The sequence below is a fragment of the Musicola paradisiaca NCPPB 2511 genome (genome assembly GCF_000400505.1).
GTDB classification, from domain to species: domain Bacteria; phylum Pseudomonadota; class Gammaproteobacteria; order Enterobacterales; family Enterobacteriaceae; genus Musicola; species Musicola paradisiaca.
The window spans coordinates 4304512-4348038 of record NZ_CM001857.1 but is presented as its reverse complement, the minus strand read 5'-3'; the positions used below and the strand labels follow the sequence as shown (position 1 = coordinate 4348038).

Below are 43527 nucleotides of genomic sequence, written 5' to 3'. Positions count from 1 at the left end.
CGGATGAACGCGCAGCACAAAGCAGTCTGGCGACGTCGGTGACGGTCATTCCCCGATGCAACATCAGTATGGCAATGAGTCGTCTGGCATAATTTTTTATCGCGTGTTTGTTTGGGCTTCTTTGCACATCAGTTGTCGTTCTTCATCAGGGATTGCTGCTATGATCGGCATCGCTCAGTCCGGTTGGTGATTTGTGATGTTTGGCGATTGATCAGATCGCACAATCCGGGCTGAGTTCCCTCCAAGTGATCTACTATTTGGCGAAGCTATTTAGGTGAAGTAAAAACTAGCTGGAGACTGCTTTATAGCGGTCGTACTGAAAACCGGTGGGACTACGCTGGTAATTATTCGTGCCTTAATCCGTTACGTGTATTGGTGTTTTTAAGAGTTGGCAGATGAGCTCTTGCTGATCCCCATTTTCAAGCCATACGGCATAAAATGGCCTTTCCAGTAATTCAAAATCCTCTAAAGGCTTGAGGTCAGAATATTTTTGCTCCCAATGGCTAGGCAAAAATGCACATCCTCCTATTGTGGCTAATAATTGTCGGGCTAATTGCGCTGATGTTGTGGTCAGGATTGAGGTTTGTCCGCCGGATAACCACCGGCTTTCCTGTTGATGGAAATCCGCGCCCCATTCGAGTTTTATGTAAGGTGCATTTTCTATTTTCTCATTATGTCTGGTAGTAAATAATGATAATGAAAAAGACCCCAATAGTTGGCTGCCTAATTCATCCATTTTGGGTGGTTCTGTCGTGATCAGAAGGTCGAGCTGTCTCTCGTGTAATTGTTTTACGAGAGTCTGCCGTAATGCGATTCTGGCCTCCAATTGGAGGAGAGGACGCTGCTGATAGAGAGCGTTCAGCCAGCTGGTAAGAAATGCTTCCCATAATGATGCAGTAGCACCGATTGAAAGCTGACTATGTTGTTGGGAACGAGCAACTTCCCTCTTGGCTATTTGCCAAGTATCAATGAGGCTCTCAGCGTAAGGTAACAGGCGCTCTCCTGCTGGCGTCAATTGAATATTATTACGGTGCCGTGTAAACAGATTAGCCCCTAATTGATTCTCCAGTTGCCGGATACGGAAACTGACAGCCGACTGTGTCAGATAGAGTGATTCAGCCGCTCGCCCGAAGTGCCGGGTCTTGCTGACTTCCAGAAAGGTTTTCAGTAAGTCGGTATCCATATTCTCCTCCGAAAAAATTTGTCGTCATGATTTAAATGTTTTGTTTTACAGAAAGTCAAGCCTATCTAATACTCCGCGCCATAAACGGCACGACCATATGAGAATTAGGAGCGTGTAAGATGGCGGAAAGCTTCTCTACAACCAGTCGTTTTTTTGATAACAAGTTCTATCCACGAGGATTTTCCCGACACGGTGATTTTACGATTAAGGAAGCCCAATTGCTGGAACGCCATGGTCATGCGTTTAACGAACTCGATTCGGGCAAACGTCAACCAGTGACAGCAGAAGAGCTTCAGTTTGTGGCCGTGTGCCGTGGTGAGCGTAAGGCGGAGACGGAGCTGGAAAGGATCTGGGCGAAGTATGTCGAACGTATTCGTCGCCCTAAGCGTTTCCATACGTTGTCTGGCGGTAAACCGCAAATGGATACGGTTGAAGAGTTCACCGAAAGTGACGATTAACAAAAATGGGGCAATAGCCCCATTTTTGTTTTCGGCCCATAATAATTGATGTGGGCAAGTCATCATGCCAGATTCTTATGTAGCCGTATCAGTAAGCGATCCATACAGCGATAACTCAGCGCCTCGGCCAGATGCTGGCGGTTGATGCTGTCTTCGTCAGCCAAATCTGCAATGGTGCGCGATACTTTCAATATTCGATGCCAGGCTCTCACTGATAATCCGAGTTTGGTCATTGCTTCTTCCAGATAGACAGCGTCGGCATTCTCCAGCCGACAGTGGTGTTCAATATCGTCTGGTTTCATCAACGCATTAATTTTCCCGCACCGTACCACTTGCCGCTGGCGTGCAGCCAGCACTCTCTGCCTTATTGTTGCACTGCTTTCCCCTTTGTTGGATTGCTGACGTAGCAGACCCGGTGGTAACAAAGGCACTTCGATTGAGATATCGAATCGATCCAGAAAAGGACCGGATAACCGGTTGAGATAACGAAGAACCTGCTGAGCAGGAACCCGGTTGTGGAGCCCCTGATAGTGTCCTGAGGGGCTTGGATTCATTGCGGCGACCAGTTGAAAACGTGCTGGATAGCAAATTTTTGCCCGAGCTCGTGAAATAATGATTTCACCTGACTCCAGTGGTTCTCTTAATGAATCCAGTACTCGCCGTTCAAACTCCGGCAGCTCATCCAGAAACAGCACTCCGTTATGTGCCAGAGAGATTTCCCCCGGTTTGGGAATTGTGCCGCCTCCAACCAGCGCAGTCATGGAGGCGGTGTGGTGAGGCGAGCGAAAAGGCCGGCAGCGCCATTTTAATAGGGACGTGTTGATATTAAGCAAACTATTGATTGCTGCGCTTTCCAGGGCTTCATCATCATCGAGCTGCGGCATCAATCCCGGCAATCGGCTGGCAAGCATGGTTTTTCCGGTACCAGGCGGGCCGAGCAGCAAAAGATTGTGGCTGCCGGCAGCTGCAATCTCCAGTGCTCGTTTCGCTTGCTCCTGGCCGATGATGTCTTTCAAATCGGGGACAGCTTCGCTGTCAGGTGTCATCGGCGTGATATCGGCGCTACTTAATAAAGCCGCTTTTCCCTGCAAAAAAGCGCAAACCTGCAGCAAGTGATTAGCCATCTGGGTCTCGCCGTATGGCACCAGAGCCATTTCCAGCGTGTTATCGTCAGGAAGAATCAGCCTACGGCCGGCTTTATGGGCTTCCAGTGCGGCAGGAATTGCGCCGTTGACGCCCCGTAGGCTGCCGGAGAGCCCCAATTCGCCAAGAAATTCGAATTGATTGAGCTTTTCCCCCGGGATCTGCTCGGACGCAGCCAGAATGGCGATGGCGATGGGCAGATCGTAACGTCCGCCCTCCTTGGGCAAATCTGCCGGCGCGAGATTCACGGTGATGCGCTTGGCAGGAAAAGTAAAACCACAGTTGATCAACGCGCTGCGTACCCGGTCGCGAGCTTCCTTGACGGTGGTTTCAGGTAATCCGACCAGCGTCAATGCGGGCAACCCGTTGCTGATATGCACTTCGATAGAAACCTCGGGAGCCTGCATCCCCAAGGTGGCCCGGGTATAAGTCACCGCCAATGTCATAATTCGCTCCTTTGATTTACCTCGGCATCATGCCCAAAGGTTTTTCTGTCGGCATTGAGGCATGCGAGAAAGTGCGAGGCGATATGGAGGAATGGTTTCGTGTTTATGCAATAGGGAAAATAACTGTGTTGCTGCTTCCAGACACGGGCGTGATGAATGCCTGACACAACAGACGGCGAGAATTCGGTCTTGCCGGTGACATTGATGCATCATCACCTGATGAGCCTTATTGCATGAATAATAAGTCGTTTATGATGAGTCATCGCTCGAATACGCGAATATTGAGAGAAAAAAAAGTTGTTTTTGTCGGCGTGACTGTGGTACCTCTGTAAGCATTCGTTCAGCAAGCAAACAACACACAACTTAAATGAAAGCCCTCAACCTAGTGATTAGCCTAATTGTGATTAGCGTGGTGGTGATTATTATCCCACCGTGCGGGGCTGCACTTGGACGACGAATGGCTTAGAAATCAAGGCCGAATTCAAGAAAACCCCCGCACCGCAAGGTCGGGGGTTTTTTTATGGGCCAGGAATCCAACAAGGGAGCAGAGAATGTCCGGCAGTAGAAAATTCTGTTTTTCCCGACAGGCGTCGGAGAAATAACAATGAATGGTGCTCAATGGGTAGTTCAGGCGCTGCGGGCGCAAGGAGTGGATACCGTTTTCGGCTATCCTGGCGGCGCGATTATGCCGGTCTATGATGCGTTGTATGACGGCGGTGTCGAGCACTTGTTGTGCCGCCATGAACAGGGCGCGGCGATGGCGGCCATTGGTTATGCGCGCGCGACGGGCAAGGTCGGCGTATGCATCGCCACCTCCGGCCCGGGTGCAACCAACCTGATCACCGGTTTGGCGGACGCGCTGTTGGATTCTGTGCCGATTGTCGCTATTACCGGGCAGGTTGGGTCTGCACTGATCGGTACCGATGCATTTCAGGAAATCGACGTGCTTGGGCTTTCTCTGGCCTGCACCAAACACAGCTTTCTGGTGGAATCCGTTGACGAGTTGCCGGAAATCATGGCGGAGGCCTTTGCCGTCGCACGTAGCGGTCGCCCAGGGCCGGTGTTGATTGATATTCCTAAAGATATCCAACTGACGGAAAGTGATTTTACCCCCTGCTTTATGTCGGTGGATGATACGACGGCCTTTCCAGCGGCGCAGGTTGCGGAAGCGCGGGCCATGCTGGCACAGGCAAAGAAGCCAGTGCTGTATGTCGGTGGCGGCGTCGGTATAGCGCAGGCGGTGCCCGCACTGCGCTCTTTCATTGAGATCACCGGCATTCCCGCTGTTTCGACGCTGAAGGGGCTCGGGGCTGTTGAAAGCGCGTACCCCTATAATCTGGGCATGATCGGTATGCATGGCACGCAAGCGGCCAACCTGATGGTGCAGGAGTGCGATCTGCTCCTCGCCGTGGGAGCGCGTTTCGACGATCGGGTAACGGGTAAGCTCAGCGCCTTTGCCCCTCATGCCAGAGTCATCCATATGGATATCGATCCGGCCGAGCTGAATAAACTGCGGCAGGCGCACATTGCTCTGCGCGGCGATCTCAATCAGTTATTGCCCGCGCTGGCGCAGTCATTATCGATTGCCGACTGGCGTCAGCAGGCGGCGATGATGAAGGCGGAATATGTCTGGCGTTACGATCACCCAGGCGAGGCTATCTACGCGCCGGCGCTGCTGAAAACGCTGGCGGAAAAAATGCCGGCGGAAACGGTCATCACGACCGATGTCGGCCAGCATCAGATGTGGGCGGCCCAACATATGCGATTCACCCGGCCGGAAAATTTCATTACATCCAGCGGTCTCGGAACGATGGGCTTCGGGGTACCGGCCGCAGTGGGGGCGCAGGTGGCCCGCCCGGATGATATGGTGATCTGCATCTCCGGCGATGGCTCTTTCATGATGAATGTGCAGGAGCTCGGCACCATCAAGCGAAAACGTCTGCCGCTCAAAATCGTTCTGTTGGACAACCAGCGTCTGGGCATGGTTCGACAATGGCAGCAGCTATTTTTCGATGAGCGCTATAGTGAAACCAACCTTTCCGATAACCCTGATTTTCTGACTCTGGCCAGCGCCTTCGGCATCCCCGGCCAGAACATCACCCGCAAAGACCAGATTGATTCCGCCCTGGATACGTTGCTTCACAGCGAAGGGCCATACCTGCTGCATGTTTCCATCGACGAGTATGAGAATGTCTGGCCGCTGGTGCCGCCCGGCGCCGGTAATGAAACCATGTTGGATAAAACAGAATAATGGCTGGAGAACACATCATGACCCATCATCAATTGTCGATTCAGGCGCGTTTCCGCCCGGAAGTGCTGGAGCGCGTGCTGCGTATTACACGTCATCGCGGGTTTCAGATCTGCGCGATGAACATGACGCAGGAAACCAGCAGCGACCAGATTCAGATTGAAATGACCGTTGCCAGCCACAGACCGGTGGATTTATTGTCAACGCAATTAAGCAAATTATTGGATATCGCCTGTGTCGAGATTCAACCGCTTACATCACAACAGATACGTGCCTGAAGGCATCGGTAAGGAAAATAAGAAATGACGAAGAAAGCTGACTATATCTGGTTCAATGGTGAAATGGTTCCCTGGGCTGAGGCCAAGGTTCATGTGATGTCCCACGCGCTACATTACGGGACTTCCGTGTTCGAGGGGGTTCGTTGTTACAGTTCCCACCGTGGGCCGGTGGTATTCCGTCACAGCGAGCACATGCAGCGTCTGCATGATTCGGCCAAGATTTATCGCATGCCGATCTCCTACAGTGTTGATGAACTGATGGAGGCCTGTCGCGAAACGCTGCGCAAAAATAATCTGTCCAGTGCCTATATCCGTCCGCTGGTCTTTGTCGGCGATGTGGGTATGGGCGTGAATCCGCCGGCTGGCTACAAGACCGACGTCATCATCGCGGCGTTTCCGTGGGGCGCCTATCTGGGAGAAGAAGCGCTGGATCAGGGGATAGATGCGATGGTGTCATCCTGGAATCGTGCCGCGGCCAATACCATTCCTACGGCAGCTAAAGCAGGCGGCAATTACCTGTCCTCCCTGCTGGTCGGCAGTGAAGCGCGTCGTCATGGCTATCAGGAAGGTATCGCGCTGGATGTGAACGGTTACGTTTCAGAAGGCGCGGGCGAAAACCTGTTCGAGGTAAAAGACGGCATCCTCTTCACGCCGCCGTTCACGTCCTCCGCCCTGCCGGGGATCACCCGCGACGCCATTATCAAGCTGGCGAAGGACAAAGGCTTCGAAATCCGTGAACAGGTGTTGTCGCGCGAATCGCTCTATCTGGCGGACGAAGTGTTTATGTCCGGCACGGCGGCGGAGATCACGCCGGTACGCAGTGTGGACGGCATTCAAGTCGGTATCGGCAGATGCGGCCCGGTCACTAAACAATTGCAGCAGGCGTTCTTCGGCCTGTTCAACGGCGAGACCGAAGACAAATGGGGTTGGCTGGATCCGGTAAACCCGTAATCACTGTTATACGTTGACACTTTTTTGCCGGTGGCCCGTTCCGTCACCGGTTATCTGTTCACACTGGAGTAATCAGAGTATGCCTAAGTACCGTTCAGCCACCACCACGCATGGTCGTAATATGGCTGGAGCGCGAGCCCTGTGGCGCGCCACAGGGATGACCGACGCCGATTTTGGCAAGCCCATCATCGCTGTTGTGAATTCGTTCACTCAATTCGTACCCGGACACGTTCATTTGCGCGATCTGGGCAAACTGGTCGCCGAGCAGATTGAAGCTGCCGGCGGTGTCGCCAAAGAGTTCAATACCATCGCGGTGGATGACGGTATCGCCATGGGCCACGGCGGTATGCTCTATTCTCTGCCTTCCCGCGAACTGATTGCCGATTCCGTCGAATACATGGTCAATGCCCACTGTGCCGACGCCATGGTGTGTATCTCCAACTGCGACAAGATCACGCCGGGGATGCTGATGGCGGCGCTGCGTCTGAATATCCCTGCCATCTTCGTTTCCGGCGGGCCGATGGAAGCGGGAAAAACCAAACTCTCCGATAAGATCATCAAGCTGGATCTGATCGATGCCATGATTCAGGGCGCCAACCCGAAAGTGAGTGATGACGACAGCGCGCAGATTGAACGCTCCGCCTGCCCGACTTGCGGCTCCTGCTCCGGGATGTTTACCGCCAACTCCATGAACTGCCTGACGGAAGCGCTGGGTTTGTCTCAGCCGGGCAACGGCTCGCTGCTGGCGACCCATGCTGACCGCAAACAGCTGTTCCTTAATGCGGGCGAACGTATCGTGGGCCTGGCCAAACGGTACTACGAACAGGATGACGCCGGCGTGCTGCCGCGCAACATCGCCTGCAAGGCCGCGTTTGAAAACGCCATGACGCTGGATATCGCGATGGGCGGCTCCACCAATACCGTACTGCATCTGCTGGCGGCGGCGCAGGAAGGCGAGGTGGATTTCAGCATGTCCGATATCGACCGTCTGTCGCGCAAGGTGCCGCATCTGTGCAAGGTGGCGCCCAGCACCCAGAAATATCACATGGAAGACGTACACCGCGCCGGCGGCGTGGTCGGGATTCTGGGCGAACTGGATCGCGCCGGGTTGCTCAACCGGGAGGTGAAGAACGTACTGGGGCTGACGCTGCCGGAAACCCTCTCGGCCTACGACATCATGCAGACGCAAGATGAGGCGGTGAAGAACATGTACGCCGCCGGCCCTGCCGGTATCCGTACCACGCAGGCGTTCTCGCAGGATTGCCGCTGGGATTCGCTGGATACTGATCGTCAGGAAGGTTGTATTCGCTCCCGTGAGCACGCCTACAGCCAGGACGGCGGTCTGGCGGTGCTGTACGGCAATCTGGCTCAGGATGGCTGTATTGTGAAAACCGCAGGCGTCGACGAAGGCAGCCTGGTATTCCGCGGCCCGGCCAAAGTGTACGAATCGCAGGATGACGCGGTAGAAGCGATCCTAGGCGGTAAAGTGGTGGCGGGCGATGTGGTGGTGATTCGCTACGAAGGCCCGAAAGGCGGGCCGGGCATGCAGGAAATGCTCTATCCCACCAGTTTCCTCAAGTCCATGGGATTGGGTAAAGCCTGTGCGCTGATCACCGATGGCCGTTTCTCCGGCGGCACGTCCGGTCTGTCGATTGGTCATGCATCGCCGGAAGCGGCCAATGGCGGCACTATCGGTCTGGTGCAGAACGGTGACATGATTGCTATCGATATTCCCAAACGCGGTATTGCGCTGGAAGTGAGCGACGACGAATTGGCTCAACGCCGCGAGCAAGAACTGGCGCGCGGTGATGCTGCCTGGACGCCGAAAAACCGTAACCGTCAGGTGTCTTTTGCGCTGCGCGCTTACGCCAGCCTGGCTACCAGCGCCGACAAGGGCGCGGTACGCGATAAAAGCAAGCTGGGAGGCTAATCGCTATGGCCGTTTCACAACCGTTGCCCGCCGAACCCGGCGGCGCGGAATATCTGCGAGCGGTGCTCCGCTCGCCGGTATATGAGGTCGCTCAGGTGACGCCGCTGGAAAAGATGGACAAGCTGTCTTCCCGGCTGGGCAACGTCATTCTGGTCAAGCGCGAGGATCGTCAGGCGGTGCACAGCTTCAAGCTGCGTGGCGCATACGCCATGATGTCGGGTCTGAGCGACGAACAGAAATCGCATGGCGTGGTGACGGCATCGGCCGGCAACCACGCTCAGGGCGTGGCGCTTTCCGCCAGTCGCCTGGGGATCCGGGCGCTGATCGTGATGCCGGTGGCGACGGCGGATATCAAGGTCGACGCAGTACGCGACTTTGGCGGCGAGGTGCTGTTGCATGGCAACAATTTCGATGAGGCGAAAGCCAAGGCGATTGAGCTATCGCAACAGCAACACATGACCTTCGTGCCGCCGTTTGACCACCCGGCGGTGATTGCCGGCCAGGGAACGCTGGCGATGGAGCTGCTGCAGCAGGACGCCCATCTGGATCGCGTATTCGTGCCGGTAGGCGGCGGCGGTCTGGCGGCGGGCGTGGCGGTGCTGATCAAGCAGTTGATGCCGCAGATCCAGGTGATCGGCGTCGAGGCGGAGGATTCCGCCTGCCTGCGGGCGGCGCTGGATGCCGGCCAGCCGGTGGATTTGCCGCGCGTGGGGCTGTTTGCCGAAGGCGTGGCGGTCAAGCGCATCGGCAACGAAACCTTCCGTCTGTGTCGCGAGTATCTGGACGATGTGATCACGGTGGACAGCGACGCCATCTGCGCGGCGGTGAAGGATCTGTTCGAGGATGTCCGCGCGATCGCCGAGCCGTCCGGTGCGCTGGCGCTGGCGGGTATGAAGAAGTATATCCAGCAGCATGGCATTCAGGGCGAACGGTTGGCGCATATTCTGTCCGGCGCCAACGTGAACTTCCATGGTTTGCGCTATGTGTCCGAACGGTGCGAACTGGGCGAGCAGCGTGAAGCGCTGATGGCGGTGACGATCCCTGAGCAGAAAGGCAGCTTCCTGAATTTTTGTCAGCTGCTGGGCGGCCGTTCGGTGACGGAATTCAATTACCGTTACGCCGATGCCGACCATGCCTGCATTTTTGTCGGCGTGAGGCTGACGCGCGGCAATAGCGAGCGTCAGGAGATTCTCACGGAATTGCAGCGCGACGGCTATCAGGTGGTCGACCTGTCCGACGACGAAATGGCCAAGCTGCATGTGCGCTACATGGTGGGAGGGCGTCCCTCAAAGCCGTTGCGCGAGCGGCTTTACAGCTTTGAATTTCCGGAATCGCCGGGTGCATTGCTTAAGTTTCTCAATACATTAGGCACGCGCTGGAACATTACCCTGTTCCATTACCGCAGCCACGGTACCGATTTCGGCCGCGTGCTGGCCGCCTTCGAGCTGGCGGAACGCGAACCGGAGTTTGAGCAGCATCTGCAGGCGCTGGGTTACGAGTGCCACGATGAAACCCAGAACCCGGCGTTCCGTTTCTTTCTGAAAGGATAAACGGCCGCCGAGGCGCTCATGTCGGGGGCGCTTCACTCCTGCGATTGTTCCGCTTGCGGCGGTTTAATCGGCAGACATGGGTCGACGAAAACATAACGCGCCAGATGGTGATATGCCGTCTGGCGCGTTATTGTTTGAACGGTATGGTTAGCAACGATATCGATCGGAACGATTTTTGATGGGAGTGGTGTCATGGCTGATGTGTTTCACGGTTTCTCGCCGCAGACGCTGACGTTTTTGCAACAGGTGCGTCAGCAGGACAACAAAGCATGGTTCGAGGAGCACCGTTCGGAGTATGAATCGGTGTTGCTGTCGCCGTTTCGCGGGCTGGTGGCGGCGCTGGGTATCACCATGCTGCAAATTGACGATCATTTTGAAACCCGCCCGGCGGTAGGGAAAACCCTGTCCCGCATTCATCGCGACACCCGCTTTTCCCACGATAAATCCCGCTATCGCGACAAAATGTGGTTTACCTTCAAGCGTACCCACAAAGACTGGACGGATGCGCCGGTCTACTTTTTTTGAGTTAACGCCGACTGACTGGAGCTACGGCCTCGGCTATTACAGCGCCAGCCGCACCACCATGGAGCTGTTCCGGCAGACGTTGCGGGATAACCCGCAGGGCTTTCTCGACATAGCGAGTTGTCTGGGGCGGGAGTTTGCGCTGGTCGGGGAAAGTTACAAGCGTCCGCTGGTCAAAGAGCAGGATCCGGCGCTGGCGACCTGGTACAACCGTAAGTCGTTCGCGGCGATGACGACCCGTCAGGACAGGGATGCGCTATTCAGCGACGCATTGATTTCGACGCTGGGACGCGGTTTCACCCAGTTGGAGCCGCTCTATCACTATCTGATGAAGATTGAAACGCTGAAGAGGGCGGCAGAATCGGAAAATATCGGTCCTGCCTTTTTGGATGAGAAGTGGTTCAGCCGCTGAGATTACTTGGCCGGCGCCATCAGATAATCAAACAGATAACTTTCACCGGCAGCGTCGAAAACCGTGATTTGCAGCTGCCGGTTATCAACGCAAGTCAGCAACACTTTTTTCTGCCCGCCGAAACTGCCCTCTGTCTGTCCGATCGCCTGCGTGTCGCTCATTTGGCGTGCGGTTAACGTAAAGTCATCCAGCTTGTCGGCATAACGAAAGGCAATCGAACCATTGCCGTCGATGTCGCCGTCGTCGTTCTTGAGCGTCAGGTTGGCCAAATGGTAAGGCGCTTTCTGGTCGTACATTTCCTTGAAGTAGTCGCTCAGTTCCGCGTATTCCTGATCGGAAAGCTGTAGATAGTATTCGTAGCTGTAGTCACCGTCGAAACAAGCGCTACGGCGCGGCCTGACGATGGGAGCCGGCAGCGTATGCTGGGTGATGTCGTTCAGGTAACGCAGACGAGCGATTTGCTGTTGGTAGCTCTGATGCAGGCACTCCTCGTTACGACAAGCGCTGCGGCTGGTGAGCCAACCGCGCTGAAATAGCGTCAGGTTTTTGTCTTGCGCGGCGCGTTGGGGGTTATCCGTCAGAAGCGCGCGTGATTTCTGCCACTCTTTCGCCAGTTCATCGTCCATCTGGCTAAGCGTCGGGTTCTGACAGATCAATTTTTCCTGCGTTGATGCGGCCTGTTGGCAGGGAAAGCTGGCCGCCAATGCTGAAAATGTGCTGCAACTCAAAGCCAGAGGCAGAAGGATTACGGCAAGCAATAGTTTCATTATTGTTCCTGTAAGGTTTCCCAGAATGCGGCAATCAAAGGCTCGCCAAGGCGCTTCTTTTGTACGCAGACGCCTAATTCCAGGGGTTCCATGACCTGTTCTTCCATTACCGAGACACGATTACGCACGGGTTCAGGACTGTTTTCAAGCACTACGTCAGGGATGAGTGCGATGCCGCATCCCAGCGCCACCATCGAAACCATGGCTTCGTGGCCGGAAACAGTGGCGTAAATGGGCGGGTTGGTGATGTGTTGACGGCGGAACCACACATCGACCCGTTTGCGCACCGGGCCGTGCTCCGGCAGGATGAACGGGATCTGCGACCAATCGGGATGGGGCTGTAACGCCTGAGTCTGCACCGGGCAGGGCAGCGCGGGTATGATCAACGCCAGCGGTATTTCGCCGATAGGCATGAAGTCCACGCTACCGGGCAATATCTCTGGATGACCGGCGATGCCGAGATCCGCGTCGTTGGACTGTACTTTATCCACCGCATCGGCGGCGTCGCCGGTGGTGAGCTTGATTTCCACCAGCGGGTGCTGCGCCCGAAACCTGTCCAGTATCGGCGGCAGGTGGCTATAGGCGGCGGTGACGGAGCAGAACAGCCGCAGTTCGCCGCTGAGCGACGCCCCCTGTTGCTGAAGCTGTAAGCGCAATTGCTGGTAGTGCAGCAGCGTCTGCTGGGCGAAAAGTTTAACCTGCTCGCCGGCGTCGGTCAGGCTGACGGTACGGTTATCCCGCCGGAACAGCGTTTGCCCGAGATCCTCCTCCAGCCGCTGGATCTGGCGTGAAAGGGTGGATGGGCTGATGTGCATCGCCTTGGCGGTACGACCGAAGTGGCAGCTCTCCGCCAGATGCAGGAAAAGTTTCAGATCCCGTAAGTCCATGCTTGGTCGATCTCGTTTTCATGTTGCAGTTCTTGCAATATTGCGTTGTTAATATATCAATTTAAGCAATGCATTTCCTGTCATATGATGACGACATTCTGATGGGGCAACGGCCGCCGTCTATACCGAACGTGATAAACCACGACACAACATTAATGGAGCACGCCACATGGCTAATTATTTCAATACTCTGAACCTGCGTCAGCAGCTGGCGCAACTGGGCAAATGCCGCTTTATGGGCCGCGATGAGTTCGCCGACGAAGCCAACTATCTGAAAGGTAAAAAAGTGGTCATCGTAGGATGCGGCGCCCAGGGGTTGAACCAGGGGTTGAACATGCGTGATTCCGGCCTGGATATCGCTTATGCCCTGCGTGCCGAAGCCATTGCCGAAAAACGCGCCTCCTGGCGCAAAGCGACCGAAAACGGTTTTAAAGTCGGCACTTACGAAGAACTGATCCCGCAGGCTGATTTGGTGGTCAACCTGACGCCGGACAAACAGCACTCCGCCGTGGTTCAGGCGGTTCAGCCGCTGATGAAACAGGGTGCCGCGCTGGGTTATTCCCACGGTTTCAACATCGTTGAAGTCGGCGAGCAGATCCGTAAAGACATCACCGTCGTCATGGTGGCGCCGAAGTGCCCGGGCACTGAAGTGCGTGAAGAATACAAACGCGGTTTCGGCGTGCCGACCCTGATCGCCGTCCACCCGGAAAACGATCCGAAAGGTGAGGGCATGGCCATCGCCAAAGCCTGGGCGGCCGCTACCGGCGGTCATCGCGCGGGTGTGCTGGAGTCTTCCTTCGTGGCCGAAGTGAAATCCGACCTGATGGGCGAGCAGACCATTCTGTGCGGTATGTTGCAGGCCGGCTCTCTGCTGAGCTTCGACAAGCTGGTGGCTGACGGCGTGGATCCGGCCTATGCGGAAAAACTGATCCAGTTCGGCTGGGAAACCATCACCGAGGCGCTGAAACAAGGCGGCATCACGCTGATGATGGATCGTCTGTCCAACTCGGCCAAACTGCGTGCGTTTGCACTGTCTGAACAGCTGAAAGGCATTATGGCGCCGCTGTTCCAGAAACACATGGACGACATCATCTCCGGCGCGTTCTCCGGCGGCATGATGGCCGACTGGGCCAACGACGATGTGAAACTGCTGACCTGGCGTGAAGAAACCGGCAAGACGGCGTTTGAAAACGCCCCGCAGTTCGAAGGCAAAATTTCTGAACAGGAATACTTCGACCACGGCGTTCTGATGATCGCCATGGTGAAAGCCGGCGTGGAACTGGCGTTTGAAACCATGGTGAGCGCCGGCATCATCGAAGAATCCGCTTACTACGAATCGCTGCACGAACTGCCGCTGATTGCGAACACCATTGCCCGTAAACGTCTGTACGAAATGAACGTGGTTATTTCCGACACCGCTGAATACGGCAACTACCTGTTCGCCAACGCCGCCGTACCGTTGCTGAAAGAGACATTCATGAGCAGCCTGCAGGCGGGCGATCTGGGCAAGCCGGTAGCGGCTGCCGGCATCGATAACTCGCAGCTGCGCGATGTGAATGAAGCCATTCGCAACCATCCGATCGAAGTGGTCGGTAAGAAACTGCGCGGCTACATGACCGACATGAAACGCATCGCGGTCGCAGGCTAATACTGTCGTTCGACGATCATTGAACGGGGCGCATATGCGCCCCGTTTTGTTATGGAGCATTAAGGGAATAGGCGTTACATGATGAAAATGCCCCGCCTGTTGTTGCCATTATTGATGGCCATGATTTTTTGTCTGGGCCTGATGTTTGTGTACGCAATCTATTGGGGCGATGACGATTACAATTTGGTGCGGCAATACCAGCTTGAAGATAACGTGACGGTGAATTTGCTTCAGTTGGATAGCGGTGCGCCGGCGGGGTCTGTCTATCGGTATACGGTAAGTGCGAACGGCGGCGAAACGGTCGATGTGCTCAAAACCAATAGCCGCGACGCGGATATTCATATGCAGGATGGCGTGCTGGTGATTAACGTCACCGGTGATGTCTATCGGCTGAACAACCGCATTCGCCTTGGCGACGGCGACGACACGTTAAAAACCCGCATCACCGTGACGCACCAGTAATACGGCCCGAGGCATCGGGCCGTCTGTTTGTCAGGGGATCAGGCATCCGCCGGGGCGGATTTAAACTCCCGCTCAGCCTGATGGAAGCGCTCGGTCACAGCCGCAGACGGCGTGCGTCCCAGCAGGCTAACCAGCACGATCGTGACCGAGCCGAACAGGAAACCAGGGATGATTTCATACAGGTTCAGCCAACCGTACTGTTTCCAGATGATGACGGTCGCTGCGCCGACCAGCATACCGAACAGCGCGCCGTTACGGGTCATGCGCGGCCACAACAGCGAAATCAGAATCACCGGCCCGAATGCGGCGCCAAAGCCGGCCCAGGCATAGCTAACCAGCCCGAGTACACGGTTGGCCGGATTGGCGGCGAGCGCGATAGCCACTAACGATACCAGCAGCACCATCCCGCGGCCTACCCACACCAGCTCTTTCTGGCTGGCGTTTTTACGCAAAAACGGTTTGTACAGATCTTCCGTGATGGCGCTGGAGCAGACCAGCAACTGGCAGCTTAGGGTGCTCATCACCGCCGCTAAAATAGCGGACAGCAGTATGCCGGCGACCCACGGGTTGAACAGCAGCCGGGCCAGTTCGATAAAGACGCGCTCGCCGTTTTGCGACACATTGCCGGCCTGTTCCGGGTTTTGGGTGAAGTAGGCGATGCCGAAAAAGCCGACGGTCACGGCGCCCGCCAGACAGAGCACCATCCAGATCATGCTGATGCGGCGGGCGTTATGGATGGTGTGATGCGAGTCGGCCGCCATAAAACGCGCCAGAATGTGCGGTTGCCCGAAATAACCCAGACCCCAGCCCATCAGCGAAAGGATGGCCACCAGATCCAGCCCGCGGAACATATCCAAATTGGACAGGTTTTTAGCCTCAATCACGCTCAGCGACGGCGCAATGCCGCCGACGGAGAGGATGACGATAACCGGCGTCAGAATCAGCGCGAAGATCATCAGGCTGGCCTGGACGGTATCGGTCCAGCTGACGGCCAGATAACCGCCGATAAAAGTGTAAGCGATAGTCGCGAGGGCGCCGGCCCACAATGCGGTGTTGTAGCTGAGGCCGAATGTACTTTCAAACAACCGGGCGCCCGCTACGATGCCGGATGCGCAATAAATGGTGAAGAACACCAGGATCACCAGTGCGGAAATCACGCGCAGCAGTTTGCTTTGATCATCAAAGCGATGGCTGAAATAGTCCGGTAATGTCAACGCGTTATGGTTGACTTCAGTGTGCACGCGCAGGCGTCCTGCTACCCATTTCCAGTTCAGATAGGCGCCCAGCGTCAGGCCGATGGCAATCCAACTTTCAGAAATCCCCGACAGAAACACGGCGCCCGGCAGGCCCATCAACAGCCAGCCGCTCATGTCGGAAGCGCCGGCGGACAGGGCGGTGACAATGCTGCCCATGCGGCGGCCGCCCAGGATATAGTCGCTGAAATTGTCAGTGGCGCGGTAGGCAAACAGGCCGATCAGGACCATCCCGAAGATGTACACCAGAAATGTTACCAGCATCGGTGTGCTCATCATCGTCATTCATTTCTCCCATTATGATTGTTATCCGCATGACCATCGTGGTGATGCGGCACCTGTTTCTGACCGGAACGCCGCGCAGAAAAAGGCCCAGTTGGTGGCTACAAGTTATACTTCCTGAAAGAAAACAGCACGGTATGCCTGCCGGATAGCAATCAAAAACACGCGAATACGCACTGCGTCACCAGGTTGCGCGAAGAGGCGACAAGAACGACAACATAGTCTCCCCCGATACTGCTTTCTTTGTTACAGGAGTGGATATGGGCACCATCACTATGGGCGTGACGCTGGATGAAGCGACACGCGACCGTCTGCACGCTGCGGCGACACGGCTCGAATGTACGCCAAACTGGCTGATTAATCAGGCAATTTTTAGCTATCTTGCGCATCTGGAAAGTGGGGCCGACACACCTGAAATACCATCACTGGCTCAGGGCCAGCTTGAGGCGGAGGAGATTATGCCCCAATCCCGGGAAGAAAAAACCCATCAACCGTTTCTGGACTTCGCGCAAAGCGTGCTGCCGCAGTCGGCGATCCGCGCCGCCATCACCGCCGCCGGCCGTCGACCGGAAACCGAAGTGGTACCGATATTGCTCGAACAGGCGCGCATGTCGGCCGAACTGAGCCATCGTACCGCCGTGCTGGCGGGCCGGTTGGTCGAGGGGTTGCGTAACGTGCGCCGCCATGGCCATGGCAGCGTGGTGCAGAACCTGTTGCAGGCGTTCTCGTTGTCTTCGCAGGAAGGCGTGGCCTTGATGTGTCTGGCTGAATCGCTGCTGCGCATTCCGGACAACGCCACCCGCGATGTACTGATTCGCGACAAGATCGTCAAAGGCGACTGGCGGGCGCGAATCGGGCCGAATAAATCCTTGTTTATCAACGCTACCGCCTGGGGGCTGCTGATTTCCGGCAACGTGCTGGCTTATCAGGATGTGGCCGGTTTGCCCGGTACGCTCCGCCGTTTGATTGCCCGGGGAGGGGAACCGTTGATTCGGGGCTGCGTCGATCTGGCGATGCGCCTGATGGGCGAACAGTTCGTGACCGGTGAAACCATCAGTGATGCGTTAGCCAATGCCCGTCGGCGCGAGGAAATGGGGTTTCGTTACTCCTATGACATGCTTGGCGAAGCCGCCCTGACCGCCACGGATGCACAGGCGTATCTGCACGCCTACCAACAGGCGATTCGTGCCATCGGCAACGCATCCGGCGGACGGGGTATTTATGAAGGGCCGGGCATTTCCATCAAGTTGTCGGCGCTGCATCCCCGTTATTGCCGGGCGCAGTATGCACGGGTCATGACGGAGCTGTACCCCCGTTTGTTGTCGCTGGTGTTGCTGGCGCGTCAGTATGACATCGGCATTAATATCGACGCGGAAGAGGCGGATCGCCTGGAGATCTCGCTCGATTTGCTGGAAAAACTGTGCGTTGAACCCCAACTGGCGGGGTGGAACGGCATCGGTTTTGTGGTGCAGGCCTATCAAAAACGTTGCCCGCTGGTGCTCGATGCGTTGATCGATCTGGCACGGCGCAGCCAACGGCGGCTGATGGTCCGGCTGGTCAAAGGCGCTTACTGGGACAGCGAAATCAAACGGGCGCAGGTTGAGGGGCTGGAAGGGTATCCGGTCTATACCCGCAAGGTGTACACCGATGTGGCTTATCTGGCCTGCGCCCGTCGGTTATTGGCGGAACCGGCGCTGATCTATCCGCAGTTCGCCACCCACAACGCACATACCTTGAGCGCCATCTACCATCTGGCGGGGAGCAACTACGCGCCGGGTCAGTATGAATTTCAGTGTCTGCATGGCATGGGTGAGTCGCTGTACGAGCAGGTGGTGGGGAAAACGTCCGACGGTACACTCGGGCGCCCCTGTCGTGTGTATGCGCCGGTCGGCACGCATGAAACGCTGCTGGCCTATTTGGTGCGGCGTCTGCTGGAAAACGGCGCCAACACGTCGTTCGTCAATCGTATCGCCGATCTGGCGATTCCCGTGGATGTGCTGACGGCCGATCCGGTGAGCGAAGTGGACGCGATGGCGACACGGGAAGGACTGGCCGGCCTGCCGCATCCGCATATCCCCTTGCCGCGTCATCTATACGGCAGCCAGCGGCGCAATGCGTTCGGTGTGGATTTGGCGTGCGAACATGTGCTGGCCTCGCTGTCCAGCGCCTTGCTGATCAGCGCTGCCAGTACATGGCAGGCGGCGCCGGTACTGGCGGCGGGGCCGATGGCGATGACGGAAGCGCAACCGGTATGTAATCCGGCGGATCGGCGCGATATCGTCGGTTATGTACGGGAAACGAGCCCTGGGGAGATTGAACAGGCACTAAACGATGCGACGGAGCAGTTCGCCGTCTGGCGTTCGACGCCGGCGACGGAACGGGCGGTGGTGCTGAGTCGGGCGGCGGATATCATGGAAAGCCAGCGGGCGGCGCTGATGGCGCTGCTGGTGCGGGAAGCGGGAAAGACGCTGCCGAATGCGCTGGCGGAAGTGCGGGAAGCGGTTGATTTTCTGCGTTATTACGCGGAGCAGATGATTTTGCTCGATGATCAGACCTGCTATCCGCTCGGGCCGGTGGTTTGTATCAGCCCATGGAATTTTCCGTTGGCAATCTTTACCGGACAGGTCGCCGCCGCGCTGGCGGCGGGCAACAGTGTGCTGGCCAAACCGGCGGAACAAACGCCGCTAACGGCGGCGCAGGGGGTGAACATTTTGCTGGCGGCGGGTATTCCTCCTGGGGTACTGCAACTGTTGCCGGGGCCGGGGGAATCGGTGGGGGCTGCGTTGGTCAGGGATCCGCGGGTGTGCGGCGTGTTGTTTACCGGCTCGACGGCCGTGGCCGCGCAACTGCGTCAATCGGTGGCCGAACGTCTTGGCCCGCAAGGCCGACCGATACCGCTGATTGCCGAAACCGGCGGCATCAATGCCATGATTGTCGATTCGTCCGCCCTGACGCAGCAGGTGGTAGCGGATGTTATCGCATCGGCGTTCGATAGCGCGGGGCAACGCTGTTCCGCGTTGCGGTTGCTGTGCGTACAGGACGATGTGGCGGATATCACCCTGAACATGTTGTTGGGCGCGATGGCGGAATGCCGGATCGGCAATCCGGATCGCCTGACGACGGATATCGGCCCGCTGATTGACGCGGATGCCAGACACCGGGTCGAACGGCATATCCAGGCCATGCGGGCGAAAGGCCGCAAGATTTATCAGGTATCGCGACCAACGGCGACGGAAGAACTGGCCGTCGGCCATTTTTTGGCGCCTACGCTGATCGAACTGACCGGCGTGGATGAACTGCAACAGGAAGTCTTCGGCCCGGTGCTGCATGTGGTGCGTTATCCGCGGGAACGGCTTGGCGAGGTGCTGGCGCAGATTAATGCGTTGGGGTATGGCCTGACGATGGGGCTGCATACCCGTATCGACGACACGATCACTCAGGTGATGGAAACCGCGAATGTCGGCAATCTTTACATCAATCGCAATATGGTCGGTGCGGTGGTTGGTGTGCAGCCTTTCGGCGGCGAAGGATTGTCGGGTACCGGGCCGAAAGCCGGGGGGCCGCTTTATCTCTGGCGGCTGCTGTCGCAGTATCCGCCGGAAATCGCCGCCGGTTCGTTGTTGCGGCAAGGCGCGAAGGACGATGCCGGCTTGCTGCTGCGTGAGGCGTTATCCGGGCTGGACGCCTGGGCGCAGGCTAACCGGCGCGAGGCGTTGCTCGACTGTTGTCGGCGTTACGACCAATTGACGCCGGTGGGTATCGCTCAGACGCTGCCCGGCCCGACGGGGGAGCGCAATACCTATAGGCTGTTGCCGCATGGGCGAGTGTTGTGTTTGTCGGATAACGACGGTGATGCGCTGACCCAGCTGGCGGCGGTGCTGGCAGTCGGCTGTCAGGCGTTGTGGCCGCAGTCGGCCGAATTGCAGGCGCTTTACCTGAAATTGCCGGAAAGCGTGCAGTCGGCCATTCATTTTTGTCGGGACTGGCGGGCGGAGGAGGTCTGTTTCGACGCAGCGCTGTGCCACGGCGATGCGGCGGCGTTGCAGGCGTATGGTCGGGCGCTGGCGCAACGCGGCGGCGCGATTATCGGCATGCAGGGGCTGCCGAGCGGTGATACGAACATCGTACTGGAATGGCTGCTGAAAGAGCGGGTGGTCAGCATCAATACTACCGCGGCTGGAGGCAACGCCAGCCTGATGACGATGGGGCAGGTATGACGGCGTTGTCGTCTGCCCATTTTCTGGAAACGGCTCGCATTTACAGCAACAAATGGCGTGTTTGCACGGATTTCTGTGGCTGACTCTGGACATCCATACAGTGTGAATTTACTGTGGCGTCAGCACTCAATAACCGGGAGGCAGTGTGGATATCGCCTTATTTTATGGTCTGGGCAGCGGCATCGCAGGCTTGTTGGCGGGATGGCTGATAACCAGCCTGCGCGGGCAACAGCAACGGACGCAGTATGATATTGAACGTCGATTGCAGGAACAGGCGCAGGAGCAACTGCGGCGGAGCCTTGACGATAGTCAGCAGGCGAGACAACAGGATCAGCGCCGCCTGGAACAACAAGAGCAGGAACTGCGTCGTCTCTACAGTCAGCAGGCGGCCGGTGAGGAAAAATTACGACAACTGACTGAATTGCGTGAGGAGTGCGTTCAGCTCAATCAGGAACTGCGGGCGTTGCGCGAGGTGAACGGCGCGCAGGAAGCAGAACTGCGTGAAGTCACCATTCGACTGGAAGAGACGCGCCTGGCGGCGGAAGAGAAACAGCGCCTGCTGATTAACAGCGAACAGCGGTTGTCGACGCAGTTCGAAAATCTGGCAAACCGTATTTTCGAGCAGAGCGGACAAAAGGTGGATCAGCAGAACCGACAAAGTCTGGATCGTCTGTTGACCCCGTTGCGGGAACAACTCGACGGTTTTCGGCGCCAAGTACAGGATAGCTTCGGCGCTGAGTCGAAGGAGCGGCATACGCTGGCTCATGAAATCCGCAATCTGCAACAGCTCAACGCGCGTATGGCGCAGGAGGCCGTCAATCTTACCAACGCGCTGAAGGGCGACAATAAAATGCAAGGCAACTGGGGCGAAGTGGTGCTCAGCAGAGTGCTGGAAAGCTCCGGGCTGCGGGAAGGGTATGAGTATGAGACGCAGGTCAGCATCCAGAACGGCGCCGCTCGTTTGCAACCGGACGTGATTGTCCGTTTGCCGCACGGCAAGGATGTGGTGATCGACGCCAAAATGTCGTTGCTGGCCTACGAGCGCTATTTCAACGGCGTCGGCGATATTGATCGCGCTGCGGCGCTGAATGAACATATCGCGTCTATTCGCGGCCACATTCGACTGTTGAGCGGTAAGGATTATCAACAACTGCCCGGTTTGCGCTCGCTGGATTACGTGCTGATGTTCATTCCGGTGGAACCTGCATTTCTGGTCGCTATTGATCGTCAACCTGAACTGATCACGGAAGCATTGAAACATAATATTATGCTGGTCAGCCCCACAACCTTGCTGGTAGCGTTACGAACCATTAATAATCTGTGGCGTTATGAACAACAGAGCCGCAATGCCCAATTGATTGCTGAACGCGCTTCCCGCTTGTACGACAAGCTAAGGTTGTTTGTGGACGATATGAATACGCTCGGGCAGAGTCTGGAAAAAGCCCAGAGCAGTTATCGTCAGGCGATGAAAAAGATGGTGTCGGGCCGGGGTAATCTGATCAGCCAGGCGGAAGGTTTCCGCACGCTAGGGGTGGAAATCAAACGCCCGGTCAATGCGGCGCAGTGGGAGGACGATATGTTGCCGCTGGAGGATGAAACCGTTCCGGACGCCCTGCCGCAGACGGATATTGTGCAAGAACGGGGCGCATAGTGGGCGACATAGTAAGGGGGGCATTGATGATCCAGGCCTCAGTATCGGTACTTCCCGTGTTTTTAAGCTAAAGAAGGACGGTCGATTTGGGTCTGGGTTTGTTACACTCTTACCCACTAATAGGTAATCTCCTCCCGACGTTGATAGAAAACAGGCAAAGAACATGGCAGATGATTCGGACAAAACGACACATTTCGGCTTTCGCACGGTAGCCAGGGACGAAAAGGAAGGCATGGTGGCGGATGTCTTCCACTCGGTAGCGGCGAAGTATGACCTGATGAACGATCTGATGTCGTTTGGCATTCACCGTATCTGGAAACGATTCACTATCGAATGCAGCGGCATACGCCGTGGTCAGCGGGTGCTGGATCTGGCTGGCGGCACCGGCGACCTGACTGCGAAATTTTCGCGACTGGTGGGCGAAGAAGGCGAAGTGGTGCTGGCGGATATCAACGATTCCATGCTGAAAGTGGGGCGCGAGAAACTGCGCAACAAAGGCGTGGTCGGTAACGTTAGCTATGTGCAGGCCAATGCCGAAGCGTTACCGTTTCCGGATAATTTTTTCGACTGCATTACCATCGCGTTCGGGTTGCGTAACGTCACGGATAAAGACAAGGCGCTGCGTTCCATGTTCCGGGTGCTGAAGCCGGGCGGTCGTTTGTTGGTGCTGGAATTTTCTAAACCTACCACCAAGTTGTTCAGCAAAATCTATGACGCTTATTCTTTCCATGTGTTGCCCCGTGTCGGCGAAATGGTTGCCAGCGATGCCGGCAGTTACCGCTATCTGGCCGAGTCCATCCGCATGCATCCGGATCAGGAAACCCTGAAAGGCATGATGGCGGACGCAGGTTTTGAAAATGTCGAATACTTCAACCTGACTAATGGGATAGTGGCGTTGCATCGCGGGTTTAAGTTCTGAGTTGGACATCTAAGTTGGAAATACCATGCCGATACTGCCTGTGTTGACTGCGGCGCTGGAGACAGCGCTAAACCAACTGTTGTTTCGCGATCGGAGTATGAGGATCGCCCGTCAGCGTCTGAGCGGAAAAACGTTGCGTATTGAAGTGGCCGAGCTCGATACGCCGTTGGTGCTGATTTTCTCCGAACATCATCTTGATGTGATGACCCAGTGGTCGTCAGCGACGGATTGCCTGTTGCAAACACGGCTGTCCGCCCTGATGCGGCTACGGGATCGTCAGCAGTTGTCCGCGTTGATGCGTAGCGGCGATCTGGTGCTTGAGGGCGACATTCAGGTCGCCCAACAGCTGATCACATTGTTGGATCTGGCAGAGTTCGACCCGGCGGAATGGCTGGCTCCCTATCTGGGGGATATTGCCGCCGAGGGGATGAGCCAACTGGCACAGCGATGGGCGGGTGGGTTAGTGAATAACCTGTGTCGGCAGCGAGCGGCTTTGTCGGAAAATGTGACCGAAGAGTGGCGGCTGGCACCGGGAAAGCTGGAACATGTCTGGTTCGGTGATGAAGTGGTCGCATTGTCGGCCGCGACCGATGCGCTGGCAGAGCGTCTGAATCGGTTGGAGGGAGCGAAATGACACCGGGAGAATTGCTGCGGCTGTACCGTATTCTCAGCGTGCTGCTGACCTATGGTTTGGATGAACTGGTTCCCCGAATCCCTCTTACCTGGCCATTACGCCTGTGGCGGCGCTTGTTGTTCTGGCTCCCCAATCGTCACAAAGACAAACCGCTGGGCGAACGGCTGCGTCTGGCGCTTCAGGAATTGGGGCCGGTGTGGATCAAGTTTGGGCAGATGATGTCCACCCGCCGGGATCTGTTTTCGCCGGCGATCGCCGATCAATTGGCGTTGCTGCAGGATCAGGTACAGCCTTTCGACGGCAAGTTGGCGCGCCAGCAGATCGAGTCGGCCATGGGCGACAGGCTGGAAAACTGGTTTGACGATTTCGAGATCGTACCGCTGGCGTCGGCCTCTATTGCCCAGGTTCATACCGCTCGGCTGAAATCTACCGGGAAAGACATCGTCATCAAGGTGATTCGTCCGGATATCCTGCCGGTCATCAAGGCGGATATGCGCCTGATGAACCGCATTGCCGGCTGGTTGCCCATTCTCTTGCCCGATGGTCGTCGGTTGCGTCCCCGTGAAGTGGTGCGCGAGTACGAGAAAACCCTGCTGGATGAGCTGAATCTGATGCGGGAAGCCGCCAATGCCATCCAACTGCGGCGCAATTTCGAAAATAGCCCGATGCTGTATATTCCCGAGGTCTATCCCGATTATTGCAGCGAACGGGTGCTGGTGATGGAGCGTATTTATGGCATACCGGTATCGGATGTCGACGCGCTCAAGCGCCATGGCATCAATATGCCGTTGCTGGCGGAACGGGGTGTCCAGGTGTTTTTCACCCAGGTGTTCCGCGACAGCTTTTTCCACGCCGATATGCACCCCGGCAACATCTTTATCAGCTACGAACATCCGGAAGATCCGCAGTACATCGGTATCGACTGTGGGATTGTCGGCTCCCTGAACAAGGACGATAAACGCTATCTGGCGGAAAATTTTATCGCGTTCTTCAATCGTGATTACCGGCGGGTGGCCGAACTGCATGTGGACTCCGGTTGGGTACCGGCGGATACCAATGTGGAAGAGTTCGAGTTTGCCATCCGGACGGTCTGCGAGCCCATATTTGAAAAGCCGTTAGCAGAAATTTCTTTCGGTCATGTATTATTGAACCTCTTTAACACGGCGCGCCGTTTCAATATGGAAGTGCAGCCGCAGTTAGTGTTGCTTCAGAAAACGTTGCTGTACATAGAAGGGTTGGGACGCCAGCTTTATCCGCAACTGGATCTGTGGAAAACCGCTAAACCTTTTCTCGAAACCTGGCTGAAAGACCAAGTGGGATTCCCGGCGATGTGGCGCGCTTTCAGGGAAAAAGCGCCGTTCTGGGTCGAGAAAATGCCGGAACTTCCGGAACTGTTCTATGATGGCCTGCGCCAGCACAAACTGCTGCGGCAGAGCGTAGAGCAGATGACCGGGGAGTTGAGGGTGCAGCGGGTTCGCCATGGTCAGTCCCGCTATCTGCTTGGCGTGGGCGCGACGTTGCTGTTGAGCGGTACCCTCCTGCTGGTCAGTCAGGTTGAGGCGGATATCGTACCCGCTGGTTTGATCGCGGCAGGCATTGTCGCCTGGGTTATCGGGTGGCGCTGTGCGCGTTGAATATCTCGCATGATGACCGTCAGGGACGTGAGGTTGTTCTGTAGGTTCTTTTTTGAATTGAAGAGGCAAAGAAGAGTATGGGCGGAATTAGTATCTGGAATCTGTTAGTCATCGCGGTCATCGTGGTGCTGTTGTTTGGTACCAACAAATTGCGAACCATCGGTTCCGATCTCGGAGCGTCGATCAAGGGGTTCAAGAAAGCGATGAGCGATGAACCTCAACCGCCTGCGGCTGAAGACCGTCAGCAGGATGCCGATTTCTCCCCTAAACCTCTTTCGGACCAGAAGTCCCCGGCCGACAAGGAAGAGAAGAACCAGAATAAAGAACAGGTGTAAGTAGTGTTTGATATCGGATTTGGTGAGCTGCTGCTGGTAATGGTGCTTGGCCTGGTGGTTTTGGGGCCGGAGCGTCTGCCTGTCGCGGTGAAAACGGTGGCTGGCTGGATTCGCACGCTGCGTTCGTTGGCGTCGACGGTGCAGAATGAGCTGGCGCAGGAAATGAAGCTGCAGGAATTGCAGGACAGCCTGAAAAAGGTGGAAAAAGCCAGCCAGTTGCAGGCGTTATCGCCGGAGCTGAAGGCGTCGATGGATGAGCTGAAGGAAGCGGCCAGCGCCATGAAGCGTAGCTATACGATTGAGCCGGATGCCGGCGTGTCGGCGACGCCGGTGTTATCGCCGGACGATCCCGAGGCGGTGCATGATGGCGTGAGCAGCGTGGAGTCTGCGGTGATGCAAACAATCGCGCCGCCTCCGCCATCGGCTGGCACTCCGTTAGCCGTCGCTACCGCCGTGAAACCGGCGTTGACGGCGTTGCCCAATCTCCTGGGGCTCGAGCCCAGGCAGACAGTGAAAACCGGCAGTGATGCCGGTGTTTCCCCTTCCCACTCTTCCGGTGATCGTTAGTGTATGGCCGTAGATGAAACCCAACCGTTAATCAGTCACTTGATTGAACTTCGCAAACGTCTGCTGAACAGCATCATCAGTGTTCTGGTGGTTTTTCTGGCGTTGGTTTATTTCGCCAATGATATTTATCAGTTTATCTCAGCGCCATTGCTCAAACAGATGCCTGCCGGCACCAGTATGATTGCAACCGACGTCGCATCGCCGTTTTTCACCCCGATCAAGCTGACCTTGATGGTTTCCGTCTTTGTTTCTGCGCCGCTGGTGCTGTATCAGGTATGGGCGTTTGTCGCACCGGCGCTGTATAAACACGAGCGTCGTCTGATGATGCCGTTGTTGGTGTCCAGCAGTCTGCTGTTTTATCTGGGGATGGCGTTCGCGTATTTTCTGGTGTTCCCGCTGGCGTTCGGTTTCTTTGCTCAAACCGCGCCGAAAGGGGTGACGATCGCCACTGATATCAAAAATTATCTCGATTTCGTCATGGCGATATTCATGGCGTTCGGCGTGGCGTTCGAGGTGCCGGTCGCGATTATTTTGTTGTGCTGGAGCGGTGTGACGACGCCAGCGGCGCTGCGGCAAAAACGCCCGTATGTGCTGGTCGGCGTATTTGTGGTGGGGATGTTTCTGACGCCGCCGGACGTCTTTTCCCAGACGCTGTTGGCGATTCCCATGTATCTGCTGTTTGAAATCGGCGTATTTTTCGCGCGTTTCTATGTCGGCAAGCGCCGTCGCGGGGACGAAGATACGGAAGAAACGACCGAATCTTAGTGATACCGGGACGCTCACCGTTCCGGTTCCTCAGTTAAACCGACACCTCTCATCGAGAGGTGTTGTTTTTTGTTACGTCTGACGGCACGTCGACCCTCAGCAGGGAGTACGGTGGAGGCCTTATGTTTGATATCGGTGTCAATCTGACCAGCTCGCAATTTGAGAGTGACCGCGATGCGGTGATATCCCGCGCCCGTCGTGAAGGCGTTACGGGCATGTTGCTGACCGGCACGGGTATTGAAGAGAGTCGGCATGCGCTGAGGCTGGCAGAGGGCGCACCGGGATATTGTTGGTCTACTGCGGGTATCCACCCGCACGAGGCCAGTACCTGGACGGACGCTGCGGCGCTGTCTATCCGGCAGTTGGCCGTTCACCCGCAGGTTGTGGCGATCGGCGAATGCGGGCTTGATTTCAACCGCAATTTTTCTACGCCGTCGGAGCAGGAGCGGGCATTCAGCGCGCAGTTGGCGATAGCCGCCGATCTTGGCATGCCGGTCTTTATGCATTGCCGGGAAGCGCATTCGCGTTTCATGATGTTGCTGCGTCCCTGGTTGGAAAAACTACCCGCTGCGGTGTTGCACTGCTTTACCGGCACCCGGGACGAGCTGGATGAGTGTCTTCAGGCGGGGCTGTCTATCGGCATTACCGGCTGGGTTTGTGACGAACGGCGTGGCCTGGCACTACGCGCACTGTTGGAATACATTCCGGATGATCGTCTGTTGCTGGAAACCGACGCCCCTTACTTGCTGCCCCGCGATTTACACCCGAAACCGACATCCCGTCGCAATGAGCCATGCTTTTTGCCGCATATCGTTCGTCAGGTAGCCGCCTGGCGGAAACAGGATGCCGTCGCGTTGGGCCGCGTTGTGGATGATAACGCCCGTCGGATTTTCCGGCTGGGCCAGAAAGGAGAATAAGACTATGAGCAATGCTTTTCCCGGTACATTTCCCGGTAGACGCATGCGTCGCTTGCGTCGTCATGATTTCAGCCGTCGTCTGGTCGCGGAACATCAGGTAACGGTTAACGATCTGATCTATCCCGTGTTTGTCATGGAAGGAACCGGAACCCGGCAGGAAGTTCCCTCTATGCCGGGCGTGTATCGCCTGACCATCGACGAATTGCTCAGCGAGGCGGAAGCGGTGGCGAAGCTGGGGATTCCGGTGCTGTCGCTGTTCCCGGTTATTGAGGCGGATAAAAAATCGCTGCATGCGGAAGAGTCATATAACCCGGATGGGTTGGTGCAACGCGCGGTGCGGGCATTGAAAGATGCGGTGCCGGAGCTGGGCCTGTTGACCGATGTAGCGTTGGATCCTTACACCACGCATGGTCAGGATGGCGTGATTGATGACGAGGGCTATGTCATCAATGATATTACTAGAGAAATTCTGGTGCGTCAGGCGCTGTCCCATGCCCAGGCCGGTGCTGAGATCGTAGCACCCAGCGATATGATGGACGGGCGTATCGGCGCCATTCGCGATCGACTGGAAAATCAGGGACTGGTTAATACGCAGATCATGGCCTATTCCGCTAAGTACGCCTCCTGTTATTACGGCCCATTCCGTGACGCGCTAGGCTCTGCGGGCAATTTGAAAGGCGGCAACAAGAAAACCTATCAGATGGATCCAGCCAATGGCGATGAAGCGCTGCAAGAGATTGCGCAGGATCTGCAGGAGGGCGCGGACATGGTGATGGTTAAGCCCGGCATGCCGTACCTGGATGTGGTGCGCCGCGTGAAGGATACCTTCGGTGTGCCGACCTTTGCCTACCAGGTGTCCGGTGAGTACGCGATGCAGATGGCGGCCATTCAGAATGGCTGGCTACAGGAGCAGCCGCTGGTGATGGAGTCGTTGCTGTGCTTTAAACGCGCCGGCGCCGACGGCGTGCTGACCTACTTTGCCAAACGTGTAGCGCAGTGGCTGCACGAAGAAGCCCAGCGGCGCTGAGAGCAAAACCGCCGGAGCGCCCGGCTCTGGCGGTTTACATTTTCCGGAACTGGCGGTTATCGAGGCACTGCCGAACCTGTTTGTTCAATAAATTGAGCAGCAGCATGGAGCGGGCCTCGCCGTTAGGCTCGGCATAGATAGCCTGTAAGCCGCTGAATACGCCTTCAGTGATCACCACGCGATCGCCCGGCTGCGGGGTATCGGGGTCGATAATCTTTTCCGTCTGATGTGACTGGAGATCCTCGATCACCTGTGACGGAACGATGGCCGGCATGGCGCCAAAGCGAACGAAGTGGCTGACGCCGCGAGTGGAGTTGACCGTGGTGGTATGTATGCGTTCTGGATCGAATTCCACAAAGAGATAATTGGGAAACAGCGGCTCGCTGACTTCCGTTCGTTTGCCGCGAACGATTTTTTCCAATGTGATCATCGGGCTTAGGCACGTAACGAACTGACGTTCCAGATGTTCTTTGGCTCGCAGCAACTGGCCGCGCTTGCAGTACAGGAGATACCAGGATTGCATAATTTCACTTTTCTGTGGTTTCAGCCTGAGAGGATAACAAAAGCGCTGCGGGATAAAACGTTTCCGGTAGAGAATTTTAACGGGGCGTGCGGTGGCGGAGTCTGCCGTTGCAAATAGCCATGGCGGAGAAGCGACAGCATGGGGAAGAGTCTCTATAATAACCGCCACCACTGACTTTCCTGATGATCAGCATGAAATACCGAGATTTACGTGAGTTCCTCGCGCAGCTTGAAGCCAGAGGCGAATTGAAACGTATTCGCCAGCCGATCGATCCCTATCTGGAAATGACCGAAATCGCCGATCGCACGCTGCGAGCCGAAGGGCCGGCGCTCTTGTTTGAAAACCCGAAAGGGTATGACATCCCGGTGCTGTGCAACCTGTTTGGTACGCCGAAGCGTGTTGCACTGGGGATGGGGCAGGAGGAAGTGAGTGCGTTGCGGGATGTCGGTCGTCTACTGGCCTTTCTCAAGGAGCCCGAGCCGCCGCGCGGATTTCGTGATCTGGTTGATAAATTGCCGCAGTTTCGGCAGGTATTGAATATGCCGACTAAGCGATTATCGTCGGCGCCCTGTCAGGAACGGGTCTTACAGGGTGATGAGGTCGATCTGGGGAAGATCCCGGTGATGCATTGTTGGCCGCAAGATGTCGCGCCGCTGGTGACATGGGGGCTGACGGTTACACGCGGCCCGTTCAAAGAGCGCCAGAATCTGGGGATTTACCGCCAGCAGGTGATTGGCCGTAATAAGCTCATCATGCGTTGGCTGTCCCATCGTGGCGGCGCGTTGGATTTTCAGGAGTGGTGTCAGCAACACCCCGGAGAGCGTTTCCCGGTGGCGGTGGCGCTGGGTGCTGATCCGGCGACTATCCTTGGCGCCGTAACGCCGGTGCCGGATACATTGTCCGAATATGCGTTTGCCGGGTTGCTGCGCGGCCATAAGACCGAAGTGGTTAAATGCCTGACCAGCGATCTGGACGTGCCCGCCAGCGCAGAAATCGTACTGGAAGGGTATATCGACCCCGGCGAAACGGCGCCCGAAGGGCCGTATGGCGATCATACCGGTTATTACAACGAAGTGGATGATTTCCCGGTCTTTACCGTTACCCACATTACCCGGCGTCGGGACGCTATCTATCATTCCACCTACACCGGCCGCCCACCAGATGAGCCGGCGGTGTTGGGGGTGGCGTTGAATGAAGTGTTTGTTCCGCTGCTGCAAAAACAGTTCCCTGAGATCGTCGATTTCTACTTGCCGCCGGAAGGCTGTTCCTACCGGCTGGCGGTGGTGACGATGAAGAAACAGTATGCAGGGCACGCCAAACGAGTCATGATGGGCGTCTGGTCTTTCCTGCGCCAGTTCATGTACACCAAGTTTGTCATTGTTTGTGACGATGACATTAACGCCCGGGACTGGAAGGATGTTATCTGGGCGATGACGACTCGTATGGATCCCGCCCGCGATACAGTGTTGATGGAAAATACGCCAATTGATTATCTGGATTTTGCGTCTCCGGTTTCCGGGCTGGGCTCCAAAATGGGGCTGGATGCGACCAATAAATGGCCAGGCGAAACGCAGCGCGAGTGGGGGCGTCCCATTACCAGGGATCCATCAGTCTGCGCTCGTGTTGATGCTATCTGGGATGAGTTAGCCATTTTCAGTGACAGCGGCAAACGGCGTTAGCCCGTTACCCTGTCCCCCGTTTTGTATTAATCACCCTACAGAGGGAATTCATGACGACTTTGAGCTGTACCGTGATCTCAGTAGACGCGATAACCGATACGGTTTATCGGGTGCGTTTGTTGCCGTCGGCCCCGTTCACTTTTCAGGCCGGTCAGTATCTGATGGTGGTGATGGATGAGCGCGATAAACGGCCGTTCTCCATCGCATCGACGCCCATGGAGCAGAATTTTATTGAACTGCATATCGGCGCATCGGAAATGAACCTTTATGCGATGGCGGTGATGGATCGGATCCTTAAGGAACAATCGTTGATTGTGGATCTGCCGCACGGAGAAGCCTGGCTGCGGGAAGATAGCGATCGGCCGTTGATTTTGATCGCCGGCGGCACGGGGTTTTCCTATGTGCGTTCGATTTTGCTAACGGCACTGGCGCATCAACCCAATCGTCAGATTTCCATTTACTGGGGCGGGCGAGAAACGCGCCATCTGTATGATTTATCAGAATTGGAAGCGCTGGACGAGCAGTTTGCTAACCTGAAGGTGATCCCGGTGGTCGAACAGCCGGAAGGCGAATGGCGGGGACGTACCGGGACGGTGCTGAGTGCGGTGCTGCAGGACTTCGGTTCGCTGACTGAATACGATATCTATATTGCCGGGCGTTTCGAAATGGCGAAAATCGCACGCGAGCGGTTTTGCAATGAACGCGGCGCTCAGGCGGCCCATTTATACAGCGACGCTTTCTCGTTTATCTAGTTCACTCTTCGCAACGACATGTGACCGCCGCCGGCGGTCATTTTGTTGTGGGCCGATTCCGGCGGGGTTGTCTGTGTATGACGTTTGTAGTGCGGAACGCTATGCGATAGCCCCTGCATCTCCGCAGCTTTATTGATGTTGTCGAGCCGGCCCAGAAACCTGATTTTCCCCTGCGTGGTGATAGCGGCTTGGGAAGCGCCTGCGATGCGTATCGCGATGAGCCTCCCCACGCCGTCTGATGACGTACTGTCTCCGGCAGATAAGCGATTATGCCGGTGACGCCGCCTGCCAGGTTTTGAATCCGCCGGACAGGTTTTTCGCCCGGAAGCCGAGCTGGCTGAGCATTCGATACGCCACATGTCCGCGTAGGCCGGACTGACAACCGATTATGATCTCTTTATCTCTGGGCAGTTCCGCCAGACGCTGGCGCAATTCATCCAGTGGGATATGCAGTGCGTGTGGATATTCGCCGAATTTCCCGAGTTCACCCGTCGTGCGGATATCCAGCAGGCACTGGGTTGCCGGATCAAGGGCATCAACCCTGTCCGCATGGCAGATGGCGGTATCGCCGTTCAGTATGTTCGCCGCCAGCATGCCGGCCTGATTGACGACATCTCGCGCGCTGTTGAATGGCGGCGCGTAAGCGAGTTCCAGATTTTCCAGATCCCGTACATGCAGCCCGGCCCGCTGGGCGACGGCGATAACATCAATGCGTTTATCTATGCCTGCTTTACCTGTCGCCTGCGCGCCGAGAATTGCGCCGTCGTCCGGCGAGAACAGCAGTTTCAGCGAGATCGTTTCTGCACTGGGGTAGTAACCCGCGTGATCGGCGGCATGGACATAGACTTTCTGGTAAGCGCGGTTCAGACGTTGCAGCGATTTTTCGTTCATGCCGACGCAACCGGCGCTGTGATCGAATACCTTGCAGATAGCCGTGCCCTGTGTGCGTAAGTAGTGGTGCTGGCGGCCGAGCATGTTGTCAGCCGCCAGCCGTCCTTGCCGGTTGGCTGGGCCTGCCAGCGGAAACAGCGCCGGTATACCGCTCACCCACTCTGCGGTTTCGACCGCATCCCCAACCGCATAGATGTGCGCATCTGATGTTTGCATCAACGAGTTGACGGCGATACCGCCCCGGGCGCCGAGCGCCAACCCGGCTGTTTGCGCCAGATGGGTATCCGGTTTAACGCCAATTGACAGCAGTACCATACCTGTCACCTGTTCGGCGCCGTCGCTTAGGGATAACCGGAGTTGGTTGTCGCTTTCCTGATGAATCGCCGTCAGCCCGGTATCGAGGCGTAAATCGACGCCATGTTGACGGATAACCTGATGCAGCGGCGCAGCCATTTCAGGATCAAGCGGCGGCATCACCTGCGACCCCAGTTCAAGCACGGTGACACGCAGACCCAACTGTACCAGCGCTTCCGTGACTTCCAGCCCGATAAATCCACCACCGACCACGGTAACGTGCTGAGGCGTGTGGCGCTGAATGTGATCCAGAATTCTGTCCATATCGGTGATGTTGCGCAGCGTAAAGATACCCGGCAAGTCGATGCCCGGCAGTGGCGGGACGACCGGGTTGGCGCCGGGGCTGAGCAGCAACCGGTCGTAACTTTCGGTATAGATGTTACCGTCCCGCAAGTTGTGGATGCTCAGTGTTTGCGCGGCGGCGTCGATCGCCGTGACTTCCTGTTCTATTCGAACCTCGACATTAAAACGTGTGGCGAAGTCTGCCGGCGTTTTGAGCAACAGGGACTGGCGGTTTGGGATATCACCACCGATGTGGTAAGGCAAGCCGCAGTTGGCAAAGGAGACGTAAGGCCCCCGTTCCAGCAGGATAATCTCTGCTGACTCCGATAGCCGGCGTGCGCGTACCGCGGCGGATGCTCCACCGGCAACGCCGCCGATGATGATGATTTTCTGCATGGCGTTTCTCCTGTTTGTGTGTCCTTGTTCCTGATGAGCAAGGCTTGATGATAATCTACAATAGTATATTATATATTTTTATAAAATATGTTTTTATAAACAGGAAGGAGGCTGTATGCCGGAATTGAATGCACCGGTCAGTGAACAAACGATGCGGGAGGCGGCGCACGGTGCGGCAGATGTATTGCGGGCGCTGGCAAACGACGATCGTCTGATGCTGATGTGCTTCCTGAGTCAGGGTGAGGCTTCCGTCGGGCAGATGGAGCAGGCTCTGGGCATTCATCAACCGACGTTGTCCCAACAGTTGGGGGTGATGCGGCGTCTGGATTTGGTAACGACCCGGCGGGAAGGAAAACAGATTTTTTATCGTATTGAAGACCCGCGCATTCTGACGCTGCTGAATACGCTTTACGCGCTGTATTGTCCCGGCGCATCGGATAAGGAGTAACAGGTGACTATCAATACCGATGTATTTACCCCCGTTGCTAGCCTGACCGGCGGGGTCATGATTGGTCTGGCAGCGATGGTGCTGATTTTGTGTTGCGGCCGGATTGCCGGCATCAGCGGCATCATCGGGGGATTGCTTAGCCGCGCGACGCAGGACAAAGGATGGCGGCTGGCGTTTGTTGTCGGCATGCTCGCCGCGCCTTGGCTGTATCGGCTGGTGGGTACGTTACCGGCTAGCGAAATCACTACGCCGTTGCCGCTGCTGGTGATTGCCGGCTTGCTGGTGGGGTGGGTACACGCTATGGCTCCGGTTGTACCAGTGGCCACGGAGTATGCGGGTTGTCGCGTGGTTCCCTGCGTTCATTGGTGGCGACGCTGATTTTTATGCTGACGGCGTTTGCGACGGTCTGGATTGTCGGCGCGTTACCGCCATTGGCTTAAGCGGAGGAGCGAGTCATGAATAGTGTTTTTTCGTTGTTGGCTGGGCTGATTTTTGGCTTGGGGCTGATCGTCAGCGGTATGGCCAATCCTGGAAAAGTGTTGGGTTTTCTGGATATTACCCGCCAGTGGGATCCCTCGCTGGCATTGGTGATGGTGGGGGCGATAGCGGTGGGTTTGGTGGCATTTCGGTTGGTGAAGCGTTTGCCGAAGCCGCTGGCCGCCAGCACATTTTTCCTGCCGGTAAAAACCCATCTGGACAAACCGTTAGTGTTGGGTAGCCTGCTGTTCGGCGTCGGTTGGGGGTTGTCCGGCATTTGTCCGGGGCCGGCGCTGGTGTTGTTTTCGTTAGGTAGCGTGAAAGGCATCGTATTTTTCGCCTCCATGCTGGCAGGAATGCTGCTTTACGAAAAACGAACCGGGCGATAAGCCCTCTTGTCCATTTGCAGACGGCGCCGGCAACGCGGAAGCGTCCCTTTGGGAACCTCCTTTGCGTTTCTCCGCTTAAATCGAACTTGATGGAACGGCCTCAGGCGACGGCCCGAGATTTTGGGGAGCGAGGCGGCCTGCCGGCCGCGCTCGTTACACCCGTTCCAGCACGGTAGCGATGCCTTGTCCCAGACCGATACACATGGTGGCCACGCCGAATTCCACATCGCGTCGCGCCATCAGATGCAACAGTGTGGTGGTGATGCGTGCGCCGGAACACCCCAACGGATGGCCTAGCGCAATAGCGCCGCCGTTGAGATTCACCTTCTCGTCCATGCTTTCCAGCAACCCCAGATCCTTGATGCAGGGCAACGCCTGGGCGGCAAAGGCTTCATTCAATTCGAACAGGCCGATATCCGACAGACTGAGGCCGGCGCGTTGCAGCGCTTTCTGTGTCGCGGGCACCGGGCCATACCCCATGAGGGAGGGATCGCACCCCACCACCGCCATGCCGATCACCCGTGCCAGAGGCTTTAGGCCCAGCGATGCCGCGCGGGATTCGCTCACGACCAGCAGCGCGGCGGCGCCGTCCGACAGGGCGGAAGAACTGCCCGCGGTGACGGTGCCGTTGACCGGGTCGAACACCGGTTTCAGCGCCGTCAATCCCTCAAGACTGGTATCGGGCCGAATCACTTCATCGTCGCTGAAATTTATCAGCGCGCCATCGGCGTTGTGCCCGACGGTGGGGACGATTTCCGGGTGGAAAGCGCCGGAGCGGGTGGCGGCCCAGGCCAGGCGGTGGGAACGGACGGCGAATTCATCCTGCTGGCGGCGGCTGATGTGGTGCAGACGCGCCAGCATTTCTGCTGTCAGCCCCATCATGGCCGCGGCTTTGGCGACGGTATGACCAAGCCCAGGGTGAAAATCGGCGCCGTGCGTCATCGGTACATGGCCCATGTGTTCGACGCCGCCGACCAGACAGACCGACGCATCGCCGGCCATGATGGCGCGGGCAGCGTCATGTAGCGCCTGCATGGACGATCCGCACAGGCGGTTGATGGTCACGGCCGGCACGCTATGGGGGATCTCCGCCAGTAGCGCGGCATTGCGTGCGATATTGAAACCTTGCTCCAGCGTCTGTTGTACGCAGCCCCAATAAATATCGTCGATGTCGCCGGGATTCAGCGCCGGGTTGCGGTTGAGCAGACTGCGCATCAGGTGGGCCGACAGGGTTTCTGCCCGAACCTGACGAAATGCGCCGCCTTTGGAGCGCCCCATCGGCGTGCGGATAGCATCGACAATCACGGCATGTTCCATAGCTTTCCCCTTAATCAATCCGGTGAATGCGGAGCGAGGCCCGCATGCGGCGTGACCGGTGCATAGTAACGCGACCGGCGTTCAGCCATGTCCGGCAGGCTGTCCGGTATCCGATACAGCGGGCCCAATGCAACAAAGCGTTGCGCCATCGCCAGATAAGACGAAATCCCCTGGGTATCCAGATAACGACAGGCGCCGCCACGGAACGCCGGGAATCCCAATCCGTAGACCAGCGCCATGTCTGCTTCCGCCGGGCTGGCGACGATACCTTCTTCCAGACAACGCGCGACTTCGTTCAGCATGGGGATCATCATACGAGAGACAATCTCCTCCGGGCTGAATGTCCGCGACGGCTGACATACCGGCGCCAGCAACGTTTCTGTGCCGGAATCCGTCTCTTTGCGTGCTTTGCCTTTGTTGTCGGTTTGGTAACGGTAGAAGCCCGCGCCCGTTTTTTGGCCGAAGCGCTGGTGTTCGGTCAGTACATCGATGACATCACGGTAATCCTGCCTCATTCGATCGGGATAACCGGCTGCCATCACCTGCCGGGCATGGTGCGCGGTATCCAACCCCACGACGTCCAGCAGATAGGCCGGGCCCATCGGCCAGCCGAACTGTTGTTCCATCACGGCATCCACGAACTGGAAATCCGCGCCGTCGCGCAGCAACAGGCAGAAGGCCGAAATATAGGGAAACAGCACCCGGTTAACGAAGAACCCCGGGCAGTCGTTCACCACGATGGGGGTTTTACCCATCCGGATGGCGTAGGCCACCACGCGCGATAGGGTGCGCTCATCGGTTTGCGGCCCACGAATCACTTCGACCAGCGGCATGCGGTGTACCGGATTGAAAAAATGCATGCCGCAAAAACGCTGTGGGCGTTTTAGCGCCGCCGCCAGCGTAGCGATGGGGATTGTAGACGTATTGGACGCCAGCACCGTGTCGTCGCCGATCAGGGCTTCCGCTTCCGCCAGCACCTGCGCTTTGATACGCGGGTTCTCCACGACCGCTTCGACGATCAACGCCGCTTGCTCGACGCCTTCGTTGGTCAATGTCGGATGAATGCGCGCCATCACGCCGGACAGCGCGGCCGCGTCCAGTTTGCCGCGTTCTAACTGTTTGCCGAGCAGCGTCGCCGCTTCCGTCATCCCCAGATTGAGCGCTTTGTCGCTGATGTCCTTCATCCAGACGGGGACGCCCTGCAACGCTGACTGGTAGGCGATGCCGCCCCCCATAATGCCGGCGCCCAGCACCGCCACTTTTTCCGGTGGGGAGGTATCCGTCGCTTGTGCTTTGGCCTTGCTTTTGATCGCCTGTTCGTTAAGGAATACGCCGACCAGCGCATGGGCGGCACTGCTTTGCGTCAACGCGACGAAATTGTCGGTCTCCAGCCGCAGAGCGTCATGGCGCGCCAGACTGGCGGCGGCTTCGATGGTTTTGACCGCCGTCATCGGCGCGGGGTAGTGCTTGCCGGCAAGTTGCGCGACCAGCGCTCTGGCGGTAGCGAAACTCATGGCGGCCTCGACGCGGCCAATCCGCAACGGTTGCAGTTTCGGGCGGCGCCGCGCCTGCCAGTCGAGCTTGCCTTCAATCGCCAGCCGCAGTGTTTGCAGCGCGGCGGAGATCAGTTTGTCGTCTGTCACTATCGCGTCGACCAGGCCGACTTTCAGCGCCTCCGCCGCGTTCAGCTCCTTGCCGGCGGTGATGATTTCCAGCGCATTGTCTACCCCCAGTAGCCGCGGCAGCCGCACGGTACCGCCAAAGCCGGGCATGATCCCGAGCCGGACTTCCGGCAGCCCGATACGTACATCGGGTGTGGCGATGCGAAAGTCCGTCGCCAGCGCGCATTCACAACCGCCGCCCAGCGCAAAGCTGTTGATGGCGGACAGCGTGGGAATCGGCAGATCTTCCAATTGACTGAAAATAGAGTTGGCGTGCGTTAACCATTGGTGCAACTGTTGTTCGGGGGCTGCGAATAGCGACAGAAATTCGGTGATATCGGCGCCGACGATAAACGCGGGTTTGTCGGAGCGCAGCAGCAGCGCCCGCAACGCATTCTGGCGAACCAACACGTTCAGCGCGTCGCCGAGACTGGCTACCGTGCGAGTGTCCAGCTTATTGACGGAGCCTGATTCCGCCTTGAACACCAGCTCGGCGATACCGTTTTCCAGCCAGTTCAGAGAGAGATTATTGCCTTGATAGAGCATAGCGATCTCCGGATAGCGGGGAGGGACCGATACGGCCTGATAACAAAAGTGTGGTTTTGATGTTAATGAAATGCAAACGAAAACCGGGGGATTTGCCGAGAGGATCACAGGGCGTCGACCACTGCCGGGATACGGCGGCTGTGTTAGACTTGGGAACGCTGGTTGTCATTGATGGGGATTGTGATGGAAACGCTGACTTCTTTATATCATCAACACGTAACGACCTTGCAGCAACGCACTCGGGCCGTTCTGGAACGTTATCAACTGGATGCTTTGCTGATTCACTCCGGGGAATTACTGACCGTTTTTCTCGACGATCACACCTACCCGTTCAAAGCCAATCCACAGTTTAAAGCCTGGCTGCCGGTGACGCAGGTGCCGAATTGCTGGCTATGGGTCGACGGCGTCAACCGACCTAAACTCTGGTTCTACTCGCCTGTCGATTATTGGTATAACGTCGCGCCGGTTCCCGATAGTTTCTGGACGGGCGACGTGGATATTCAGGTGCTGCGCAAAGCCGACGATATCGGCCATCAGCTGCCCGCCGCTCGCCAACGTGTGGCTTATCTGGGGGCCGTACCGCAGCGTGCGCTGAACCTCGGCATCACGCCGGAAAACTGCAACCCGAAAGGTGTGCTGGATTACCTGCATTATCACCGCGCGTACAAAACCGATTATGAGTTGGCCTGTATGCGGGAAGCGCAGAAGACGGCGGTCGTCGGGCATCGGGCGGCACTGGAGGCGTTTCAGGCCGGGATGAGCGAGTTTGATATCAATCTGGCCTATCTCACCGCCACCGGGCATCGCGACACCAACGTGCCCTATGACAATATCGTCGCGCTCAATGAGCATGCCGCCGTTTTGCACTATACCCAGTTTGATCACCAGACGCCGGCGGAATTCCGCAGTTTTCTGATCGATGCCGGCGCTGAATATAACGGTTACGCCGCCGATATCACCCGGACTTACGCAGCCGAACCGGACAGCGACTTTGCCGCATTGGTCAAGGATATGAAACGCGAACAGCTGGCGCTGATCGACACGCTGAAAGTCGGCGTGCGTTACACGGACTACCATCTGCAGATGCATCAGCGGATCGCCAAGCTGTTGAAACAACATCAATTGGTCAATGGTCTTAGCGAAGAGGCCATGGTAGAGCAGGGGTTCACCGCTCCTTTCCTGCCGCACGGCCTGGGCCATCCTCTCGGCTTACAGGTGCATGACGTCGGCGGCTTCATGCAGGACGATAGCGGAACGTCGCTGGCGGCGCCGAAAGCGCACCCATACCTGCGTTGCACCCGGATATTGGAGCCGCGCATGGTTCTGACCATCGAGCCTGGCTTCTATTTCATCGATTCATTGCTGGAACCCTGGCGACAGGGCGCAAGCCAGCAGTATTTCGACTGGCGGAAGATCGATGCGCTGCGACCGTTCGGCGGCGTTCGCGTCGAGGACAATATCGTGATGCACGATAAGCGTGTGGAAAATCTGACCCGTGCGTTGGATCTGGCCTGATGCAGTCGTATCCGATACCCGCCGGCGAGATGAGCGTCAGCGAGGAGATCAAGAAAAGCCGTTTTGTGACACAGCTAGGCCCGGCTTGCGGTGTTGACGCTGCTCGTACTTTTATCCAGCAAGTCCGGTCGCAACATCCGTCGGCAGCGCATCACTGCTGGGCATATGTCGCTGGCGCGCCGGATGATTCGCAACAGTTGGGTTTTTCCGATGACGGCGAACCGGCGGGAACCGCAGGCAGGCCCATATTGGCCCAGCTGATGGGGAGCGGCGTTGGCGAAGTTGTCGCAGTGGTGACGCGCTATTACGGTGGCGTGAAACTGGGTACCGGCGGGCTGGTCAAAGCTTATGGCGGCGGGGTTCAGCAGGCGTTGAAGCAACTCCCCCAGCGGCAGAAGGTGATACGGCGTGAGTATGCTTTGCGGTGCGAATATGCGCTGTTGCCCCAGGTGGAAGGCGTGATCCTGGGGCTGGAAGGCCGTGTTGTCTCGGTAGAATATGGCGCCGACGTGTCGTTCCGAGTGGCCTTGCCTGTTCCGGCCGTCGCCGACGCACAAGCCCGATTGCGGGATATTAGCCGCGGTGCGTTGCATTTGTCGCCGATTTCACAATAATCCCAGCGCGTGATGATTGAACCTTTAAGGAAGGCTCCGTAATGCAACTGCGTGCCATAACCCGCATTGTTGGACAACTGGTCATTCTGTTTTCCGGCACCATGTTCATTCCTGGGCTGGTGGCGCTGATCTATCGTGATGGCGCCGGTCGGGCGTTTATCCAGACATTTATTGCCGCGCTGGTGCTCGGATTGCTGCTGTGGCTGCCGAACCGACGGCATCGGCATGAACTGAAAGCGCGGGAAGGTTTTCTGATTGTGGTGCTGTTCTGGACCGTGTTGGGCAGCGTCGGGGCACTGCCGTTTCTGTTCGCGGAGCAGCCTAGTCTGTCGATCACCGATGCGTTTTTCGAATCTTTTTCCGGGCTGACGACCACCGGCGCTACAACACTTACTGGCCTGGATTCGCTGCCGAAAGCCATTCTTTTTTATCGACAGATGCTGCAGTGGATGGGGGGGATGGGAATCATCGTTCTGGCGGTGGCCATTCTGCCGTTGCTTGGCGTCGGGGGGATGCAGCTTTATCGCGCCGAGATGCCAGGGCCCTTGAAAGATAACAAGATGCGCCCGCGTATTGCTGAAACCGCCAAAACACTGTGGCTGATTTATCTGTTGTTGACCATCCTCTGCGCGGCGGCGCTCTGGCTGGCGGGGATGTCGGTTTTTGACGCTATCAGCCACAGTTTTTCCACCATCGCTATTGGCGGTTTTTCCACGCATGACGCCAGTATCGGTTATTTCCACAGCCCGGCTATCAACACCATCATCGCGATATTTTTACTGATTTCCGGTTGTAATTTTGGTCTGCATTTTTCTGTGTTGAGTGGGCGCAGCCTCCGGGTGTATTGGCGTGATCCTGAATTCAAGATGTTTGTTTTTGTCCAGATGACGCTGGTGCTGGTTTGTACTGCGGTACTGTGGGGTCACAATGTGTATAGCAGCGGCCTGGAGACGCTGAATCAGGCGTTCTTTCAGGTGGTGTCTATGGCGACCACCGCCGGTTTTACCACCGACAGTATCGCGAACTGGCCGTTGTTTTTGCCGGTCTTATTGTTGTGTTCTGCGTTTATCGGCGGGTGCGCCGGTTCTACCGGTGGCGGCCTGAAGGTCATTCGTATTCTGCTGCTGTTTTTGCAGGGGTCGAGGGAATTAAAGCGTTTGGTGCATCCCAACGCGGTATACACCATCAAACTTGGGCAGCGAGCATTGCCGGAGCGGATTCTTGAGGCGGTCTGGGGCTTTTTCTCCGCTTATGCGCTGGTGTTCATTATTAGTATGTTGGCCGTTATTGCCACTGGCGTGGACAATTTCTCTGCGTTTGCCGCCGTCGCCGCGACACTGAATAATCTCGGCCCTGGGCTGGGTGTGGTTGCGGACAATTTTGCCTCCATGAATGATGCGGCGAAATGGATCCTGATTTTGACAATGTTATTTGGGCGTTTGGAAGTGTTCACCCTGCTGGTGTTGTTTACCCCGACGTTTTGGCGGGAATAACCGAGAAAGGAATTGTGCTATGAAAGCGTTGATATTGTTTTCCAGCCGCGACGGGCAAACCAGATCGATAGCCGCTTATATCGCCAATAGCCTGAAAGGCACATTGGAATGTGATGTGGTCAATATTCTGAGCGCCCATGAGGTCGATTTGGAGAAGTATGACTGCATTATGATCGGGGCTTCCGTTCGCTACGGTCATTATCATCCGGCGGTGGCAAAATTTATTCATCAACATCTTGCTTTGCTGCAGCAAAGGCCGAGCGCCTTCTTTTCTGTCAATCTTACCGCGCGTAAACCGGAAAAGCGTTCGCTGCAGACCAACGGCTATACACGCAAGTTCCTGATGCGTTCGCCCTGGCAGCCCGATTTGGGTGCTGTATTTGCCGGTGCGCTGCGATACCCGCGTTACCGTTGGTTCGACCGGGTCATGATCCAGCTCATCATGCATATGACAGGCGGCGAAACTGATAGTACCAAAGAGATTGAATACACCGATTGGGAACAGGTTGCGCGGTTTGCGCAGTCCTTCAGCCAGTTGTCGTTGAATAAAGCGTTGTAATCTCTGCGGTGAATGCGGGTTTGGTGAAAAAAAGGGCGTTTAGAAAAAAAATTGAATTTAGTGCTTGTCAGGTCAGAAGAAGTCCCTATAATGCGCCACCACTGAGACGCGCTGATGCACAGCACAACGCGGTTCAGGACGGAGAAAGACGAAAAAAGTCGTTGACTCCAAATGAGGAAGGCGTAGTATACGCCACCTCGCGACAGCAGGCTGAGGCCGGTCGCACTGCTCTTTAACAATTAATCAGACAATCTGTGTGGGCACTCGCAGGACACTTCGGAACGAAAGAACTGAAAGTCTTGAAGAGTGAACAACAGTTAATTCATTACGAACTAACAACAGTAAATTCTTTGAGCACCGCTTCTCGAGTAGAAGCAAATCAAACTTTAAATTGAAGAGTTTGATCATGGCTTAGATTGAACGCTGGCGGCAGGCCTAACACATGCAAGTCGAGCGGCGGCGGGGGGAAGCTTGCTTCCCCGCCGGCGAGCGGCGGACGGGTGAGTAATGTCTGGGAAACTGCCTGATGGAGGGGGATAACTACT

Annotated in this window: 36 protein-coding genes and 3 pseudogenes; 29 read left to right on the top strand and 10 right to left on the bottom strand. The window is 56.7% G+C overall.

Annotation, left to right across the window (positions count from 1 at the left end):
* A pseudogene (locus tag DPA2511_RS23605) lies at positions 1 to 171 on the bottom strand (IS630 family transposase); the annotation flags it as partial.
* A gap of 184 nt (positions 172 to 355) precedes the next feature.
* The gene (gene hdfR / locus DPA2511_RS19435) at positions 356 to 1183 is read right to left on the bottom strand and encodes an HTH-type transcriptional regulator HdfR (protein ID WP_015855426.1); all 828 of its coding nucleotides are present in this window, start codon (positions 1181 to 1183) and stop codon (positions 356 to 358) included.
* 119 nt (positions 1184 to 1302) lie between these two features.
* Here hdfR and DPA2511_RS19430 point away from each other — a divergent pair, with 119 nt between their 5' ends.
* Complete coding sequence (locus DPA2511_RS19430) at positions 1303 to 1641, top strand: DUF413 domain-containing protein (RefSeq protein ID WP_015855425.1); 339 nt, start codon at positions 1303 to 1305, stop codon at positions 1639 to 1641.
* A gap of 62 nt (positions 1642 to 1703) precedes the next feature.
* Here DPA2511_RS19430 and DPA2511_RS19425 read toward each other — a convergent pair whose 3' ends face one another.
* On the bottom strand, positions 1704 to 3230 hold the full coding sequence (locus DPA2511_RS19425) for a YifB family Mg chelatase-like AAA ATPase (protein ID WP_015855424.1): 1527 nt from the start codon (positions 3228 to 3230) through the stop codon (positions 1704 to 1706).
* Between the two features lie 367 nt (positions 3231 to 3597).
* Here DPA2511_RS19425 and ilvL point away from each other — a divergent pair, with 367 nt between their 5' ends.
* From ilvL to DPA2511_RS22185, 7 genes and pseudogenes are all read left to right on the top strand, one after another.
* A complete protein-coding gene (ilvL, locus tag DPA2511_RS23100) occupies positions 3598 to 3696 on the top strand; it encodes an ilv operon leader peptide (RefSeq protein ID WP_071597691.1) in 99 nt (32 codons plus the stop codon).
* Positions 3697 to 3834: 138 nt separating this feature from the next.
* Positions 3835 to 5481 carry an acetolactate synthase 2 catalytic subunit gene (ilvG, locus tag DPA2511_RS19420; RefSeq protein ID WP_015855423.1) on the top strand — a complete coding sequence of 549 codons (1647 nt, stop codon included), beginning with the start codon at positions 3835 to 3837 and terminating at the stop codon, positions 5479 to 5481.
* 17 nt (positions 5482 to 5498) lie between these two features.
* Entirely contained in the window at positions 5499 to 5756 is a 258-nt protein-coding gene (gene ilvM, locus DPA2511_RS19415; protein ID WP_015855422.1) for an acetolactate synthase 2 small subunit, read from the top strand.
* 24 nt (positions 5757 to 5780) lie between these two features.
* Positions 5781 to 6707, top strand: coding sequence for a branched-chain-amino-acid transaminase (ilvE, locus tag DPA2511_RS19410; protein WP_015855421.1), 927 nt, complete (start codon positions 5781 to 5783; stop codon positions 6705 to 6707).
* A 79-nt stretch (positions 6708 to 6786) separates the two neighbouring features.
* Positions 6787 to 8637 (top strand): dihydroxy-acid dehydratase, encoded by a 1851-nt coding sequence (gene ilvD / locus DPA2511_RS19405; RefSeq protein ID WP_015855420.1) that lies wholly within the window; start codon positions 6787 to 6789, stop codon positions 8635 to 8637.
* A gap of 5 nt (positions 8638 to 8642) precedes the next feature.
* Positions 8643 to 10187, top strand: a complete 1545-nt coding sequence (gene ilvA / locus DPA2511_RS19400) for a threonine ammonia-lyase, biosynthetic (RefSeq protein ID WP_015855419.1) — start codon at positions 8643 to 8645, stop codon at positions 10185 to 10187.
* Positions 10188 to 10379: 192 nt separating this feature from the next.
* Positions 10380 to 11121, top strand: a pseudogene (locus tag DPA2511_RS22185) (DUF2461 domain-containing protein).
* A 2-nt stretch (positions 11122 to 11123) separates the two neighbouring features.
* On the opposite strand, the gene DPA2511_RS19390 reads toward DPA2511_RS22185, so the two are convergent.
* The gene (locus tag DPA2511_RS19390) at positions 11124 to 11888 is read right to left on the bottom strand and encodes a lysozyme inhibitor LprI family protein (protein WP_015855417.1); all 765 of its coding nucleotides are present in this window, start codon (positions 11886 to 11888) and stop codon (positions 11124 to 11126) included.
* Positions 11888 to 12775: an HTH-type transcriptional activator IlvY gene (gene ilvY / locus DPA2511_RS19385; protein ID WP_015855416.1), complete on the bottom strand. Its 888-nt coding sequence runs from the start codon at positions 12773 to 12775 to the stop codon at positions 11888 to 11890. The genes DPA2511_RS19390 and ilvY overlap by 1 nt, the downstream gene beginning before the upstream one ends.
* Before the next feature lie 169 nt (positions 12776 to 12944).
* On the opposite strand from ilvY, the gene ilvC reads away from it, so the two are divergent.
* Both ilvC and DPA2511_RS19375 read left to right on the top strand, forming a co-directional pair.
* Positions 12945 to 14423, top strand: coding sequence for a ketol-acid reductoisomerase (ilvC, locus tag DPA2511_RS19380; RefSeq protein ID WP_015855415.1), 1479 nt, complete (start codon positions 12945 to 12947; stop codon positions 14421 to 14423).
* A gap of 78 nt (positions 14424 to 14501) precedes the next feature.
* Positions 14502 to 14885 (top strand): hypothetical protein, encoded by a 384-nt coding sequence (locus DPA2511_RS19375; RefSeq protein WP_015855414.1) that lies wholly within the window; start codon positions 14502 to 14504, stop codon positions 14883 to 14885.
* Positions 14886 to 14923: 38 nt separating this feature from the next.
* Here the strand turns inward: DPA2511_RS19375 and putP are convergent, their stop codons facing one another.
* On the bottom strand, positions 14924 to 16423 hold the full coding sequence (putP, locus tag DPA2511_RS19370) for a sodium/proline symporter PutP (RefSeq protein ID WP_015855413.1): 1500 nt from the start codon (positions 16421 to 16423) through the stop codon (positions 14924 to 14926).
* Between the two features lie 257 nt (positions 16424 to 16680).
* On the opposite strand from putP, the gene putA reads away from it, so the two are divergent.
* The 10 genes from putA to hemB all read left to right on the top strand — a co-directional run bounded on the left by putA (position 16681) and on the right by hemB (position 29086).
* Complete coding sequence (putA, locus tag DPA2511_RS19365; protein ID WP_015855412.1) at positions 16681 to 20637, top strand: trifunctional transcriptional regulator/proline dehydrogenase/L-glutamate gamma-semialdehyde dehydrogenase; 3957 nt, start codon at positions 16681 to 16683, stop codon at positions 20635 to 20637.
* A 145-nt stretch (positions 20638 to 20782) separates the two neighbouring features.
* Positions 20783 to 22288: a DNA recombination protein RmuC gene (gene rmuC, locus DPA2511_RS19360; protein ID WP_015855411.1), complete on the top strand. Its 1506-nt coding sequence runs from the start codon at positions 20783 to 20785 to the stop codon at positions 22286 to 22288.
* A gap of 163 nt (positions 22289 to 22451) precedes the next feature.
* Positions 22452 to 23207 carry a bifunctional demethylmenaquinone methyltransferase/2-methoxy-6-polyprenyl-1,4-benzoquinol methylase UbiE gene (ubiE, locus tag DPA2511_RS19355; protein WP_015855410.1) on the top strand — a complete coding sequence of 252 codons (756 nt, stop codon included), beginning with the start codon at positions 22452 to 22454 and terminating at the stop codon, positions 23205 to 23207.
* A 25-nt stretch (positions 23208 to 23232) separates the two neighbouring features.
* Complete coding sequence (gene ubiJ, locus DPA2511_RS19350) at positions 23233 to 23841, top strand: ubiquinone biosynthesis protein UbiJ (RefSeq protein ID WP_015855409.1); 609 nt, start codon at positions 23233 to 23235, stop codon at positions 23839 to 23841.
* Positions 23838 to 25475: a ubiquinone biosynthesis regulatory protein kinase UbiB gene (gene ubiB / locus DPA2511_RS19345; RefSeq protein WP_015855408.1), complete on the top strand. Its 1638-nt coding sequence runs from the start codon at positions 23838 to 23840 to the stop codon at positions 25473 to 25475. The genes ubiJ and ubiB overlap by 4 nt, the downstream gene beginning before the upstream one ends.
* A 77-nt stretch (positions 25476 to 25552) precedes the next feature.
* A complete protein-coding gene (gene tatA / locus DPA2511_RS19340) occupies positions 25553 to 25810 on the top strand; it encodes a Sec-independent protein translocase subunit TatA (protein WP_015855407.1) in 258 nt (85 codons plus the stop codon).
* 3 nt (positions 25811 to 25813) lie between these two features.
* The gene (tatB, locus tag DPA2511_RS19335) at positions 25814 to 26377 is read left to right on the top strand and encodes a Sec-independent protein translocase protein TatB (RefSeq protein WP_015855406.1); all 564 of its coding nucleotides are present in this window, start codon (positions 25814 to 25816) and stop codon (positions 26375 to 26377) included.
* Positions 26378 to 26380: 3 nt separating this feature from the next.
* The gene (gene tatC, locus DPA2511_RS19330) at positions 26381 to 27142 is read left to right on the top strand and encodes a Sec-independent protein translocase subunit TatC (RefSeq protein ID WP_015855405.1); all 762 of its coding nucleotides are present in this window, start codon (positions 26381 to 26383) and stop codon (positions 27140 to 27142) included.
* A 122-nt stretch (positions 27143 to 27264) separates the two neighbouring features.
* Positions 27265 to 28059, top strand: coding sequence for a 3'-5' ssDNA/RNA exonuclease TatD (tatD, locus tag DPA2511_RS19325; RefSeq protein ID WP_015855404.1), 795 nt, complete (start codon positions 27265 to 27267; stop codon positions 28057 to 28059).
* Positions 28060 to 28063: 4 nt separating this feature from the next.
* Positions 28064 to 29086: a porphobilinogen synthase gene (hemB, locus tag DPA2511_RS19320; RefSeq protein ID WP_015855403.1), complete on the top strand. Its 1023-nt coding sequence runs from the start codon at positions 28064 to 28066 to the stop codon at positions 29084 to 29086.
* 34 nt (positions 29087 to 29120) lie between these two features.
* On the opposite strand, the gene rfaH is transcribed toward hemB, so the two are convergent.
* The gene (rfaH, locus tag DPA2511_RS19315) at positions 29121 to 29609 is read right to left on the bottom strand and encodes a transcription/translation regulatory transformer protein RfaH (RefSeq protein ID WP_015855402.1); all 489 of its coding nucleotides are present in this window, start codon (positions 29607 to 29609) and stop codon (positions 29121 to 29123) included.
* A 182-nt stretch (positions 29610 to 29791) separates the two neighbouring features.
* On the opposite strand from rfaH, the gene ubiD reads away from it, so the two are divergent.
* Both ubiD and fre read left to right on the top strand, forming a co-directional pair.
* On the top strand, positions 29792 to 31288 hold the full coding sequence (gene ubiD, locus DPA2511_RS19310) for a 4-hydroxy-3-polyprenylbenzoate decarboxylase (protein ID WP_015855401.1): 1497 nt from the start codon (positions 29792 to 29794) through the stop codon (positions 31286 to 31288).
* 50 nt (positions 31289 to 31338) lie between these two features.
* Positions 31339 to 32040, top strand: a complete 702-nt coding sequence (fre, locus tag DPA2511_RS19305; RefSeq protein ID WP_015855400.1) for an NAD(P)H-flavin reductase — start codon at positions 31339 to 31341, stop codon at positions 32038 to 32040.
* Between the two features lie 267 nt (positions 32041 to 32307).
* On the opposite strand, the gene DPA2511_RS19295 is transcribed toward fre, so the two are convergent.
* Positions 32308 to 33963 carry an FAD-dependent oxidoreductase gene (locus DPA2511_RS19295; protein WP_015855399.1) on the bottom strand — a complete coding sequence of 552 codons (1656 nt, stop codon included), beginning with the start codon at positions 33961 to 33963 and terminating at the stop codon, positions 32308 to 32310.
* Between the two features lie 115 nt (positions 33964 to 34078).
* Between DPA2511_RS19295 and DPA2511_RS19290 the strand changes: the two genes are divergently transcribed.
* The 3 genes and pseudogenes from DPA2511_RS19290 (at position 34079) to DPA2511_RS19280 (ending at position 35277) form a co-directional block, all read left to right on the top strand.
* Positions 34079 to 34411: an ArsR/SmtB family transcription factor gene (locus tag DPA2511_RS19290; protein ID WP_015855398.1), complete on the top strand. Its 333-nt coding sequence runs from the start codon at positions 34079 to 34081 to the stop codon at positions 34409 to 34411.
* A 3-nt stretch (positions 34412 to 34414) separates the two neighbouring features.
* Positions 34415 to 34851, top strand: a pseudogene (locus tag DPA2511_RS22180) (YeeE/YedE family protein).
* Positions 34852 to 34866: 15 nt separating this feature from the next.
* On the top strand, positions 34867 to 35277 hold the full coding sequence (locus DPA2511_RS19280; protein ID WP_015855396.1) for a DUF6691 family protein: 411 nt from the start codon (positions 34867 to 34869) through the stop codon (positions 35275 to 35277).
* A gap of 153 nt (positions 35278 to 35430) precedes the next feature.
* Here DPA2511_RS19280 and fadA read toward each other — a convergent pair whose 3' ends face one another.
* Both fadA and fadB read right to left on the bottom strand, forming a co-directional pair.
* Positions 35431 to 36594 carry an acetyl-CoA C-acyltransferase FadA gene (gene fadA / locus DPA2511_RS19275; RefSeq protein WP_015855395.1) on the bottom strand — a complete coding sequence of 388 codons (1164 nt, stop codon included), beginning with the start codon at positions 36592 to 36594 and terminating at the stop codon, positions 35431 to 35433.
* 14 nt (positions 36595 to 36608) lie between these two features.
* Positions 36609 to 38801, bottom strand: coding sequence for a fatty acid oxidation complex subunit alpha FadB (fadB, locus tag DPA2511_RS19270; RefSeq protein WP_015855394.1), 2193 nt, complete (start codon positions 38799 to 38801; stop codon positions 36609 to 36611).
* 183 nt (positions 38802 to 38984) lie between these two features.
* Between fadB and pepQ the strand changes: the two genes are divergently transcribed.
* The 4 genes from pepQ to hemG are packed head-to-tail and all read left to right on the top strand — an operon-like array spanning position 38985 to position 42982.
* Positions 38985 to 40316 (top strand): Xaa-Pro dipeptidase, encoded by a 1332-nt coding sequence (pepQ, locus tag DPA2511_RS19265; protein WP_015855393.1) that lies wholly within the window; start codon positions 38985 to 38987, stop codon positions 40314 to 40316.
* On the top strand, positions 40316 to 40930 hold the full coding sequence (locus DPA2511_RS19260; protein WP_015855392.1) for an IMPACT family protein: 615 nt from the start codon (positions 40316 to 40318) through the stop codon (positions 40928 to 40930). The genes pepQ and DPA2511_RS19260 overlap by 1 nt, the downstream gene beginning before the upstream one ends.
* Positions 40931 to 40971: 41 nt before the next feature.
* Entirely contained in the window at positions 40972 to 42423 is a 1452-nt protein-coding gene (gene trkH / locus DPA2511_RS19255) for a Trk system potassium transporter TrkH (RefSeq protein WP_015855391.1), read from the top strand.
* A 19-nt stretch (positions 42424 to 42442) separates the two neighbouring features.
* On the top strand, positions 42443 to 42982 hold the full coding sequence (gene hemG / locus DPA2511_RS19250; RefSeq protein WP_015855390.1) for a menaquinone-dependent protoporphyrinogen IX dehydrogenase: 540 nt from the start codon (positions 42443 to 42445) through the stop codon (positions 42980 to 42982).
* Positions 42983 to 43527: the final 545 nt, after the last annotated feature.

Excerpts from the sequence above, each read along its gene's own strand:
- hdfR (WP_015855426.1), bottom strand. The coding sequence starts at position 1,183 with ATGGATACCGACTTACTGAAAACCTTTCTGGAAGTCAGCAAGACCCGG.
- DPA2511_RS19430 (WP_015855425.1), top strand. The coding sequence starts at position 1,303 with ATGGCGGAAAGCTTCTCTACAACCAGTCGTTTTTTTGATAACAAGTTC.
- DPA2511_RS19425 (WP_015855424.1), bottom strand. The coding sequence starts at position 3,230 with ATGACATTGGCGGTGACTTATACCCGGGCCACCTTGGGGATGCAGGCT.
- ilvL (WP_071597691.1), top strand. The coding sequence starts at position 3,598 with ATGAAAGCCCTCAACCTAGTGATTAGCCTAATTGTGATTAGCGTGGTG.
- ilvG (WP_015855423.1), top strand. The coding sequence starts at position 3,835 with ATGAATGGTGCTCAATGGGTAGTTCAGGCGCTGCGGGCGCAAGGAGTG.
- ilvM (WP_015855422.1), top strand. The coding sequence starts at position 5,499 with ATGACCCATCATCAATTGTCGATTCAGGCGCGTTTCCGCCCGGAAGTG.
- ilvE (WP_015855421.1), top strand. The coding sequence starts at position 5,781 with ATGACGAAGAAAGCTGACTATATCTGGTTCAATGGTGAAATGGTTCCC.
- ilvD (WP_015855420.1), top strand. The coding sequence starts at position 6,787 with ATGCCTAAGTACCGTTCAGCCACCACCACGCATGGTCGTAATATGGCT.
- ilvA (WP_015855419.1), top strand. The coding sequence starts at position 8,643 with ATGGCCGTTTCACAACCGTTGCCCGCCGAACCCGGCGGCGCGGAATAT.
- DPA2511_RS19390 (WP_015855417.1), bottom strand. The coding sequence starts at position 11,888 with ATGAAACTATTGCTTGCCGTAATCCTTCTGCCTCTGGCTTTGAGTTGC.
- ilvY (WP_015855416.1), bottom strand. The coding sequence starts at position 12,775 with ATGGACTTACGGGATCTGAAACTTTTCCTGCATCTGGCGGAGAGCTGC.
- ilvC (WP_015855415.1), top strand. The coding sequence starts at position 12,945 with ATGGCTAATTATTTCAATACTCTGAACCTGCGTCAGCAGCTGGCGCAA.
- DPA2511_RS19375 (WP_015855414.1), top strand. The coding sequence starts at position 14,502 with ATGATGAAAATGCCCCGCCTGTTGTTGCCATTATTGATGGCCATGATT.
- putP (WP_015855413.1), bottom strand. The coding sequence starts at position 16,423 with ATGACGATGATGAGCACACCGATGCTGGTAACATTTCTGGTGTACATC.
- putA (WP_015855412.1), top strand. The coding sequence starts at position 16,681 with ATGGGCACCATCACTATGGGCGTGACGCTGGATGAAGCGACACGCGAC.
- ubiE (WP_015855410.1), top strand. The coding sequence starts at position 22,452 with ATGGCAGATGATTCGGACAAAACGACACATTTCGGCTTTCGCACGGTA.
- ubiJ (WP_015855409.1), top strand. The coding sequence starts at position 23,233 with ATGCCGATACTGCCTGTGTTGACTGCGGCGCTGGAGACAGCGCTAAAC.
- ubiB (WP_015855408.1), top strand. The coding sequence starts at position 23,838 with ATGACACCGGGAGAATTGCTGCGGCTGTACCGTATTCTCAGCGTGCTG.
- tatA (WP_015855407.1), top strand. The coding sequence starts at position 25,553 with ATGGGCGGAATTAGTATCTGGAATCTGTTAGTCATCGCGGTCATCGTG.
- tatC (WP_015855405.1), top strand. The coding sequence starts at position 26,381 with ATGGCCGTAGATGAAACCCAACCGTTAATCAGTCACTTGATTGAACTT.
- tatD (WP_015855404.1), top strand. The coding sequence starts at position 27,265 with ATGTTTGATATCGGTGTCAATCTGACCAGCTCGCAATTTGAGAGTGAC.
- hemB (WP_015855403.1), top strand. The coding sequence starts at position 28,064 with ATGAGCAATGCTTTTCCCGGTACATTTCCCGGTAGACGCATGCGTCGC.
- rfaH (WP_015855402.1), bottom strand. The coding sequence starts at position 29,609 with ATGCAATCCTGGTATCTCCTGTACTGCAAGCGCGGCCAGTTGCTGCGA.
- ubiD (WP_015855401.1), top strand. The coding sequence starts at position 29,792 with ATGATCAGCATGAAATACCGAGATTTACGTGAGTTCCTCGCGCAGCTT.
- fre (WP_015855400.1), top strand. The coding sequence starts at position 31,339 with ATGACGACTTTGAGCTGTACCGTGATCTCAGTAGACGCGATAACCGAT.
- DPA2511_RS19295 (WP_015855399.1), bottom strand. The coding sequence starts at position 33,963 with ATGCAGAAAATCATCATCATCGGCGGCGTTGCCGGTGGAGCATCCGCC.
- DPA2511_RS19290 (WP_015855398.1), top strand. The coding sequence starts at position 34,079 with ATGCCGGAATTGAATGCACCGGTCAGTGAACAAACGATGCGGGAGGCG.
- DPA2511_RS19280 (WP_015855396.1), top strand. The coding sequence starts at position 34,867 with ATGAATAGTGTTTTTTCGTTGTTGGCTGGGCTGATTTTTGGCTTGGGG.
- fadA (WP_015855395.1), bottom strand. The coding sequence starts at position 36,594 with ATGGAACATGCCGTGATTGTCGATGCTATCCGCACGCCGATGGGGCGC.
- fadB (WP_015855394.1), bottom strand. The coding sequence starts at position 38,801 with ATGCTCTATCAAGGCAATAATCTCTCTCTGAACTGGCTGGAAAACGGT.
- pepQ (WP_015855393.1), top strand. The coding sequence starts at position 38,985 with ATGGAAACGCTGACTTCTTTATATCATCAACACGTAACGACCTTGCAG.
- DPA2511_RS19260 (WP_015855392.1), top strand. The coding sequence starts at position 40,316 with ATGCAGTCGTATCCGATACCCGCCGGCGAGATGAGCGTCAGCGAGGAG.
- trkH (WP_015855391.1), top strand. The coding sequence starts at position 40,972 with ATGCAACTGCGTGCCATAACCCGCATTGTTGGACAACTGGTCATTCTG.
- hemG (WP_015855390.1), top strand. The coding sequence starts at position 42,443 with ATGAAAGCGTTGATATTGTTTTCCAGCCGCGACGGGCAAACCAGATCG.